We start from the raw sequence: 55892 nt of genomic DNA, 5'->3' as shown, positions 1-55892 counted from the left end.
CGAGTAGACAATTCCGCCCAGAGCCAGCGCAGCCACCAAACCCCACCGCGCAACGTTGCGTTCCTTCACGAAATCGAGCTTACGGACCGAGCAGGGCTTTCTGGACGCGTTCGGCTGCTACCAGCGGATCTTCGTGCTCCCAGATGCGGATGACGGTCCAACCCTGCTCTGCCAGACGTGCATCGGTGTCGCGGTCTCGAACCACGTTGGCGGCCAACTTGTCCGTCCACCACTGCGCGTTGTTCTTGGGAAACGTCGCATGCTGCGGGCAGCTGTGCCAGAAGCATCCGTCCACGAACACCGCGACTTTGCGGCGCGGAAACACCAGATCAGCGCGTCGGCGAACACCTTTGACAGGCGCCCGGTCCACGAAGTACCGGAGTCCCCGCCGATGAAGCTCGCGTCGAAGTGCAATTTCAGGTTTGGTGTCGCGCCGACGCTGAGCGCTCATCCGAGCGCTGGTGGCAGGATCCGTCGCAGGCACCGTGGTTCCCTCAGCCGTCGGAATCGTCGCTGTCTTCGGGATCGGACCAGGTGGGCGCAAACCTGTTGCGACGCTCCACTTCACCGTGCACGACGGTCACGAAGTCGGTGAACGAGAGCGTCTGAGCTTCGGTGGGCCGGCCGTTGCGCGGCGGCGGCTCGTCGACGTCGAAGAACCGAACCGCGCCATCGGGTTCGTAGAGTCCGATGTAGACCTTCTCGAAGAGGTCGTAGCGGGTGTCCTCGGCGCCGAGATCCACCCAGGCCTTTCCTGGAACGCCGACCACCGCGCGCTTGCCCCGGCCCGAGCGCTTCGAGAGCGTCGTGACGTGGTGTGCAAAAGAGGATTTGCCGGTGTCGCTGGTCTTGGTCGGGTCGCCGTCGTCGCACGTGGCGTACGGCTCGAACATGACGGCGACCAACACGCTGTACGGCTGACGCTGATGCAGAACCATTGCCTCGCCACGCAATTCGTGGTCGTTGCGGACGATGTTCTTGGTCCACCGTCCAAGTTTTCCGCTGCGGGGACTGTAGTCCTGGAAGTTGTACGTCTTGATGGAGACGCAGAGGATCAGGCCGAGAGTGGGGTCGAGTGCCTTGACGTCCAAGCGCTTTCGGCCCTTGGCGACATCAACGGTTGCCTCCTGGCCTTCGCCGGACGCTGTCGGGGTGATGTTGGGATACAGCGGACGCAGAGCGTCGGCCACCGTCTGTGCCAGTTGATTGGAGAGTCGCTGGGCGTAGTTCTTCTTCTCGCCGCGATCGGCGTCGGCCGGAGGCTTGTCGCCCGCGAGTTGCAGTGCGCTCCACAGTGGTTCGTGTTCCGGCTCGGAAAACAGCGGTTCGGGGAATAGCGTTTCAGGTTCGGGGAACAGTGATTCCGTCATGCCGCGGCCTCGGGGTATCCGCCCATCCGCTCGAGATGGCTTTCGACGTCCTCGATGAAACCGGGGATGAACCGAAGATTGCCCATGCGTGCGCGCTTGAGGAAGCCGGCTGTGGCCCGCGCCGACAGCAACCGCGTGTCCTCGAGGAAACCGCTCAGATCCTCGTAGTCGTACTGGACCGGCCAGGTCGAGGTATGGACGCGGAAGGCTTGGCGGTTACGGCCCCACGCCGCACTCGGCCACGCGTCGCCCGGTTCGAGTGGCGTCTCGCCCGCGGCGTCGTATTCGATGGGATCGTTCAGCCGGCCACCGACCCACGACGCCATCCGCACGCTCACGGCATTGCCGACGAGCTTCCATCGGTGGCTGTGGCGTAGGCCGGGAACCTCGACGGACGGAAGCGTCCAGTCGGGATCGAAACCCTGCAGGCGTTCGGCGTCGACGAGGCCGGGAGTGACGATCTCACCGGACGGCAACCGGACCGCCGGCTGGCTGGGGATGCCGACGGACGAGCCGCCCTTGAGCGTCGGCACCGCATTGACGGCCCATCCGAGTCCGCGGGTGCCTTCGGTCCAGTAGAAGCCGCAGGGGTAGTCCGCGGGATCACCTCCCAGGCGCTCGCCGGCGTCCTGGCCGAACAGGATTTCGCGAGGATCGTCCGTGCGCGAGGCAAGCATGATGACGCGCTGGCGGCGCTGGGGGAGTCCGAAGGCGCGGGCGTCGACCACCCGGTATGCCCAGGTGTATCCGAGGTCTTCGAGAGCGTCGGTGATGTGCCGCATGGCAGCGCCCTTGCCGAGTTGCAGCATGAACGGAACGTTCTCGATCAACAGCCAGCGCGGGCCTTTCTTGCGCTTGACCAGACGGAACACCTCGTCCACCAGGCCTGAGCGTGCGCCGGTGATGCCCGCCGTTTTGCCGGCCTGAGAGAGGTCCTGGCAGGGGAAACCGGCGGCCACCAATTCGATGTCGCTGGGCAGCGCACGCAGTTTGGTGACGTCGCCGTGCAACGGCACGTCGGCGAAACGCGAACGGAGAACTGCCTGGGCGCCCGGATCGATTTCACACAGCAGTTCGGTGTTCCACCCATGTTCCGAGAGCCCCAACTCGAGCCCGCCGATACCGGCAAACAAACCCACCATGCTCCGCGACGACGTCACAGCACCCTTCCTCACGAACCGACCTAGAAGCACGGTACTCGAGAACTCCGACACCGTTTGCCAACTATTCGGTCTGCGGGGTGCTCCTGGCGGAAGAAGCGTTGTGAAACGGCTTACATCGAGATCTTCGGGGCCGATCGAAGTCCCTAAAAGGTCCCTGATCGAAGCAATAACCCGAACCAGCGGTGCTCCGCGCCCGTTCGTCCATTACCGTGGTCGGGTGAGCATCCAACCTTCCGGTGACGCGTCCTGGCCCGCGGTATTGACCTGGCAGGCCCACAACGCTCCTCGTATGGAGTCTGTTCGTGTGCAGCTGAACGGAAATCGCATCAAGGCTTCCGGCCGGATCATCGGTGGAGCCTGCAGTGAGCACCCTGCATTCAGCGCGTCATACGACCTGGTCACCGACGAGGCCGGCATCACCCGCAGGCTGTCGGTGCGGACCGCCCTGGCCGCCGGTGAGCGTCAGATGTCGATCAGTCGGGACGAAGAAGGCACCTGGATGGTCGAGAACGGCGCCAGTCACCAGCGCTCTGCGTTCGATGGCGCACTCGATGTCGACGTGATCCTCAGCCCGTTCTTCAACACGCTGCCCATCCGCCGCGTCGGCTTGCAGAACGACATCGAAGACGCCGAGGTCCCGGTCGTCTACGTCAACCTTCTCGACCTGCGCGTCGAGGGTGCGACCATCACCTACAGCAGCGGCACCGACGGAATCAGTGTGCTGTCCCCGGTGTCCAGCTCGACGCTGGCCGTCGATACCGAAGGCTTTGTCCTCGACTACCCGGGTCTGGCAACTCGAATCTAGGTTTCGTACCTCTAGGTTTCGGATCGCCGGATGACACCACCGCGTCGACCGGCGTCCCGCATCCGCTCGATCCAGTCGGGTTCTCCGACCCGAAGGTCTTCGATGTCCCAACGCTCGTGCGACTCGTAAGCGCCGCGCGCAGCGAACCCTGCGTCCACCAATCGTGCCGTGGAGCCGTTGTCGAGCAGATCGGTGCGTGCACCCTGCAAAAGGTCGAGCGCTTCGTCCAGCGCGACCAGCAGGGCGTCACGGTTGCCCTCGCACATCGCCCGCACCAGGCCAGGAGCGCTCCCGGCTACGCGGGTGCCGTCGCGAAATGACCCGGCGGCCAGCCCAAGGGCCAGTTCGCCGCCGGCAGCTCCGGTGATCGCGAGTGTTTCCGCCAGTAGGTGGGGCAGGTGCGAGATACGTGCAACAGCTCGATCGTGCTCGAGAGATTCGGCCGGCACGACCACCGAGCCGCAGTCGAGTGCAAGGTCGGCGACCTGCGACCACACGTCTGCGTCGACGCCGTTGTCGGTGGCAACGACCCACACCGCGTCGACGAACAGATCGGCATCCCCGACCGCCCAACCCGAAGCTGACGTCCCCGCCATCGGATGACCGCCCACGAACTTGGCGCTCAAGCCCGCTCGTTCGACCGCGGCCTTCACTTCGCCCTTGACGCTGACGACGTCCGTGATGGGATTGTTCGGCGCATGCGCGGCGATTGCCTCCAAGGTGGCGTCGACGGCAGGCATCGGCACGGCGATCACAATGATCGCACCGCTCTCGTTCGCTCTCTGCAGCACTGAAACCAGATCGGTGTCGGCGTCGAAACCGTCGGCTCGGGCCGCGTCGGCGGACTCGCTGGAACGGTTGTAACCCCACGCCTGACGGCCGGATCGGACGGCGGCGCGAAGTAGCGAACCGCCGATCAATCCGAGGCCGAGAACGCAGACTGGTGGGGCGGAATCGATCGCAGACACGAGTTCAGGTTGGCACATCGATGCTCGGACTTCACTCACTGGCACCAGGCGGGCTACCGTTGCGCCATGGGTGCACAGCGCGCGGGTAACAAGAGCGCCTCTTCGAACCAGTCGGAGGAGCTTGAAGGCTTCGGTGTCGCGGTGGTCCGTGAAGAGGGGCGTTGGACGGTCAAGGCATTGACGCCCGACGCGTTGACCTCGCTCTCGGCCGCCGAAACGCAGCTGCGTGAGCTGCGAAGTTCGGGTGCCGTCTTCGGTCTTCTCGACGTCGACGACGAGTTCTTCATCGTGTTGCGTCCGGCGCCGTCCGGCACGCAGTTGCTGATTTCCGACGCGACCGCCGCCATCGACTACGACATCGCAGCTGACGTCCTCGACGCCTTGCACATCGAGATCCCCGACATCGATCCGGACGACCTCGACGACGTCGAACCCTGGGAAGAGGGCGATCTGTCCGTGCTGGCCGATCTGGGCCTGCCGGAACCCGTGCTCGCCGTCATCGCGGCCGAGACCGATCTTTATCCGGACGAGCAGTTGGGGATGATCGCGCAGCGACTCGGGTTCGCATCCGAGTTCGGCGTAGCGCTCGACAAGCTCCCGCGCTAGATGACTCTCGCTGACGATCAGCGCATGATCCGTGCGGCCATCGTGGCCGCACGTTCCGCCTCCGACGCAGACGTCCCGGTCGGGGCAGTGGTGTTCGACGCAGACGGCGTCGAAGTTGCTCGGGCCTCCAATGCAAGGGAAGCGTCGTCCGATCCGACCGCGCACGCCGAAATCCTCGCGTTGCGTGCTGCCGCAAAAATCTACGGCGACGGCTGGCGCCTGGAAGGTGCGACGCTGGCCGTCACCCTCGAGCCCTGCACGATGTGTGCGGGCGCTCTGGTCCTCGCCCGGGTTTCTCGGGTCGTTTTCGGGGCGTGGGAGCCGAAAACCGGAGCCGTCGGATCATTATGGGACGTAGTTCGAGATAAAAGATTGACCTATCGGCCGCAGGTGCGCGGCGGGGTCCTCGAGGACGAATGCGCTGGGCTTTTGGAAGATTTCTTCCGCGAGCAGCGGGCCTGAAATCGGTATTCCCCATCGAGAGTGATCGCACACTCGGGTAGCCGGAACCGGTAATCACGGGCATGGTGGAGATCAGATGCCGTCAGGGTATCGGCGAATCGCCGGAAGGTGATTCGTTCGCGTTCACAGAGGAGTACTCATGGGAATCGCAGACAAGGCTCAGAACAAGGCCGAAGACCTCGGGGGCAAGGCCAAGGAAGCTGCTGGCAGCGCTACCGGTGACCGGGACCTCGAAAACGAAGGTAAAGGCGACCAGGTGAAATCGGCCGTCAAGGATGCCGGCGAGAAGGTCAAGGACGCCGCATCCAGCATCAAGGACAAGCTCACGTAATACCGCTCCACCTGGCGATTTCGGCCACGGGCACTCCATCCGGTAAAGTCACCAACGGTGGCGTGTCCGAGCGGCCTAAGGAGCACGCCTCGAAAGCGTGTGACGGGTAACCCCCGTCCGAGGGTTCAAATCCCTCCGCCACCGCCAAAGCTCCCCACCTGTTCACGCAGGTGGGGAGCTTTTTTGTGTGGTAAACCTGGCGTGCGAGCGCTGCCGACCGTCAGGACGGACACGCTCCGACTGGACCATCGGACGACCGGCCAGTCCGCCATTCGGACGAGGACAGCGCTGGACTTCGGAGGAGATCGGAAGCCGCACTAAGTCTTATGGGGGAGGGGCCGTCCTCCGGTGGACATTCACAGGTTGACGAAGTTCAGGAGCGGCGAGCGATCCACTCTGCAGCGGCGGCATCGATGTCCTGCTTCAGCTTCTCGAAGAACGAGGGTGGCGGGGTGGGGATCAAATCTGCTGCGGTAGTGAGGGATCGACTGAGGGCGATCCGACGCTCGCGTAACTCGTCGTCGGTCAGGAGCGTCAGGTCCGCCATTGCGAGCTCCCCCGATCGGTGTGATTCGTGTTTCGGGCAGACCGTGCGCATCGGGATCGATGCATGATTCGATGCGCACGGCCCAGGCACTCCAGGCTGGGGGCCGGAATGCAAAAACCACTTTACCAAATGATTACTAATGGCTGTGGGTGTGCCCACTTTCGGTGTTCGTGGAGCGCTTTCACAGGGTTCTCCCAGGTCGTAAGTCCTGACAATCGTTGAAGCTGCAACTATCGTCGAACCCATGAAAAAGATCTGGTGGATCGGCGGAGCAGTAGTTGTGGTCGTACTCGCCCTGCTTGTGGGGCCGTGGGCGTACGGGAAATTCATCGCTGAAGACGATGCGCCGGCGGCCGTGGTATCCACTCAGGGCGCAGAAGCGGCGTCCGGATCGATCGACGGGCAGTGGACCGTCGTCGCCGGGCAGGGGGACAACCAGACGGCAGCGGGATACACCGTGCACGAGATTCTGAACGGATCGAGTGTGACCGTCGTCGGAACCACCGGCGAGGTGAGCGGAAACGCGGTTGTCGAGGGTGAAAAGCTCACTTCAGGCGAAGTGACGGTGCAGGTGGCAAGCATCAAGACCGACTCGGATCGGCGCGACGGCCAGTTCACGGGCAATGTGATGGATACCAGCACGTATCCGACGGCGACGTTCACGATCGACTCGCCGGTGGACTTGGCTGCTGTGCCGACGGACGGAACAACGGCGACGGTCACGGTGTCTGGCACCTTGACACTCAAAGGTCAGTCCAAGCCGGTGTCGGTCGACATGACCGTGCTGCATTCGGGTGATTCGCTGATCGCATCGGGCTCGATTCCGGTCACCTGGACCGATTTCGGAGTTGAACCCCCGTCCCTCGGTTTTGTCACCGTCGACGCCAGTGGATCGGTGGACTTCCTCGTCTCACTCGCCGCGAGCTGAATTACGTCTACCCGATTCGCACTGCTTCGGGGCGGGCAGGGAAGATTAAGGACATGACCTTCCTTTCTTGTTGTCCGTTCCGAAGGCAGTGTGCGATTTCTGCCCGGACGGAATGAACAGGTGATGCCCCGGTGGAGACCGTTCCGAACGGGCGAAGACCCCGATCCACGGTTCACGCTCGCCAATGAGCGGACATATCTGGCTTGGATCCGCACTGCAACGGCCTTCGTCGCGTCGGGCGTCGGACTCGAAGCGTTCGGCGGCGACATTCTCGACCCGACGGTTCGTGCCGGCTTGGCCGCGTTGTTGCTCGTCGGCGGTGCTCTGATCGCCATCACTTCCTTTGTCCACTGGATCAGCGCCGAGCGTGCACTGCGAACTGAGCGCTCGTTGCCGGTGCCGCTCATGGCGCCGGTCGTCGGCATCGTGCTGGTGATCTGCGCGACCGTCCTGGTGGTCGAGGTCGTGAACTGATTGACCGCGCTGGAACCGTCGGAAGGTGTCAAGCCTCCGGACAAGGGCTTGCAGTCCGAGCGCACATCGCTCTCGTTCGTGCGTACGAGTCTGTCGATCCTCGGCTTGTCTGCCGCCTGTCTGAGATGGTTGCCGCCGTTCGGGTCGGTGGCCCTGATCGGCCCGTCCGTCGCTGCCGTGCTCGTCGTCGCGGTGACGGTCTACGAACGTCGGTCGCGGCCCAGGCGGTTGGCCCAGTTTTCGGCCGAAAAGGCAACGCCCGCTTTGGGTATGGGAGCAACTCTCGCGGTCGCTCTGCTCCTGCTCAGTGCGACGGGGCTGTGGATTCTGCTGAAGTGACCTCGGCTTTCGGCGCCCAGCCGGGCGGGCCGAACACGTAGCCGGCTCGCTGCCGCCACGATGTCGACGCCTTCCAATCGCGAGCAATGGCAGCATATTCGCGCGTTTGGAGCTTCCAGATGTTGTACGTTCCGACCGGCGTCGTGAGTCCGTAGGTGGGGCGGTGGGTTTCGGCTGCGAAGGTTCCGAACATCCGGTCCCAGATGATGAGGATTCCGGCGTAGTTGCGGTCGAGGTACTCGGCGTCGGAGCCGTGGTGGACGCGATGGTGTGACGGCGTGTTGAAGATGAATTCGATGGGCCGCCAGAGTTTTCCGACACGTTCGGTGTGGACGAAGAACTGGTAGACGAGGCTGACGGAGAAGCCGACGAACACCATCCACGGCGGGATCCCGAGGAACGGCAACGGCAACCACATGATGATCTCACCGCTGTTGTTCCACTTCTGCCGCAGTGCGGTGCTGAAATTGAAGTACTCGCTCGAATGGTGAGCCTGGTGTGTGGCCCAGATGACTCGAACTCGGTGTGCGATGCGGTGATACGCGTAATAGAGGACGTCGATTCCGAGCAGCAGGATCACCCAGGTGTACCAGGCAGTCGGCGAGAGGTGCCACGGAGCGAGATACACCCAGATTGCGGAATAGCCGATCAGCGCCAGCACTTTCCAGAAGGTGCTCGTTGCGATCGACACGAGTCCGAGCAGAACGCTGGTTCTGGCGTCGATGCTTCGGTAGCCGCCTTCCGCGGGTCGTGCGCGTCCGTCGGCGTCGTCGGGATGATCCTCGAGAGCGCGGGCCGCGAACCATTCGATTGCCAGGAAGATGACAAACGCGGGGATTGCGAGCGTGACTGGATCATGGAGCGGTTCGAGAAGTGACTTCCATGATTCGAGAAGGGTTTCCCACACGCGATTTGTCCTGTTCTCTAGCTTCGATCGTTACATCATGCATCAAAATGTAACGCCATGGAACCCTTTGCGGCGAAGAACTCGCAGGTTTGTTGCGACTATTCATAGAACGATGGTAGGAATTGCCGGTGCATATCACCGCGAAGGTGGACTACGCCGTGCGGACTCTGGTCGAGCTCGCGGCAGTAGGTCCTGACCCGGCCAAGGCCGAGTTTCTCGCCAAATCCCAGGTCATACCCCACAAGTTCCTGGAAGCGGTGCTCTCGGACCTGCGGCGCGGCGGCTTGGTCAACAGCCGTCGAGGCCCGGACGGGGGATACTGGCTCGCTCGGTCCGCGGACGAGATCACGATTGCCGACGTCATACGAGCCGTCGAAGGACCGCTTGCTTCGATTCGGGGTCAGCGACCGGAAGACGTCGACTACGGGGGGCCGGCGACGCCCCTCAAGGAGGTGTGGATTGCAGTGCGCGTCAACCTCCGTGCTGTGCTCGAAAATGTCACACTCACCGATGTAGCAGGTGGAGAGTTGCCCGAGTTCATTCACGAACTGACGGCAGATCCCGAGGCGTGGAATCGGCGCTGATACAGCCCGGTTTCAGGGTGCCCGTCGACGTGGAACAGTCATAGGAGCAGTGTTCGCAGTGTTGCCTCCCGCGGATTTTGCGTCGTACATCAGATGATCGGCCGCAACGATTGCTCGGGAGAACTCGTTGTAGTCGAACTCTTCCTGATGCGGGATGAAAGGTAGCGTCGCTGCTCCGACGCTGACCGTGGCCAAGGGGTCGTCGGAAGCGTTCACGACGGCTTTGGGCAGTGTCGCGATTCTTTTGCGAAGTCCGTACGGGGTGCCGATCATCACAACGGTGAACTCCTCGCCGCCGGTGCGCGCGGCGTAGCCGAAACCGTTCACATGCTCCTGCAGGCGCGTTCCTGTCCGGATGATGACGGCGTCACCGACTTCGTGACCGAAGGTGTCGTTCACAGCCTTGAACTTGTCGATGTCGACGACGGCAACAGCAATGTCGGCACGATTTGCCGACGCGACCGACCAGATACGCTCCGACATGTCCCACAGCCCTCGCCGGTTCAGGAGTCCGGTGAGTACATCCACCTTGGATCCCGTTGCGCGCGAGAGTAATTGCCGCCAGGTGAATTGAATGGTGGCCGGAATGAAGATCACGGCACACAGTACGACGTCGGTGCGTGCAATCACGCTGGTTGCCGAGTAGTCGCCGTTCGTCAGGCCGAGCACGGTCAGGGCGATGACAAACGTCGTGGCAAAGGCGAGGTGGAATGCCAGCCAGCGGCGGTCGAGAAAATAGGTGAAGTAGGCGCCGGTGGCCACAAAGAGTGCCGCGCCGAAAAGGGCGGCGTTATGGCTGGTGAAGGTGATGAGAATCGAGGCAGTTCCGAGATCCGCCCACAGACCGTAGAGCTTGAGCATGCGTGAACCTCTGATTCGGCCGACAAACCAGAGAATCGTGGGGATCAGGTTGACGGTCGCAATGCCGACGAGCCAACTGCGCGCAAACGGTCCGTCCGGGCCCTCTCCGCTGAGGAGAAACAGGAACGCCACGATCGAGAAATTGAGTGAGCAGAATCCGATGGTGAGACGGACGAGACGTAGTACGGAGCCTCGTCCGGACTTCGATCCCCACAGCATTACCGTGGACGAAACCGGCCAGGTATGCAGGAGCGGGTCCATCAGATTCCTTCGCCGAGCACATTGCGGTTAATTCACCGCAAAGTATGTCAGGCCATGTTGATTCACGCGTCAACTTGGCAGTGGGCGTCACGCCGTGGAGCTGCTCACAACTCTCTCTGTCGCACTGTTCAGGCATTTGCCGTGCGTGAGTGTGAGGTACGCCTCGAGTTTCCGCGCTGTGTGTTCGATCGCACAATATTGCAGACCTCTGCAAAGTTGCAGAGCTCTGCAAGTTGGGTACCGTGTTGGAGTGATCATCGAACAAGGCCTTCGCGACCGCAAGAAGGCAGCAACCCGTGCCGCACTCAGTGGCGCGGCAGCACGGCTCGCTCGTGCGCTGGGGATCGAATGCGTCACCGCTGACGCGATCGCCTCCGAGGCCGGAGTGTCGACGAGGACGTTCCACAACTACTTCTCCAGCAAGGAGGAGGCAGTGCTCGCCAGTTTCGAGGAATCGGTGAACCTGTGGATCGAGGCGCTTGCGTCGCGGCCCGCGGACGAACCAATTCTCGACGTCCTCGAAGAACTTGTGGTCGAAATCGTGAACGACTCAGGTCCGAGTGGGAGTGAGAAGGCAAGTATCTGGCTGCTGTCGGATTCGAGTCCCGCGCTCTACCGGGATGCCGCAGACATGCATCAGCGGATCAACCGTGCAGTCGTTCAGGCATTGGCGGAACGCACCGGTACCGACGCCGAGAAGGACCTGTACCCGACGCTCCTCCTCGGAGCGGTGGGCGGAGCCGCTAAATCGGTGATCGACGTCTGGACTGGCGGAAAGTCGGAGGCTTCCAGTCCGGAAGAGTTGGTTCACGACGCTTTTCGGCAGATTCGTGCCGGATTGCCCGCGCCGCCGCCCGCCCCTGAGATGTCGCGTCCCTGAGATGTCCCGTCTCTGAGCCCCACACGTAATACCTGTCCACGTACACGCACCGAAACAGCAAGGAGCCCGTCGTGGCCACCTATCTTTATCGGATCGGCAAGTTCGCCTACCGGCGAAAAGGCGCGGTCCTCAGCGTTTGGCTGATAATCCTGGTCCTGATGGGCGTCGGGGCAGCCACTCTGTCCGGCCCCACCAAGGATTCGTTCTCCATTCCGGGAACCCCGGCACAGCAGGCGCAAGACCTGATGGCGGAGCGTTTTCCCGACGCGCCCAACCCGATGGATTCGCTGAGCGCGCGATACGTAGTGCAAGCTCCGGCGGGCACGACGCTGGCCGATCCGGCGAACGTCAAGGCCATGGACGACATGCTCGCGAGTATTCGTGGCATCGACAAGGTCGCCGACTCCGCCAAGGTGGACCCGGCGACTGCCACTCCGGAACAGGCCGCGAAGGCGTTGGTCAATCCGGTTACCGGCAACGACTCCATGGTTGCGATGTTCAAGGAAAAGGCTGCTGCGGCTGGAACTTCCGAGACGCAGGCCGTGGACGACGCGCGCGCGTTGTCGCCGCTCAGTGCCGACGGCACGGTCGGGTACGTCGAGGTTCCGTTCAGCGGTGACTTCGCCGATCTCGATCAGGCGTTGCGTGATTCGATCAACTCCGCAGCCGATGTCGGTCGGGCCGAGGGACTCAATGTCCAGGTCAGTGGTTCTGCTGCTCAGGAAGCGGAGATGCCCGGTGGTGTCACCGAGCTGATCGGTATCGCCGTTGCCGCTGTCGTTCTGGCCATCACGTTCGGTTCGCTTGTGGCCGCGGGGCTTCCGCTCCTCACCGCGATCATCGGTATCGCTATCGGCAGCCTTGGAATCACGGTTGCCACCGGATTCATGGATCTCAGTTCGATGACTCCGACGCTGGCGATCATGATCGGTCTGGCCGTGGCGATCGACTACTCGCTGTTCATCATGTCCAGGTTCAGGCATGAGCTCACCCTCACCGACAACCGTGCCGAAGCAGCAGGTCGCGCCGTCGGAACCGCCGGTTCCGCAGTGGTATTCGCCGGTTTGACAGTCATCATCGCGCTCGTTGCCTTGCGTGTCGTCGGTATCCCGTTCCTCTCGGACATGGGTGCGGCAGCGGCCTTCACGGTGCTGATCGCGGTCCTGATCGCATTGACCTTGCTGCCCGCGATCCTGGGTATGTTCGGGCGCAAGGCTTTTGCCGGCAAGATTCCCTTCCTCAGCAAGCGTGCGGAGGAGTCCGAAAACGATGATTCAGGCAAGCCGAAGCTGGCTCTGCGCTTCATCACCGCCGTCGTTCGTCGTCCGCTCGTGCCGCTGATCGGTGGAGTAGTCCTTCTGGGCGCATTGGCTCTGCCCGCAACGGGATTGAGCCTGGCATTGCCGTCGGAGGCCACCGGTGACCCGGCGACCAGTGCGCGTCAGGCGTACGACCTGATCGACGAGGGCTTCGGTGACGGCCGCAACGGACCGCTGATCGCCGTTGTCGACGCCAAGGATGCCAGCGTCCCCGCCGGGGAGGCCTTTGCGGAGGTCGTCTCGACCATCTCGAGCTTCGGTGACGTCCAGAACGCACAGGTCGTCGGAGTCAACGAGGCCGGCAACACCGCGCAGGTACTGATCACTCCGAAGAGCGGACCGACCGATCCGGCCACGATGGATCTGGTGGGCAGCCTCCGCGGAGCAGAAGCGGGACTCAACGATTCGATCGGCGTCAGCTACGGCATCACCGGTCAGACCGCACTCGAAGGCGACGTCTCGGACACGCTGAAGGATGCATTGGTGCCCTACCTTGCCGTAGTGGTCGGCCTTGCATTCATTCTGTTGCTCTTGGTGTTCCGTTCGATCCTGGTTCCGCTGACGGCGACGCTCGGCTTCCTGCTCAGCGTGCTCGCGACATTCGGTGCGACGGTGGCGATCTTCCAGCACGGTTGGTTGGGCATCATCTCGAACCCACAACCGCTCGTGAGTTTCATGCCGATCTTCCTGATCGGCGTGGTGTTCGGGTTGGCGATGGACTACCAGGTGTTCCTCGTGACGCGTATGCGTGAGGAGTACGTCCACGGTGCGAGCGCGAAGGAGGCCGTGACAATCGGCTTCAACCACGGTGCCCGCGTGGTCAGTGCGGCCGCGGTCATCATGATCTCCGTGTTCGGTGCCTTCATCGCAGAACCGAACTCGTTCATCAAGTCGATCGGATTCGCGCTCGCCGCGGCGGTGTTCTTCGACGCCTTCATCGTGCGCATGGTGATCATCCCGTCCGTCATGGCACTGCTCGGCGACAAGGCGTGGTGGCTGCCGAAGTGGCTGGACAAGATTCTGCCGAACGTCGACATCGAGGGTGAGAAGCTCAGCAAGGCCCTCCGTGACGAGAAGGAAGCGGAACTGCAGTCCGCATCTGCTTGATCTCTGCTGTGCGCCTTTATTAACCCCCCGCGGTTAATAAAGGCGCACAGCTGTTTTTGTGTATCGAAATATCCAGCGGCACATGTCGGCCAGGATTGGTAACCTTCGCTCACTATGCTGATCAGGCTGCTGCGCACTTATCTGAGGCCGTACCGGGGTGAACTCACGGGCGTTGTCGTCCTGCAGTTTATTTCGACTATGGCGGCCCTTTACCTTCCGAGTCTCAACGCCGACATCATCGACAACGGCGTGACCAAAGGCGACACCGGCTACATCCTCTCCACCGGCGGGATGATGCTGATGGTCACGCTGACGCAGATCCTGTGCTCGGTGGGTGCCGTCTTCTTCGGAGCACGAGTCGCCATGGGCGTCGGGCGCGACCTCCGAGCGTCGGTGCTGCATCAGGTCGGGACGTTCTCGGCCAGGGAGGTCGGGCACTTCGGTGCGCCTTCGCTGATCACCCGCAATACCAACGACGTCCAGCAAGTGCAGATGATGGTCGTGATGAGTTGCACCATCCTCGTCATGGCGCCGATCATGTGTATCGGCGGCATCATCATGGCTCTGCGCCAGGACCTGAATCTTTCCTGGATCCTCGGGATCAGCGTCCCGCTCCTCGTAGTCTCGATGGGTTTCCTGATCGCCCGGATGGTCCCCGGATTCCGGGTCATGCAGGGCCGCCTCGACGCCGTCAACCGTGTTCTTCGCGAACAGATCACGGGCATCCGCGTCGTCCGAGCGTTTGTACGGGAACCGTACGAGGTAGAGCGTTTCGGCGACGCCAACCGCGAACTGACGGAGACTGCACTCGGCGTCGGCCGCCTCATGGCACTGATGTTCCCGCTCGTGATGCTGATCAGCAATGTCACCAGCGTCGCGGTCATCTGGTTCGGTGGCCATCAGATCAACGAGGGGTCGATGCAGATCGGCTCGCTCACCGCGATGCTCAGCTACATCATGCAGATCCTGATGGCCGTCATGATGGCCACCTTCATGGCGGTGATGCTGCCGCGTGCGTCGGTGTGCGCCGAACGTATCTCCGAGGTACTCGACACCGATTCGTCGGTGATTCCGCCCGAGAATCCGGTCCTGGAGTTGAAGGACCCGGGCGTCGTCGAACTTCGTGGAGCTCAGTTCCAGTTCCCCGGAGCCGAGGAGCCAGTGTTGCGCGACATCACCTTCCGCGCCGAACCAGGCAAGACGACGGCGATCATCGGCGGCACCGGTTCGGGAAAGACCACTCTGCTCAACCTGATTCCGCGTTTGATCGACTCCACCTCCGGGTCGGTATCGGTGGGCGGCGTCGACGTCCGCGACATCGACACGGAGCTGCTCTGCTCGGTGATCGGTCTGGTCCCGCAGAAGCCGTATCTGTTCTCCGGCACTGTCGCCACCAATCTCCGCTACGGAAACCCCGAAGCTACCGACGAATGGCTGTGGGAGTGCCTCGAGATCGCCCAAGCTGCCGACTTCGTCCGCGCCATGCCAGAAGGCCTGGACACACCGGTGGCACAAGGCGGTACGACGGTATCGGGCGGTCAGCGTCAGAGACTCGCCATCGCCAGAGCGTTGGTGCGTAAGCCGCAGATCTATCTGTTCGACGATTCCTTCTCGGCACTCGACCTCACTACCGACGCAAGGCTGCGTGCGGCGCTCCGGCCGGTCACGCAAGGCGCCTGCATCGTCGTTGTCGCGCAGCGTATCTCCACCATCGTCGAGGCCGATCAGATCATCGTGCTCGACGACGGCGCCATCGTGGGGATCGGCACGCACGACGAACTCGTGGTCAGTTGTCCCACCTACGGCGAAATCGTCGCCTCTCAGCTAGCCGTACAGGACGCATCATGAGTAATCGACCGACTTCCTCGCCTCCCATCGGCCCGCCCGGCGGCGGCGATCCCACCAAGAAGGCCATGAACTTCGGCCCTTCGCTCAAGCGTCTCCTCGGTCGCTTGAGCCCGGACAAGCCGATCGTCATCCTGATCTTCGCTTTGGTGACGGCAAGCGTCGTACTTTCCTCGATCGCGCCGAAGATCCTGGGAAACGCCACCAATCTGATCTTCGACGGCATCGTCAGTAAGCAACTCCAGCCGGGGACGACAAAGGAACAGGCTGTCGAAGGATTGCGCGCTTCGGGGCAGGGTCAACTCGCCGACATGGTGTCCGGCATGGCCGTTGTGCCCGGAACCGGAATCGATTTCGACGCCGTCGGCAAGGTCTTGATGATCGTGCTGCTGCTGTTCGTCTGCGCGTCGCTGTTCAGTTGGCTGCAGGCGTATCTGCTCAACATCGTTGTGCAACGGACCGTTCGTCGGCTGCGTGAGGACGTCGAACAGAAGATTCATCGACTTCCCTTGCGGTACTTCGATACCCATGCCCGCGGTGACGTACTCTCGCGCGTGACCAATGACATCGACAATGTCGCGCAGAGCTTGCAGCAGACGCTCAGCCAGTTGGTCATGTCGGTGATGACCGTCCTGGGCATTCTGGTGATGATGCTGTGGATCTCACCGTTGCTCGCCCTGATTGCAGTGGCAACTGTTCCGCTGTCGATCATGGTCACGGCGTTCATCGCGAAACGTTCGCAGAAGCACTTCGTCGCGCAGTGGAAGAGCACCGGCGGAATCAATGCACAGGTCGAGGAAGCATTCAGCGGTCACGAGTTGGTCAAGGTGTTCGGCCGCCAGCAGGAGGTCGAGGAGCGCTTCCGCAAGCAGAACGAGGATCTGTACGAGTCGAGTTTCAAGGCGCAGTTCATCTCCGGTCTGGTCATGCCGGCCGTGATGTTCCTCGGCAACCTCAACTACGTCGCCATCGCAGTGGTGGGTGGCATGCGCGTCGCATCCGGAACGATGACCCTCGGCGACGTGCAAGCGTTCATCCAGTACTCGCGGCAGTTCACCCAGCCGCTCACGCAGATCGCGTCGATGACCAATCTGCTGCAGTCCGGCGTCGCTTCGGCCGAGCGGGTCTTCGCGCTGCTCGACCAAGAGGAGCAGTCGGAGGACCCGAAGAGTGCGAAGTCGCCCACGGTCGACAAGGGTCGCGTCAAGTTCGAGAACGTCACCTTCAGTTACAAGCCGGAACAGCCGCTGATCGAGGACCTGTCCCTGACTGCCGAGCCGGGCCAGATGGTTGCGATCGTCGGACCCACCGGCGCCGGCAAGACCACCCTCGTCAACCTCATCCTGCGGTTCTACGAACTCAATTCGGGCCGAATCACTTTGGACGGCATCGACATCGCCGACATGACGCGAGACGATCTGCGCTCACGGATCGGCATGGTTCTGCAGGACTCGTGGCTGTTCGGTGGAACCATCCGCGAGAACATCGCCTACGGCAAGCCTGGTGCCACCGACGAGGAGATTCGTCGTGCGGCCGAGATGAGCTACGTCGACAAGTTCGTGCACTCTCTGCCTGAGGGTTACGACACGGTCATCGACGAGGAAGGCAGCAACGTCAGTGCAGGCGAGAAGCAGCTCATCACTATCGCCCGCGCCTTCATCTCGCAGCCGTCCATCCTGATCCTCGACGAGGCGACCAGTTCGGTGGACACACGCACCGAACTGCTGGTCCAGAGCGCCACCGCGGTTCTGCGCAACGACCGCACCAGCTTTGTCATCGCGCACCGTCTTTCGACAATTCGTGATGCGAACCTGATCGTGGTGATGGAGGAAGGCCGGATCGTGGAGCAGGGGAGCCATGAGGCTCTGCTCGAATCCCGCGGCGCGTACTTCCGTCTGTACAACAGCCAATTCGTGGGCGCGGAGATCTGATGCCTCAGTAGACTGGAGCAGACTTGGTCCGCTGGGTGGACCACATTCTGTGTACTGGAGGCGCTCGGCGATGCATTCGTTGCTGGGGAAAGCGCGCCTGATACTCGATTCCTTCGATGCGGATTCGGGTGCGCTGTCGCTGACCGAACTTGCGAATCGGAGTGGTGTTGCGAAGGCGACGGTGCATCGAATAGCCGGTGAACTGGTGTCTCTTGGTCTACTGGAACGGGTCGGAACCAAGTACAGGTTGGGGTTACGGCTCTTCGAACTGGGGCAGTTGGTTCCTCGTCAACGTATTCTGCGCGAGGTGTCCTTGACGTATGTGCAGGATCTTCACGCGGCGACCCGGGAGACGGTTCACCTCGCGATTCGCGACGGCCTCGATGTTCTGTACATCGACAAGATCTCCGGTCATCACGGGGTGGACCTGCCGTCGCGGGTGGCTGGCCGGCTGCCGATGTATGCCACGGCAACCGGCAAAGCGATACTCGCGTACTCACCGGATTTCGTTTTTCGAGCGGTGACAGGCAACGGATTTGTCGAGTTCACCGATCGGACGGTGAACTCGGAAGACGGGTTACGTAGGCAACTCGACGCTGTTCGTTCGCAGCAGTTGGCGGTCGAGACCGAAGAGGTTCGCCTGGGAACATCGAGTATCGCTGCCCCGATCTTCGGTGGACTTGGTGAAGCAGTTGCCGCGATCGGTGTGTCGAGTCCGCGGTATCGAATGGATACCGAGCGTTTTGCCGAACCGTTGCGCGCGGCGGCCGAAGGGATCAGCCGGAAGGTATCGGTTCTCGAACGCTCGGCATAACCGTTTTATCGACGCACGCAGAGCAGCGCGATCACGCCGAGAACCGAAGCCCCGGTCATGGAGATGGCCACGGCAAGACTGGTGTTGCCGAGAAGGCCGACGATGGGCGCAACCACAGCGGCAGCGCCGAACTGCGCAAATCCGATCAGCGCGGCTGCTGAGCCTGCGGCTTCTCCGTGACGGGACAGTGCAACCGCCGGTGCGTTGGGCATGACAAAACCCGTTGCGCAGAGCATCAGCAGGATGGGGACGGCAAACCCGACGAATCCCCACGAGTCGGTGGCGGCAACAACAACAAATGCAGCGCCGACGGCACTACTGCCCCACATTGCCCAGATCGTGATGGAATTCGGCGGCCACCGGCCGAGAAGCACGACGTTGAGCTGGGACGAACCGATCAAAACGACGGCGCCGCCGGCAAAGGCAAATCCGTATGCGGTGGCGCTCAGTCCGAACTGTTCCTGCATCACGTAGGACGACGCGGCGATGTACGACCACAAAACGCCGCGGCCGAGACCGCACACGAGCACCAACACCATGAAGTGGGCATCCTTGCCGAGCGCAATGTAGTTTCGCGCGATGGCGCCGATGCCCTTGCCCGACCGATTCTCGGGTGGAAGTGTTTCCGGCAGCGATACTGCCGCGAGTGCGATCATCGCGATGCCCAGGATGAAGAGAGCGAGAAAGACTCCGCGCCACTGTGTTACGGACATCAGTGCCCCGCCGATGGAGGGGGCCAGGATGGGCGCTACGCCCATGACCAACATCAGCCGCGAAAGTACAACTGCCGCATCGTGTCCGGTGAATAGATCACGAACGATTGCCATCGCGATCACGCCCGTCGCGGCGGCGCCGAAACCTTGAAGGGTTCGCAGCGCAGTGAGGACTTCGATGGACGGAGCAAAGAAGCAGGCCAACGACGCGCCGACGTGAATTACTGTGCCCACGAGCAGGGGACGTCGACGTCCGTAGATGTCGGACAGTGGGCCGATGAGCAACTGGCCGAAAGCCAGACCCAGCAGTGTGCCCGTCAGGGTCAGCTGAACCATCGTGTCCGACGTGCCGAATTCCTGCGTGATCTGTGGCAGCGCAGGAAGATACATGTCGACGGTGAACGGCCCGAGGGCGGTGAGAATTCCGAGAAGCAGTACCAATCGGATCCGTGCACCGCCCGTCGGGGCGATCACCGTTCGTTCAGTTGTGCTGTTGGTCAAGGAAACCCGAAACTACACTGTAGTAGTCGTATGGTCGTTCTTCCTGAAGATGATGCGACGCCTTGTCCATGATGTAGAGATGGCCATGGGGAATCATCCGCGCCAGCATGAGCGGGTAGTCCGGGGTGAGGAATGCGTCGTGCATGCCCCAGGCGAAGAGCGTCGGCGCCTGGATCTGGCCGAGTTCAGCTGTGAGATCCTGCCAATCGCCACGAGGTGAGTCCGCCGAGGCAGCCAGGGCCATTTCTTCGGGGTCGAGACTTTGCTCGTATCGCATCTGGAGGGTTTCGGCGGGCAACTTCGATCCGTCGAACCATTCGAGACTGGTGATCAAGGTGCGGAGTTTTTCGAGGGTGGGGCCGGTGCCCCCGTAGTAGAGGTCGCGGGCGTTGCGGCCACGCCGGCCATCCTCGGGGAGCGGCGCGAGTGGACCGTAGAAGACGGGCATGCTGCCCGTGATCACCAGGGAGCGAACGCGTTCCGGGTACTTTGCCGCAAGATTGAGCGCTATGGTGCCGCCCCACGAGTTGCAGACGAAGTCTGCGCGTTCGATTCCGAGTTCGTCGAGCAGGGCAACCATCTTGGCGGCGTGGAAGTCCCACATTGGGCCGGCGATGGTGCACTTGTCGGACCGACCGTATTGCAGCAGATCAACGAGAATCGCTCGTCGATCCGAGGCGAAGAGCGGTGCCACCGGCCCGAAGTCGGACCACGCAGTGCAGCCGGGGCCGCCTCCGTGCAGGAAAATCGTGGGGTCGCCCTCGCCGAGGTCGTAGTAATGGAATGTGACGCCATCTGCTTTGGCGTACAAGCTCTTCGGTTGATCAGCCATGGCTATACCTGACCTCGAGGTGAGCGGTATGGGAAGTATCGCGGTCCGGCAGGCGAACCCGGTTCGTGGCTGTGAGACTTCCGAATGCCTAGCGTGCTGGCATGAGAACAGAACTCGAGCACGCGCGTGATCGCGCGGAGGCGATGATCGGTACGCGGGAAACGCGAGAGTTGGGAACGGTGCGTCCGGCGGAGTCGGTTGCGTTTGCGGTTGCCACCGCCGAGACGGACCCCCGGTTTCTCGACCCGGAGCACCCGGCATTTGCCGTCCATCCGATGTATCTGCCTTCGCTTTTGCGAGGACCGCAAGGTGGCTCCGATCGAGAGTACCGAGCAGACGGCATGTTCCGTGACGAAGTGCCGGGCACAGACGGTATCGACGTGCGCTTGATGGCCGGCGGGCAGAGTGTGACTTTCTTGCGACCGGCCCCGCTGGGTGAGGCTGTCGTCGTAGGGCGAGTACTCGATACCGTGACGACCAAGGGCCGGGCTCCGGACGAGTTTCTGCTGCTCTCGGTCACCAAGACTTACCGGGGTGCGCAGTCCGGCGCATTTGCCGAGGTCGTCGAGAAGTTCATCGTCCGATGACCGAAACAGTAGTCGTGGGCACGCCGATCGAATCGGTGACCTTGGTCTGCGATCCGGTTCGGATCCTTCGATTCGGGGCGTCGACGCACAATTCGCACCGTATTCACTACGACGCCTCCTATGCGCAGACGGAGGGGTTGTCCGCACCGGTGGTCATGGCCCAGTTGCAGGGCACGCTGTTCTTTCGTGCCGCGTCACACTTTGCCGGTGGATACGAAGGAGTTGTGTCCGTCTCCTGGCAGAATCGTGCGCCCGCGCCCGTCGGAACCACACTCGAGGTGTCGGGTGAAGTGTCCCAAATCGACAGTGACCAACTAACTTTGACAATGCGGGAGCATTCGGACAATGGCGTGCTGTGTGCCGTCGGAACCGCTGTGGTGGTCCGGGTCTGCTGAGCGAACCGAATCCATTGGCGTAGACCGCAATCTCACCCAAGATCTGTTTCATTCAAACGTTCAGTGTCGAGAGGACTTCACATGACTGGTGTCGAGGCGTCGGAAGCCACGTTCGCGCTGCCCGAGCGGCCACGAGCGGCCGGTCGGCAGGATTGGACGGCATGGCCGGGTTACAACGCAGCCGGCAGCGGATACCGCGGTTACTGGTACCCGGTCACGTGGTCGAACCACATCACCAAAGACCCCAAGAGCTTCACCATCTGTGGTGAAAAGCTGGCGATCATCCGCGACGCAGGCAAGGCATATGCCCTGCACGATCGGTGCCCGCACCGCGGCGTTCCGTTGTCCGAGGGCGATCAGCAGTTCCCGGGAACCGTCAGCTGCCCGTACCACGGCTGGACGTACCGGCTCACCGACGGCAAGCTGGCCGCGGTCATCACCGACGGTCCGGATTCCAAGATCTGCGGCAAGCTGAACGTCCAGACCTATGCGATCGAGGAGCGACTCGGTCTGGTGTGGGTGTACATCCCGATCGCCAACGAGCCGGCGCCGTCCATCGACGACCAGTTGCCGCGTGAGCTGGTGGAGAACAAGGGTATCGTCGGTGGTCGTATTCAGCCCCGAGAAGGCAACTGGCGCTTCGCATGTGAGAACGGTTTCGACGAGGGACATGCGAAGTACCTGCACCGCACCGCATTGTGGCGTCTGTTCAAGCCGATGCCCACGTGGAACATCACGAGCATCGTTCCGGAGGGACGCTGGATCTACCGCGTGCAGGAAGAGGTGTACTGGGAGGCGGAATTCCCGGGCGTGGGAACCTGGACGAACAAGCGGTGGTGGAAGAAGAAGCCGGACGAGACCCAGATTTCGCAGATCGGAAACGTCGGCGCCGGCCTGGATGTCAATCCTGTGATCGCAGCTCAGAACTTCCCCGGTTTTGCTTCACTGTCCATGCCGGGTGTCCTGCGCATCGCGTACCCCAAGTTCATTCATTACGAGTTCTACGTCCCGGTGGACGAAGACAACCACAAGTACGTCGGCCTCATGGTCAACTTCGTCTCCGGCGCAGCAAAATTGGGCTTCTACGCCAAGTATCTCGGTGCGATCCGCTGGCTGTTCCACGGTCAGTTCTCGGGTCAGGATGCGTGGATGGTCGAGGTCACCGACGCGCCGCCGGAGAAGCTGTACCGACCGGACGTGTCGCTGACGACGTGGCGAAATCTGGCAGAGGAAGAGTACGCCGAGAAGATCGCCGACGCGGCCAAGCACACCCCCAAGGCGCCGGTCAGGCCCACCCGAGAGCGACGGACGCCAACGCCCCGCTCGGCCCCTGTCGCCGACGCTCAGATTCCCACCGGCACCAGCGAATAGGAGAGATACATGTTCAAGATTCTGACGGCTGTCGCTATCGGTGCCGCTGTTGCAGTGGCAGTTCCCAAGCTGTGGCAGATGGCCGGCGAGCGCAGCAATACTCAGGTACATCAGGTCAATCCATGACCACTGCGAGGGCCGACGCTCTCGCAGGCCTAGGCGACGAGCGCCGGGAATGGGTCGAGCGAGCCTACGCCCATGTCGATCGTGCGCGATTGCGGGATCTCGCCACTTCGGTGGTGAACATTCCCAGCCCGACGGGTGATGAAGCACCGCTGGCCCGCCACATCACGGAGGTCCTGGCAGCGTCGGGAATCGAGGCCCACACAATGGATCTCGATGATCGGCAAGCGAACTCGTGGGGAAGGCTCCGCGGTGACGGGTCCGGACCGGACCTGTTGCTGTATGCGCCGATCGACACCGTCACGACCGGCGATCCGGCGGAAGACCTGCCGTGGGTGGGAAATGAGCTGCGAGCGGATCTGACGCCGCACGCCCAGTTCGACGAGAACTACGTGATCGGATTGGGTGCGTCGAACCCCAAAGGCCACGCCGTCTGCATTGTCGCGGCGGCCGAAGCAATTGCCGCAGCCGGTATTCCGCTCCGCGGCGACCTGGTGCTCGGATTCGGCGCCGGTGGTATGCCGACCAATGCCCGCCCCGGTGTCGGAAACCCCCGACGCAACACCGGCCAGGGCGTCGGCTGCTCGTTCCTCCTGGAACAGGGAGTGTGGGCGGACTGCGCGTTGATCGCCAAGCCCGGCTGGACGGTTTCCTGGGAAGAAGTGGGACTGGCCTGGTTCGAGATCACGGTGCACGGTCTGCACACCTACGTCGGCTCGCGCCACCGGTTGCCGTACCGCAACGCGATTACCGCAGCCGGCGAGGTGGTCGCCAAGTTGGAGGAATGGTTCCCGAAGTACTCGGCGGCGCATCAGGACGGTTTGGTTGCGCCTCAGGGGATCGTTGCCAACATCCGCGGCGGGTGGGAGCGAACAGCGTCGTTCACCCCCGAGCAGGTGCGCCTTACCGTTGATCTACGGCTCAGCCCGCGGACGACGCCCACCGCGGCCAAGCGCGAACTCAAAGCCGTCGTTGCGGAGATCGCACAATCGCTGGATCTGCAGATCGACGTCGAACAGGTTCTTGCCATCCCCGGTGAGGGTTCCGACCCTCGAATGTGGTTGCGCCGCGCCGCAGTCCACGCGTGGGAAGCTGCCGAAGGAGAGCCGCATCAGGACTTCTTCGACGCGAGTGGAGCCACCGACGCAAACATCCTGCGCAGCCGCGGCATCCCGACGATTCGGGTGGGTATGCCCAAGGTGGTCGACGCACCGTTCGAGGTGGACTTCGCGATGGGGATGAACACTGTGGACCTGGCTGCGGCGGAGAGATTTACGAAGTATCTGATCCGAGTGGCCCTCGACACCGTCACCCGCTCGCTCGAGGAAGTAGGAATCGACTGATGGCGAAGATAGTTCTGGGTATCGGTGCCTCCCACAGCACCTTGATGAACACCCATTGGGAAGAGACGACGCACAAGGCGGAGGCCGAACGCTTCCGGGACGCGCTGTATCTGAGCCGGGAGAAGATCGCGGCGTCGAAACCCGATGTTGTCTTGATTCTCGGCTCCAACCACTTTCGCGGTTTCTGGCTGGATCTGATTCCGGCGTTCACTCTCGGCGTCGGAGAGTGCATTTCCAGTGGCGAGTCAGGAACACCCAAGGGGCCGCAACGGGTCGACGTGGAGTTCGCCAGGCACCTTGCAAACGAGCTGATCGAAGGTGGCCGGTTCGATCTTGCCTACTCGGCGCGATTGCAGATCGATCATGGTCAGTCTCACGCGATTCAGTACCTTCTCGACGGAATCGATGTTCCGATAGTTCCGTTGGTGGTCAACGTATTCGCGCCGCCCCTCCCGACGTTCAAGCGATGTGAGGAAGTGGCGAAGGCCCTGCGGGATGCCGTTGCGTCGTATCCGGCGGATACCCGGGTCGTGGTGATCGCGTCCGGTGGATTGTCTCATCGTCTGCCCTGGCCGGACTGGCGGGATCCGCACGGTGAGGACGAGGATTTCATGGTTCAAGCCTGGCTGGACGGCCGGGAGAACTGGTCCGACTACGACGTCCGGCGACGCCAGATCATCCGCGCAGCCGATGCCGCGATCACTCCGGAGTTCGATGACCGAATTCTTGATCTGTTTGCCAGCGGCAAGGCAAGTGAGCTTGCCGAGTTCACGACGCAGCAGATCGAAGACGAGGCGGGCAACGGTGCGCAGGAGTTGCGGACCTGGCTCATGATGGCCGCGATGCTCGACTACGTTCCGGGTGAACGCCTTGCCTACGAAGCGATTCCCGAGTGGCTCACCGGTATGGGGGTCACGATTCTCGATCCAGCTGGAACAGACAGCGCAACAACATAATCTGCACCTTCAGTAAAGGAAGTTTCTCTGATGACAATCTGGAACGAACTTGCCGGGCTCGATTTCGAGTTGACGACCGTCGACGCCGGCGGTGTGCCCACGCGCTCTCTGCAGGCAGGATCCGGTGACGAGGCCGTGATCTTCCTGCACGGCACCAGCGGACACCTCGAGGCATTTGCACGCAATATTGCACCGCACGCCGAGTCTTACCGGGTTCACGCGATCGACATGCTCGGCCATGGTTACACCGGCAAGCCTGACTACCCGTACGAGATTCCGCGCTACGTCGAGCATTTGGTGAACTACCTCGACGCGGTCGGACTGGACCGTGTGCACTTGGTGGGTGAAAGCCTCGGTGGTTGGGTCGCTGCCTACCTGGCCAGCGAGCAGCCCGAACGTGTTCTGTCGCTGCAGTTGCTGGCAGCAGGCGGAACAGTCGCGAACCCGGTAGTCATGGAGCGCATCAAGACGTCGACCGCGAAGGCCGTCCAGAGTGACGACATCGAATTGACCCGCGCACGTATGCAGTTGCTCATGCATGATCCCGCCGATGCAACCGAGGAATTGGTTCAGGCTCGTCACCGGATCTACCATCAGCCTGACTTTGTCGCCAACATCCACAACCTCCTTTCCTTGCAGGAGATGGAGGTTCGCCAGCGGAACCTGCTGCGCCCGGATCGAATGGCACTCATCAAGGCGCCGACTCTTGTGGTCTGGGGTCAGGAAAATCCGTTCGGTGATGTTCCGGAAGCGAAGAAGATGGCCGAGGATATTCCGGGCGCTCAGCTCGAACTCTACTCGGAGTGCGGTCACTGGCCGCAGCACGAGCAGGCAGCGAAGTACAACCCGCTGAGCCTCGAGTTCTTGGCAAAGGCATCAGCCAGCGCGAAGGCAGCTATCTGAGAAGTTCCTGCCAAATATGCTGCTGCGTAATGGAGTCGGTCTCTCGATTGGGAGGCCGGCTTCCGCGTTTTCGAAGGTACAGTCATCGTCTTACAGCGAAGGAGTTCTCGTGAAGAAAGTACTTCTGCTGACGGCCGACGCCGACAACGGACTCGGTACCGCAATCCGTGACGCCGTCAGGGGTGAGGCGGAGGTAGTTCGATTACCTGAGCGCACCACGGGGGCGCTCCGTGCGGAGTTGCCGACATGCGACGTCGTGGTGGGGGACTGGAGTGGTGATCTGCCACTGGGCAAGGAGGAAGCAGAGCTCGGCCGGAATGTGCTCCTCGTCCAACAGCCTGGTGCCGGAACCAATTTCATCGATGCCGAAGCCTGGCGCGCCGCCGGAGTTCCGGTGGCGAATACTCCCGGTGCAAACGCGAACTCGGTTGCGGAGTGGGCAGTGCTCGCGGCAGGTGTGTTGTGCCGCTCCATGTTCTGGGCGCACAACGAGGTTACCGATGGTCGATGGCCACAGGAATCCATCCTGACGCGCGATTGCCGCGATCTGGCGCAGCGCCGGGTCGGCGTCGTAGGTGTCGGTTCGATCGGCCGCCGGTGTGCAGAATTGTTTGCCGCCTTCGGTTGCGACGTCTACGTCACCGCGCGTTCGAGACCGCGTGACACTGTGGCTGCGACGTTTGTGTCACTCGACGAGTTACTGCCTCTCGCGGATGTCCTGGTGCTGGCCGTCCCGCTTACGGAATCAACTCGGGGACTGATCAATTCCCATCGAGTTGCGCAGTTGCCCACCGGAGCGATCGTGGTCAATGTGGCGCGCGGCGCTGTCGTCGACGACGCGGCATTGGCGCGTGCCTTGCGTTCCAGGCATGTCGGCGGCGCTGCCCTCGATGTGTTCGACGTTGAACCACTACCGATTTCGAGCCCGCTCCGTGGATTCGATTCGACCCTCCTGAGCCCGCACGTCGCCGGCGGCAGCGCCGGAGCGCGTGCGTCGATCTATTCGATGACGGCGCAGAATGTCGCCAGTGCGCTGCGCTCGCAGACAATTCGGTGGACATTGTGATTCGGTGGACATTGTGATCGAGGGCCGTGTTACCGAAGTATTTCGGTCCGCACGTTCCTCCAGGTGCAGTGTTTCGCCGAGGTAAGTTCCTGTCCCCGGTCCGCACGGTGGACCCGGTTGGTTCTCGGGTGTAGGTACACACAGCTAGGTTTGCTCTCCACGACCCGCAACTGCGGCACAGATCACAAACAAAGGTGTGAGTAGATGGCCTCGCTGTCAAAGTTTGGAAGGACTGCTCTTGTTTCGGCTGCGCTGCTGCTGACCGTTGCAACCGGCGCATGCAGCCGCCCGGCGACGCAAAGCACAGCTGATTCCGCCGGAAGTGGACCACTGCGTATCGCAGTCGGAATCGATGCTTCCTACGCTCCGTTCTTCGTAGCGGATCAGGAAGGCATGTTCGACGCTGCCGGTTTGGACGTCGAACTCGTCCAGTTCGGTCGTGGTGGCGAGGCCGTCGACGCACTCTCGACCGGGCAGGTCCAGATCGCCGGTAGCTCCGATACGACAACGATCGCCCAGTTGCGTCAGAATCCGTCGTTGCGCGCGATGTACTCGTACGAGGCGTCGGGTGACTACATCAAGGTCGTGCTGCGTAACGGTGTCGACTCACCGGCTGCGATCAAGAAGATGGGCATCGTCCCGGGTCTCAGCCAGATTTCGACGGACAAGTACCTCGCTGCCAACTCCATTGCCCCCGGTTCGGTCGAGATGATCTCGGCGACCCCGACGGACATGCCCGCACTGCTCAGTCGCGGCGACATCGACGGGTTTGTCCTGTGGGAGCCGTGGCCGGCCACCGCCCTGGATCAGGGAACCGGCCACGTGGTGGCAGTAACCGGAGACTACGGCTGGTTCTATCATCATTGGGCGATCACGACGGCTCCGTGGTTGTCGGCCAACGAAGAGACAGCGCGAACCGTCGCGAAGGTGCTCGACGAGGCAACGCGCAAGGTCGAGTCGGATCCGGGCGTGGCAGCGTCCGCGACCAAGGCGGCTGTGAACGTCAGCGAGGATCAGACTATTGCCGCGGTGGACGAGATCGACTTCGCCGTGGTGAATCTCGAAGCTGCGGATGTCGAGTCGGCTCAGTCGATCGTCGATTTCTACAAGTCGATCGGTGTTCTCAGCGACCAGCCGGATCTCGAATCGGCAATGCTTCTGGATTGGTACAAGGATGGTGCACAGTGAGTATCGCAACAAGTGGTTCAACGACCAGCTCGACGAATAGCGCGGGGACAGCCGGCCCCGGCAAGAAGAACACCGGTGTTGCCATCGACGTGGTCGACCTCGGAATCAGCTTCGGCGCGGCGGAGATCGTCGCCGGAATCGACATGCACGTGCAGCCAGGTGAATTCGTCTGTCTGCTCGGTCCGAGTGGCTGCGGCAAGTCGACGCTGCTGTCGTCCATGGCCGGCTTCGTGGAACCCAGCGCCGGCGAGATCGTGTGCGACGGAGATGTCGTCGCCGGCAGTAACCGCCACGCCGGCATGGTGTTTCAGAGCTCCGAAGCGTTGTTCGAATGGATGACCGTGAGCCAGAACGTGGCCTACGGCCCCAGGATGCGTGGAGCGAACCGCAGCGAGCAGGCGAGTATCGCGGCCGAGTACCTCGCGATGGTCGGCTTGCCCCACGCGGGTGCGAAGTTCCCCTCGCAGCTGTCCGGCGGTATGCGGCAACGTGTTCAGATCGCACGAGTTCTTGCCAACCAGCCGTCGTTGGTTCTCATGGACGAGCCGTTCGGTGCGTTGGACGCTCAGACTCGTCAGGTTCTGCAGACCGAACTCGACCGTATCTGGCGGCACACCCGCTGCACCGTGGTATTCGTGACTCACGATATCGACGAGGCACTGACGTTGGCTGACCGTGTGATCGTGATGTCGGCCGGCCCGCGGGCCCGGATCAAGAGCGTCTACGAGGTCAATGCGGCTCGTCCGCGAGACCGCAACGATCCCGAGGTGATCGAGCTCTACGAGAAGCTGCGGGACGACATTCGGGCAGAAGTGGTTGCGTCGCTGCGGAACCAAGGCATTGAGGAGGACGAGCTGTGACGGCTGTAGTGACCGGTGGTTCAGCCGGTGTGAGAACAGCGAAGGTGGCGGAGACAAAAAAGCGTTCGTCGGCGCGGCGATCCAAGATTGTCAAAGCGACGCTGATGTATGCAGCCTCAGCGGCAATCGGTTTGGGCATCTGGTCGTTCCTGGCGTGGTGGTACGGGCCGACCACCATTGCATCACCGGCCGAAGTATGGTCGGCGGCACAGGAACTGTGGGAGAGCGGCGTTCTGTGGTCGTCGATCACCGCATCGGGTCAGCGAATTCTCATCGGCTGGTTCCTGGGTGTCGTGATCGGTGCTCCCGTCGGAATTCTGATGGGCCGCATTTCCATCGTGCGACAGCTCCTCGATCCGTACATCGAGTTCTTCCGGTTCATTCCGCCTATTGCGTTTGTCACTCTCGCCGTCGTCTGGTTCGGCATCGGTGAGACGTCGAAGGTTGTTCTGATCTTCTACACCTCGGTATTCATCGTCACGGTCAGCACGATTGCCGCGACTGTAGCGATCAGCGAGAACAAACTGCAGGCAGCGGCAAATCTTGGTGCCAACAAACTTCAGATCATGAAGACGGTGGTCTTGCCGTCGTCGATCCCCGGCATCGTCACGGGCGCTCGCCTAGCGATGGGCAACAGCTTCCTCACCATCGTGTCGGCGGAGATCGTCGCCGCCGACCAGGGTATCGGTTCGATGATCTGGCAGGCTCGAAACTACGGCCGGATCGACTGGACGTTCGTCGGCATCATCGTCCTGGGCATCATGGGCTTCATCTTCGACCGGATTCTCCGCATTCTGTCCTCGCGGTACCTCGCCCGTTACGGCGTCAAATAGTCAGGAGCGCAGCATGAATCACCCGCTGAGCATTGCCGAGCAGGCCGGAATTCCGGGACCGCCCGAGTTCACCGATATCGAGAGTGAGCGGCGTCGTCGCAAGACCGCTGTCATCGGCGGGTATCGGATTTTGTCGAAATTCGGTTTGGACGAGGGAATCTCGGGACATATCACCGCCCGAGACCCAGAAGATCCGGAGACTTTCTGGACTGCGCCGTTCGGGCGGCACTTCTCCCAGGTTCAGCCGGAGGAATTGCTGCATGTGGCGTCGGACGGCACGGTCATTTCCGGAGACGGACCGCTCAACCGAGCAGCGTTTGTCATCCACAGCAAGGTTCACGAGGCTCGTCCCGACGTCATCGGAGCTGTTCACGCTCACGGTTTGAACGGTAAGGCGTTCTCCTCGCTGCACACCCGCCTCACGCCGATCACTCAGGACGCGTGCGCCTTTCACGAGGATCAGTCGATCTACGAGGAGTATCACGGGGTGGCGCTGGACGAAGAGGAGGGGATTCGCATCGCGGATGCCCTCGGATCGAACAAGGCCGTGATCCTCACCAACCACGGTCATCTGACCGTCGGAACTTCCGTGGAGAGCGCAGTGTGGTGGTATGTGTCGATGGAGCGGTCGATGCAGGCGGAGCTGACGGCGCGAGCCGCCGGTGATCCGGTTGTCCTGCACGAGAAGATCGCGGCGCAGACCTACGAGGCAGTCGGCACCGAGAAGGTGGGGTGGTTTGCGTACTCGACCATCATCCAGAAGATCGCAGCAGACGAACCCGAGGTATTCGCGCACTGAATTCTTCGCGCACTGAATTCCTGCGAGCATTGGGCCCGTCGACCGAGAGGTCGGCGGGCCCTTTTCGTGCTGTCCCGCAACTGTTACCGAGGTCTGTTGAGCGGACCGGTTTCATTTGCGTGAGTCCGTCGGCGCAATACCGTATCGAGTGTGAACAAAACGTCTTCCACGGCGACCGACAACGAGATCGGCGTCGATATTCTGATCATTGGTGCCGGCCCCGCCGGGCTGTACGGCGCGTACTACGCAGGCTTCCGCGGCCTCTCGGTTGCCGTGATCGATGCCCTTGCGGAACCGGGGGGACAGGTCAGTGCGATGTACCCGGAGAAGGCGATCCTCGACATCGCGGGATTCCCTTCGGTCAAGGGACGCAACCTCATCGAGGGTTTGATGGCGCAGGCTGCCCCGTTCGATCCGGTGTACCTTCTGGGCATGCAGGCTCGTGAGCTGTCGCATGACGACGACGGCCGGGTGCGGATCACCACCAGCACGGGCCAGGTCGTGGTGGCCGGCGCGGTTGTCATCACCGGCGGCATCGGAACCTTCACCCCGCGTCCGTTGGCGAAGGGTTCGGAGTTCATGGATCGGGGGCTGAGTTACTTCGTCCCGGATTTGTCGGCGCACACCGGGAAAGACGTTGTCATCGTCGGTGGCGGCGACAGCGCGTTCGACTGGGCCGTTCACCTGGAACCGATTGCCAAGTCCGTCACCCTGGTTCACCGGCGAGATCGTTTCCGCGCGCACAAATCCACAGTCGCCAAGGTGCAGGAAAGCAGTGTCCAGGTTCTCGTCAACGCCGATGTCTCGGCGGTACGTGGAAACGGGTGGATCGGCGAGGTCGACATCACCCACAAACAAGACAAGAGCACGTCCACGCTGCTCGCTCAATCCGTCATCGCTGCATTGGGATTCACGGCCGACCTCGGTCCGATGATGGAGTGGGGAATCGAGATCGACAATCGCCACATCGCGGTGAACACACGGATGGAGACGAATGTTCCGCGTGTGTATGCCGCCGGGGACATCACGGACTATCCCGGCAAGGTCCGCTTGATCGCCGTCGGTTTCGGCGAGGCCGCGACTGCGGTGAACAACGCTGCGGCAGTGCTGGATCCGGAAGCAGAAATCTTCCCTGGACACTCCACCGAACAGGAGAGCTAGGCAATGGCATTTGTCATCGGTGAAGCATGCATCGACTACACGGACCGATCATGCATGGAAGAATGCCCCGTGGATTGCATCTACGAGGGTGATCGCAAGCTCTACATCAACCCGAACGAATGCATCGATTGCGGCGCTTGCGAATTGGCCTGCCCGGTGGAGGCGATCACCGTCGACCGGAAAGCAGACCCGGATTTCAAGGAAGACAACAAGCGCTTCTTCCTCGAGGTCTTGCCTACCCGTAGCGAGCCCGTCGGAAATCCGGGTGGTTCGGCAAAGATCGACATCGTCGGCGTCGATACCCCGATGGTTGCGGCGTTCTGATGGCTGGCGGCCTGCAACTCGGATACGTTGATTCGTCTTTCGGGCAATTGCATTACGCGCAGCAAGGTTCGGGTGAGGCGATTCTCCTGCTTCATCAGGCGCCCCGGTCGTGGGACGAGTTCCGCGAGTTCATTCCACTCCTTGCCGACGACTTCCGCGTTGTCGCGATGGACATGCCGGGGTACGGCAACAGTGCTCCGGTGCCCGGCCCGCAGACCATCGAGACCTATGCGCGAGGCGCGTGGGAATTGCTCGACACCCTGGGCGTCGATCGAGTCACGGTCATCGGTCACCACACCGGTGCGGCAGTGGCGCTCGAGATGGCGGCATCACGCCCCGAGAGGGTGCACGCTGCCGTGCTCTCGTCGTGCCCGTGGACCGACCGCAACTACCGCGAGGGGCACTCGGGACCCGGTGGGATCGACTGCGTCGACCGGGCCGCAGACGGTAGCCATCTGACCAGGCTGTGGGAGATGCGTCGCCCCTACTACCCCGAACCAGGCACCGCACTGCTCGACAGGTTCATCCGAGACGCGCTTGCCTACCGGGTAGATCCGGCGGAGGGGCACAAAGCCTGCGCCCGCTACGTCATGGAGGCGAGAGTCGGTTCGGTGACTGCGCCGGTTTTGCTGATCGGCGCGCAGAAGGATCCCTTCTCGATGCCTAACATTGCGCCGTTACGTGCACACCTGACGGGTGCGGCAGTGGTGGAAACGGAGATCGTCGAATCGGGGACCGTCGCACTCGTCGAGGAGCACGCTCCGCAGATTGCAACCGCCGTCCGCATGTTTCTGGAGAATTACGCAGGTAGGCGCCCCGTGTAAACTCTGCGGGACGGGTTCACTGAGCGGACCGTGTGGCGTGCGTCTCATCGTGTCGTCACCATAGTGTCAGTCTCGAAGCACCTGCACCTAACGAGGACCCCGACCGATCTCGGTCGTTGTGGCACTCGGTCTCGGCAGGCTGTCACAGATCGTTCAGGAGGACACTCATGGCCGCTCCACAACAATCCGTCGGGTTCGGATCCGTACTACCCATCGCGTCGGAAACGACCGCTGCATCGCAGCCTGCAGGTGAACTGTCCTCGGTCCTGGGCAAGGCTCGAATGATCTTGGACGCTTTCGACACCGACCACAGTGACCTGTCTCTGACGGAGCTCACCCGGCGCAGTGGGGTCGCGAAAGCGACGGTTCACCGGTTGGCCGGCGAGCTGGTCGAGTGGGGATTGCTCGAGCGCGCGGGTACCAAGTACCGGCTCGGCCTGCGATTGTTCGAGCTGGGCCAATTGGTGCCGCGTCAGCGGATTCTGCGCGACGCGGCGCTGCCGTACATGGAGGACCTACTGCTGGCGACGCAGGAGACGGTTCACTTTGCGGTTCGTGACGGCATCGACGTCCTCTACATCGAGAAGATCATCGGACACCGCGGGCTCAATCAGCAGTCGCGGGTGGCCGGTCGGCTCCCGCTGTACTGCACCGCCACCGGCAAGATCATCCTTGCCTTCTCCCCGCAATCGGTCTTCGACGAGGTAGTCGAGCAGGGTTTCACCGCCTTGACCAGTCGAACGACGATGTCCGTCAGCGTGCTGCGCCAGCAAACCGAGCGGATGCGTAAGGAACAACTCGCGGTGGAGGTCGAGGAGACACGGCTCGGGTACATGAGCGTCGCAGTGCCGGTGTTCAGCGGCCCGCGCACTCTGGCCGGCGCGTTGTCTGTGACAGCGCCGACGGCTCGCCTCAACGTCAGCCGCATCACCGGGGCCCTGCGCACTGCCGGCGCCGGAATCACCCGAAAACTTCATGCCATGAAGTGCACACATTCGCCGAGCGACCCGCTGGCTCTGCGCACGATCTGCAGTCCGGTGATGTGTTCGTTCAACGGTTGCGGCAAGTAGCGAGGCGCGGTCTATCGCCGGGCGCGGAACACGCTCTTCTCGCAGTCCCAGGTGTGTGGGCCGACGCCCCTCTCACGTAGCACTGCTTTCTGTACCTTGCCGGTTTCGGTGAGTGGCAACGTGTCCACGACGTCGATGTACCGGGGAAGTGCAAAGTACGGCAGCTGTTGCTGGGAGAACTCCAGAATCGAAATGGGGTCGAAAGATACTCCGGGGCGCAGTATTACAGTTGCCATGACGTCGTCCTCGGCCAGATCCGACGGTACCGGGAAGACGGCAACCTGACCGACCGACGGATGCAACGCCAGAACGGTTTCCACTTCGGCCCCGGAAATATTTTCACCGCGGCGCCGAATCACGTCTTTGATGCGATCGACAAATCGGAACCAGCCGTCTGCTTCCCGAATCACCCTGTCACCGGTCTGTATCCAACTCTCCGTCGCCGGAATCTCCTCGCCCAGATAGCCCAGTGAACAGGCGCCGGGGATCGTGCTGCGGACCACCAGTTCGCCGGGCTCCCCGTCTGCGGCAGCAGTACCGTCGTTGACGACTGCGGCGTCGTAGCCACTCATCACCCGCCCCATGTACCCGGCCCGCCGATCTCCCGGAAGTGTGCCGATCACGAGATTGGTTTCGGTACTTCCGAATCCGTCCACGAGTTCTACACCGAATCTCTGGGCAAACGGTTCGATCAGATGAGCCGGCGTTGCGGGGGCAAGTGCCACGTGGACGCTGTGCTGTCGGTCTTGCGGCGATGGGTCCGCGTTCATCAACATGGCCACCATCGCACCCAGCAGGTAGTCGACAGTTGCGCCGATCTCGCGAACTTCGCGCCAATGATTGCGGACCGAAAAGCGTTGTCCCAGGAAAAAAGTAGACCCGGCCCAAAGGGACTGAACAAAGGCATTGAGAGCATTGGTGTGAAACAGCGGCAGGCAGTTGTACAGCACATCGTCCCCGGTGAGCCCGAGTGAGGCGCCGACGCCTTTGCCCCACTGCAGGAACTGCGCGTGCGGGCATCGGACGCCTCGGGGCAGACCGGTGGTGCCGGAGGTGAAGAGTATCGCGGCCAGGTCGAGCGGATCGAGGGTCTCGGGCTCACAGCCCGGATGCGAACCGGCAGTGGGGACGCACTGTTCACCCATGACCCACACGGTGCCGTCGAATCCGGCTACAGCGCCTGAGTATTCGGGTGAAACCAGGATCCGTTGTACACCAGCCTGTTCGAGTGCGCCGGCAACACTGTCGGCTCGGAGGGCCGTATTGAGTGGGACGACAACCGCACCGATCCACGCGCATCCGAGAACAAGGTCTGCCAGTTCGATCCTGTTGCCGGACAGTGCCGCCACGCGCTCCCCACGGCCGACACCGTGATTACGGAGATCCGCCCCCATCGATGCTGCACGATCCCGCAATTCGCGGTAGGTGACCGTGATCCCGTCGACGACGAGCGCCGGGTGCTCCGGACGCTCCAAAGCTCGCCTCCGGATCAAATCCGGAAGCGAGCGCGGAATGGCATGTGCGTCGTGGTGCATGGGTAATTGTATCCCTCAGGGTACGACGACGGCCCGGCCGGCAACCTTGCCCTCACCCATCAACTGCAGTGCCGTTGCGATGTCATCCAGCGGAAACTCCTGCACTGCAACGGAAATCTTGCCTTCGATGAGCAGCCGGATCATTTCAGGTGCCAGTTCGGCTTGCCGGGCAGTCTTGCGAATCATGTTGACGGGCAGGATCCGGACATCGCTGAGCAACCAGTTCGGTAAGTCCAGGGTGAGGCTCTTACCCAAGGTATATCCGATCAGGGCAGCCCGGCCACCGGGGACAACACTCGCCAGAAGGTGCGGCAAGCCGTCGCCGCCAAGCGTGTCGATCACGGCGTCGACGGAAGGCTCGGATCCCACCACTCCGGCAAGTTCGTCGCCTTGCCCGACGACGGGACGCACACCCTCCGGAAGCAAGGCAGCCTGATCTTCGCGCGGTACAACACCGATTACCTCGGACGCTCCGGCAAGCAGAGCGAACTGTGCTGCCATCGATCCGACAGCGCCGGATGCTCCGGCGACAACAACTCGTTCGCCGGGAGCGACGGCTGCAATGTCGTTGACGGCAACATAGCCGGTTGTGCTGGGCAGGAAGAAGGTTGCGGCGACGGCCGGCGACAGTGCGGGATCAAAGGGTGTGAACGCCTTGTCTGCCGCTACCAGATACTCAGCCCAGCAACCGTTCTTGAACAGGCCGACTCCGCCGCCTCGGACCAGAAGGCGGGTGCCAGGCTCATAGGTGTCGGATTCGATTACCGTCGCCGCTCCGTCTGTTCCACCGATATGTGGCAGGTTCGGCTTGACTCCGAAGTTTCCGCTCGCGACGGTGATGTCGAGATGGCCGAGCGCGGCAGCGTCGATGCGCACGAGCGTCTGACCGGATTCACGTGTGGGAATGTCGATGTCGTCGATGACCGGTGAAGTGCCGAACTGATGGAGTCGGGCCGCGCGCATTGTGTCTCCTAGTAGCGATCTGTGAATGGATGTACTGAATATGAGTGCGGTCAGGACAGGATCGACTGGTCGCGAAGTCCGGCGATCAGTTCGTCGCTGTATCCGAGCACCGACTCGAGGACGTCGTCGGTGTCCGCGCCCAGCACCGGCGCAGCGCGTCGGATCGAGCCGGGTTCGGAGTTCCGGCGAACGGGGATGCCTTCGTGGAGGAATGTTCCGGCGAGGGGATGTTCCTGTGCCGAATAGAAACTGCGTGCCCGAAGATGTGGATCGCTCTCGACCAGGTCGCGTCCGTCCTGGACGGTGCCGGCCGCGATACCCGCCGATTGCAAGCGTTCCATGACGGTTTCGGGTGACAGAGTCCTGGTCCAGTCGGCGATGGCGTCGTCGATACGTTCGTGATCGGCTTGGCGGCTTTCTGCACTCGCGAAGTCAGGATTGCCGATCCATTTCTCTGCTTCGATGATGCGGCACAATGCATTCCATTCCGTGGTATCGCGAACGGCAATCGAGCACCACCGGTCGCTGCCGAGGCACGGGTACACGCCGTGTGGTGCCAGTTCGTGATGGCTGTTGCCGATCGGATCGGGGGACTGTGACCGGGCGGCTCGGAGAACGCTGGTACCCATGTGCGCTGCCATGGCTTCGAGTTGTGACAGGTCTACGTGCTGTCCCCGGCCGGTCCGGTCGCGGTAGTCGAGGGCTGCCAGCATCGCGACGCCGGCTTGCAGTCCGGCGACGATGTCGCCATGGCCGTAGATGACTCCGACAACGTCATCGGCGTTCCAGCCGGTCAGTGCGGTCAAACCGGTACTTGCCGAAACGATGTCGGCATACGACACCCAGTCCTTGCGAGGACCGGTGTGACCCATCCCGGACATCGACACGTAGATGATGTCCGGGTTGAGCTCCCGGAGTTGTTCGTAGCCGAGCCCCATCTTGTCCATGACCGACGAGCTGAAATTCTCGACCACGACGTCGGAGTTCCTGATCAGGTCGCGCAGTACCGAAAGGCCCTCTGCGGATCGGGTATCGAGTGTGATGCTGCGCTTGTTGCGGTTGACGTCGTTGAAGTACCCGCTGGTGTTCGGATTGTCGTGCGGTCCTCGCGAGAGATGCATGAACGGTGCAAAGCGAGTCGGGTCCGGGCGTCCGATCGATTCGACCTTGATGACATCGGCACCGTGGTCGGCAAGGATTCTGGTGCCGTACGGGCCCGCCAACACCCACGTGAGATCCAGGACGCGGACACCTTCGAGGCTGGGCGTGCTGCCACCGCTGAACTCGTGGGTTTCGTTCACTGCCACAGGCGAGGTGGCCTTCAAGAGTTCCTGATGCTGGCCCAACCGGGCAGCCTCGAGCGTTCCGATGCGCCGGCCTTCGGGGAAAGCGAAGCCGAACCCGAGATCGCGGTAGGTACCGTGATCTCCGGTCACGTCGGTGAAGAAGTCCCGGTCGTTGAGTTGCGGGTTACGCAGCAGTTCTTCGGGCCGGTCGACCGCTGCCCACGGCAACTTGCGTGACTGCGCGCTGACCGCGAATTCTTCCTTCGGCCACTTCGCGATGAAGGCGGACAGAACGTCGAAAATGTGTTCCTGATGCGTCTTTCGGTAGACCGCGTCGGACCACTCCGGTTGATCGAGATCGTCCTGAGCATCGTTGTCGATCAGCCAGGCCAACATGCCGTCCCACATGCGGGGGCTACCGCCGAGGCCGCCACCGACATAACCGTCGGCGGCCTGGAACAGTCCGTGCGGAACGAGCGGATGTACCCGGCCCGGACGCGGTGGTACGCGGTCCTCGTGAATGTAGGCAAGAGTGCCCGCTTCCAGCGCGGCGGCAACACATTCCTGAGCGCTGATCTCCAGCAACGGGTTGTGGCCCTTGGATCGCGAACGCAGTCCGAGAAGCACGCCGATTGCGGCATTGATTCCGGCGAGCTGCTCAGCCTGGAGTTCGGGGAGCAGCAGTGGAGGGTGCTCGGGATCGCCGACCTGGGCCATCATCCCGCCGAGTGCCGCGACGGTCAGATTTGTTGCCTTCCAGTCACTTCGCGGTCCGGTTGTGCCGAAGGGTGTCACTCGTACGTGAACGAGAGATCCTCGGTTGTCGCGTAGAGCGCCGGTCGCGCTGCCGTCGAGCAGGACGTCGGCACTGCGCAGCAGTGCTTCGAAAGCGAGGCGATCGTTGCTGTCGTCGATATCGAGGACAACGGACTTCTTGCCCGCATGCCAATGCAAGTACGAATCACCCTGGGACTCGGTGCGACTGGGGTCACCGGTGGGTGGTTCTACCAGAATGACCTCGAAACCCAGCCCGACCAGGATGCGCCCGGCGAATCGCGCAAACGGACTGGAAATCTCTACGACCCGTACCGAAGGATGCACCACAACTACTCCGTTTCAATCGAAAGATATCGCCGAACCGACTGGAGTCGAACGTAGTTCTGCGGGCCGGTGGGCGACATGATTTCGGTCTGCCCACCGGACCCGTTCTCACTCTCCGCTCAGGCGGCGTTCTGCTCGAACCATCCCGAGAGGAGGACAGCGGACGGATCGATGTCCGCGGAGATCTTGCCCTGCTCGCGGAAGAATGCAACAAGTTCGTTTGCGCGCTCCACGTCGTCCTCGGTGAATCCGCGTCCACCGAAATCGATTTGGGTCACCCGGTCTGCGGCCTCGGCCGGGTCCATCTGGATAGACGCGGCAATTGCGGTTGCAGCCCGATCCGGATCCGAGTTCACGATTGCCGACGCTTCCGAGATCACCTTGAACACCTTGCCTGCGGTTTCTTCGTTCGCGGACAACCAGTTGTCCGAAGCGATGATCCATTGGGCGTACTTGGCGCCGAAGTCGCCGGTCGTGGCAACAACGCGCCCGCCGGTATTGACACTCTGCGTCACCCAGGGGTCGAAGGACAGGAAGCCGTCGATGTCACCGCGCGCCAGCAAAGCAGGCTGTTCGGGCGGGCTTGTGCTCACGAGTGTGACCGTCGTGGGGTCGATGCCGAGACTGGCCAGGTACTGGTTCGTGAAGTAGAGGCCGATGCCGGGGAAGACGCCCATGGTCTTGATCGACTTCGGCTCGACGCCATTCCTCAGTACAACCTGGAAGTATCGGTCGGATTCCTGAAATACGCCCAGCGCCCGCAGGCTCGGATTGGCGGCCATGACGGACAGTGCTGTCGAGTCGGCATTGCCGGAGAGTTCCGAAGTTCCGGCTACGACGTTCTGGGCGCCCGCCGCCCCGCCTTCCGTCTGGATGACCTGGACGTCGAGGCCGGCGGCCTCGAACATGCCCTCGTGGTCGGCCAGGAAAATCGGGGCGTACGACGGGTCTACACCCACCGCGATCCGTACCAGGCCACCACTTTCCGCGGAGTTGTCGGTAGCGGGCCGGGTGCATCCGCTGACCGCGATCGTCAGGGCGGCGAGAGAAGCGACTGCGCCCACCCATTTCTTCTGAAATTTGTTGAGCATGATGGCCTCTCGGTAAATGGGAGCTGTCAGCGTCCCGTGAAGGTGGGGGACCGCTTGTCGAGGAATGACTGAAGTCCCTCAGCAGCGTCGTCCGTCTTGATCAGGTCGAGCACTGCCTCGAATTCGAGATCCAGCGCTTGATCGAGCGGCAACGACATGCCCTCGTCGACAATGCGTTTGATCATTCCGATGGTGGCAGTGGGTTTCGTCGCGAGTTCGCGTGCGAGGTCAGCGCAATGCGCATCGAGGTCGGCGTCCGCAACGACGGTGTCGACCAGGCCGATATCGAGTGCATGCTCGGCGCTGAGGCGCTTGCCTTCGATCATGAGCACTTTGGCTCGGTGAGCGCCGATGAGGCGTGGAAGTCGCTGGCTGCCACCGGCACCCGGAAAAAGCCCAAGTCCGATCTCGGGGAAGCCGATGGTCGCCGACTGCGCCATGATGCGGAAGTCGCAGGCCAACGTCAGTTCTGCTCCGCCGCCGAGTGCGTGCCCGTTGATCTTCGCGACGACAGGTTTGGGAGCCGACTCGAGGATCCGCTGTACGTCGACCCACGGGCGCATCGCGCGCTGAGTTTCTTCCGTCAGCTCGCGCATCACGGTGATGTCCGCACCGGCGACGAAGAACCGTCCAGTGCCCGTCACGACAATGACGCGGACGGTCTGGTCCGACGCGAGTACCGGCAGTATCTCCAGAAGCTCGGCGATCATGCTGGGGTTGAATGCGTTGGCTGGAGGTTTGTCGATAGTCACGGTGGCAATCGAGTCTGTGACGTCGACGGTGACGAAGTTGTAGGTCTGGCCGGTCTGTCTCGTCAAGTGAGCTCCTGTCAGCGGGTTGGCGGGGTAAACCGGTCGAGCCGGGGGATGTGTAGTGGGAAGTATGGTGGGGACCCTCACGCGGCGGTACCGCTCGGGTTCGGTCAGTAGACCAATGCGGATGCTGATCGCGTAGGAACTTTCTTCGCTGTGATCACGGCGATATTTGCTCCTGTGACAGGATTGAGTCCGTGACTTCTGCAGTACCGACACCGCCCGCGCCCTCCGTCGACAAGCGTCCCGAGTCGATTTTCACCATTGGGACCAGGCTCGAGGACCGACTCGGACGAACCGGCACCATCCACACACCACACGGCGATATCGCGACTCCGTCGTTCGTGGCAGTCGGAACCAAGGCCACGGTCAAGGCCGTGTTGCCCGAGTCCATGAAGGAACTCGGTGCGCAGTCGTTGCTCGCCAATGCGTACCACCTGTACTTGCAGCCGGGACCCGACATCGTCGACGAGGCCGGCGGGCTGGGCAAGTTCATGAACTGGGACGGGCCCACCTTCACCGACAGCGGCGGCTTCCAGGTCATGTCGCTTGGTGTCGGGTTCAAGAAGGTGCTCGCGATGGAGGCCGTCGGTGTGCAGTCCGACGACGTCATCGCGAAGGGCAAGGAGCGTCTCGCGACAGTCGACGACGAGGGCGTGACGTTCAAATCGCACCTCGACGGCAGTAAGCATCGCTTCACCCCCGAGGTGTCGATGCAGATTCAGCATCAGCTGGGTGCCGACATCATGTTCGCGTTCGACGAGCTCACCACGTTGCTCAACACCCGCGGCTATCAGGAGCGATCGGTCGAGCGCACGCAGGCGTGGGCGATCCGCTGCATCAACGAGCACGAGAAGCTCACCGCTGAACGCGCCGAGAAGCCCTATCAGGCTCTCTTCGGGGTGATCCAAGGCGCGCAGTACGAAGATCTGCGTCGTCAAGCCTGCCGTGGCCTCGAGTCGATCGAAGGCGAGAACGGATACGGCTTCGACGGGTACGGCATCGGCGGCGCCCTCGAGAAGCAGAACCTCGGCACAATTGTGCGTTGGTGTAACGAGGAACTACCCGAGACCAAGCCGCGTCATATGCTCGGCATCAGTGAACCGGACGACTTCTTCGTCGCAATCGAGAACGGCGCGGACACTTTCGACTGCGTCAATCCGTCGCGTGTTGCTCGCAATGCCGCGATCTACGTCCGCTCCGGCCGGTTCAACATCAATACCAGCCGATTCCGTCGTGACTTCACGCCTATCGACGACGAGTGCGACTGCTACACCTGCGCCAATTACACCCGCGCGTACATCCATCACCTGTTCAAGGCGAAGGAAATGCTCGCGTCGACGCTGTGCACGATCCACAACGAGCGATTCACCGTGAAGTTGGTCGACGACATCCGAGCCAGCATCGAAGGCGGATACTTCCACGACTTCAAAGCGGACATGCTCGGAAAGTTCTATGCGGCGAAGACGCCTGCACCTCAGACGTAGGTCGGTTCGCGCTTCTTCACGTAGGCGATGACGCGGTAGGTGATCGGCATGACCAGAACCTCGACAAGCGTCTTCCACAGGAAGCCGACCAGCACGTAGTTGATGAAGTCTTCCCACGTGCTGATGCCGATGACACCGGCTGCGATGGAACAGAAGATGAGGGTGTCGGCGAATTCGCCGACGACGGTCGAGCCGATCAGCCGCGCCCACAGGTGCTTCTCCTGCATGCGCTTTTTCATCATGACCAGGACCAGGGAGTTCAGCAGCTGGCCGACGAGGTAGGCGGCCAAGCCTGCAACCAGCAGCCGGGGAATGACGCCGACCACGGTTTCGAGGGCGGCCTGGTTCTCGTAGAACTCTGCCGACGGGAGTTGCACAGCGATCCAGAAGCACGCGGCGGCAAGAATCAGTGCGCCGAAGCCCAGGTAGATCGCGCGTCGGGTCGCTTTGAAGCCGTACACCTCGCTGAGTACGTCACCGAGGACGTAGGCAAGCGGGAACAAGAAGAATCCACCATCGGTGATTATGGGCAGAATCTGCAAGGGACCGAGCGAGAAGTCGGAATCCGCAAAGAAGGCGACCCCCTTGGTCGCCGCCACGTTCGAGATCAGCAGCGTTGCGGTGAAGAGCGCGACGATTGTCGGGTAATAACCCCGGCTGACGTGCGCAAATTTGGTTTCGTGGGTCGATTCGTCTTGCTGATCCTGAGCTGTCACGTCCGTCATCCAAGCACCACAAGGCGCTCGGATGCGAGTTGGCGACCGTCCAGTTGCGCAGAACACACCGAAGGCCCTGCGGTTTCACGTGGAACCGCAGGGCCTTCGGTGATGCAAACGAACTGATCAGGCAGCTACATGGCCGCCGGTCAGCACGCGGTATGCGTAGGTACTGGCGATCAGCGCGACGGGCGCCGTCACGAGAAGACCGATTCCGCACAGCAGTGCGCCGATGATGTTGATACCGATCAGAGCGAGCGCCAGCAGGATCAACGTTCCGACGTTCGACGAGGTCAACGCGTAGCTCGATTTGATGCCCGAAATCGCATCCTGATTCTTGTCCACGATGAAGGTCAGCGTGTAGTAGAGCAGGAACGCCGCGATGATGCCGGGAATGATGCACAGAACCAAACCGACATAGGTGGCGACGGCGACAAGGAAACCGCCGAGAACAACTGCACCGATGTTCGTGAATTGGAAGAAGGTGCCGAAAGCCGGCTTGATTCCGTCCAATTCGCTCAACGCTCCACGAAGGAATGCGGCTTGGATGATGTAGCCGACGATTGCGGTGACCAATCCACCCACGATCGACAGCGCGCTGAATTCGGTATTGGTGTAGTCGAAGCCGTTGAAAGCACCCTGGATGAGTCCGGCGATCAGAAAAGCGATGATCGAGATCCCGATCCAGACCAGTGCGTTGTCTTTGAACTTGTTCCAGCCGTAGGAAATTGCCGCACCCACAGAAAGCTGGGGGGCGCCGAAGCCTGCGCCGTAGTCATTCGGGGGCGGAGGCGGGAAGTTGCCACCACCGGGAGGAGGCGGGTACCCACCGGGAGGCGGGTAGTTTCCGCCGGGAGGGGGATAGCTTCCACCCTGCGGGGGTGGAGGGAAGTTGCCCTGTGGGGGCGGCGGGTAGCCGCCGGGCGGGGGATAACTTCCACCCTGCGGAGGACCCGCCGGTGGAGGATAACTCCCCGGAGGGGGTGTTCCCTGCTGGCCGTACGGATCCTGGGGTGGGAATTGCTTCCCGTCTTCTGGGTTCTGGTTGGGGTCTTGCCCACCGGTTGTCATATATGTCTACCTAACCCTTGACTACCTGAGTCCCACCAGCGAGCTCGTCATGCTTGCCCTGCTTGGTGGGGCTGTTGTTGATGGTGACCGCGATGACGATGTAGGCGACCAGCGCGAGGATTCCGCCGATGATCGGAATGATCGAGAGCAACGTGAAGGCGTTGCGAATCGCAGACTGCTGGACGGAGGGGCGAGGTGCGCCGCCCGGACCGTGCACTGAAAGGCCCAGAATCATCTTTCCCAAAGTCCGACCCTGCGTTACTTCCATTGCGATGAAGTAAGCGAAGGTCAGAATTCCCGAGAACAGTCCCGAGATCAGAATCAAGCTGTCGGAGTCACTGACCAAGAGAGCCAGAATCGCGGCGATGATGCCGACGATGATTCCGTCGATGATGCGGGCGCCGAATCGAATACCCAGTCCACCGGCTTCGGCGCCAGAGGGCAGTCGATTTCCTCCGCCGTACGCACCTTGGTCGTTGAACTGCGGAGGCGGCGGGAAGTTGCCGCCCTGCGGAGGCGGCGGGTATCCACCGGACGGCGGGTAGTTGCCACCTTGAGGGGGCGGGAAGTTCCCGCCCTGTGGAGGAGGCGGGTAGCTACCGCCCTGCGGGGGGCCTGCGGGAGGTGGGTAACTTCCGGGAGGAGGTGTTCCCTGCTGGCCATATGGATCCTGGGGTGGGAATTGCTTCCCTCCTTCTGGATTCTGGTTGGGGTCGTACCCGCCGGTTGTCATGTGTTCCCCTCAGTCGTAAATATCGCGCTCGAGTGTGACAGTGGATATGACCCTACTGGGATCAAAGAGCGATGTGGATGACATCTGCTCACTTGGATTCGGAGGTCACCTGTGGTTTAGGCTGCGTTGTATGACGAGTTCCGGGGGCAACAACGACGATTCTTCGAGCGATTACCAGGCAAAACCTGGATACGGAGAATTTCCGAGCCTGCCGCCCGAGGGGTACGGCGTGTCCCCGTCCGAAACGCAGTCTTCACCTGAAGTTCCCGGATATACCACTCCCAACGAGCAGTACCCGGGTTATCCGCCGCCGTCGTACAACCCAACCGGTAATACGCCTCAGCCGGGTGGAATTGGTGAACCCAATCCATACCTGCCGCCGCAGAATTTCGGACCGCCGAATCAATATCAGCCGAATCAATATCAGCAACCCGGACAATACGGACAAGCTCAATACGGACAGCCCCAATACGGTCAACCGCCGAATGCGTACGGTCAACCGAACCAATTCGCTGGTGGATACATCCCGCCGATGCAGCCAGTCGGCACCAATGGTCTCGCAATCGCGTCGTTGGTGGTATCGCTTGCAGGCGGTTGTTTCTACAGTCTCGGCGGAATCATCGGAATCATTTTGGGAATTGTCGCGCTCAATCAGATCAAGCAGACAGGTCAAGAGGGACGCGGGCTTGCGATAGCCGGAATTGCGGTCGGAGCAACCTTCTTGGCCATTTTTGCCGTGATTCTCGTGGTCGCACTCATAGCGAGCGCATCGTCGTCGTACTGAAGTGGCTGGCGCTCACACGGGAGTGACTATGGACGACGCAGGAAGTGGCTTCCCGAAGTAATAGCCCTGGCCCATGTCGCAGCCGGCCTGCAAGACGTTGGCTGCGTGTTCGGCAGTTTCGACGCCCTCGGCGATCGAATCAAGCCCGAGTTTTCGAGCGATGTCGGCGATTGACTCCATGACCATGAAGGCGCGGTCTCCAGCACGACCCGCTGCGCTGACGGCCCAGGTCAAGGATTGGTCGATCTTGAGAATGTCGAGCGGCAATTCCGACAACGCGGAGAAAGACGCGAAGCCCGCCCCGAAATCATCCAGCGCGATTCGAATTCCCTCGTTATGCAAGACGTGAAGGGTCTCGGCGGCATGCCGACCCACGACGCCGAGTTCGGTGACTTCCACGATGATTCTGCTCAGTGGGGTTTCTGAACTGTCCAGCGCTCCGAGGATCTCGTGAGCGGCGTGCGGGGTAGCGAGTTGGCGAGGTGAAAAGTTGACCGCGACCATCATGTGCTCAGGCCACGACGCTGTTTGGGCACAGATCATGTCCAGAGCCTGCAGCCCGATGGGAATGATGAGCCCAGAGGATTCGGCGGAGCGCATGAAATCTTGGGGTTCGATCAACCCTCGAAGCGGATGGCGCCACCGCAGAAGTGCTTCATAGCTGATAATTGCTGACGAGTTCAGATTGACCTGGGGTTGATACAACACCTCGAATTGATGGTCGTCGAGTGCCTCGCGAAGCTCGCGGACCATGCGTATTCCTTTTCGTCCTGAGTCGCCCGTGCCGCACGTGCGTGTCAGCGTGGATGCTGCAAGTGGGTACTGCGGTCGGATCCCAGGTTCAGATCCCGGGCGTAGTTTTGCAGGGACTACTCGCCCTGAATTTCCTTCGCCAGTCTTGACCGTACTTCACTAATCGAGAATTGCCAACGAATAGCTATTGCGGACGGCTTTGTCATATCGGACAATCGAGCCTTTGTCCCGACGAGGTGTCGATTGAAACTTCACTTACTTCGCCGGGAAAATCCACGGGGTTCGGGGGATCTTGCGAGAGTCGAATCGATCCGCCAATTGGGGTGGTGTGACAACTTCGCCGGGTTCAGCGAGACCGATGCTCGACGCGATCATTGTCAGGACCTGTTCGGCACTGCGTCCGGCCTCGAGTTGATCGGCCAGAGTCACTGCGCCGTCGCGCTTCGCGAGTCGTTTGCCTTCACTGTTCAACGCGAGAGGAACGTGGGCGTACGACGGCGGTTCGATGTCGAGCAGTTGAGCAAGGTGCGCCTGACGCGGCGCCGAGGTCAGGAGGTCGTCGCCGCGGACCACCTGATCGATGTTCTGCGCACCGTCGTCGACGACAACGGCGAGGTTGTAGGCGGGTACGCCGTCTCCGCGGAGCAGGACGACGTCGTCGACTTGCCCCGTCACCTCGCCGAACAGTTCGTCGTGCACGGTGAACGAATCGATGTCGGCCCGTAGCCTCACCGCGGGGGATCGGCCGCTTGCCGATTTCTCGGCGCGTTCGGCCGCCGACAGGTTCCGGCACGTGCCGGGATAGGCGCCATCGGGAGCATGGGGAGCGGACGGTGCCTGCAGGATCTCCTTGCGTGTGCAGAAGCAGGGATAGGTCAGGTGGCGCTCGCGTAATAGTTCGATAGCGTTGTGGTACAAGGGAAGACGGTGCGATTGTAAGACGACTGGGCCGTCCCATGTGAGGCCGAGCCTGCGCAGATCGTCGAGTTGTCGCTCCATCGAGCCGGGTCGGACACGGTCGAGATCCTCGACGCGAATGAGGAAGTCGCGCCCGCTGGTGCGGGCGAACAGCCAGGCCAAGAGGGCGGTACGGAGGTTTCCCAGATGGAGATCGCCGGACGGGCTCGGCGCGAAGCGTCCTGCTCCGGCCACGTCAGCTGGCGAGCCCGACGGAGGCGAGCGAGTTCTCGGCGTCGTGCAGGGTGAGGCGGATCTGGGTTTCCAAAGCGTGATCGAGGTACTGCGGCGGATACATGGCGGGGCTTCCGAGTGCGTCGAGGGCCAATCCATTGACGGTTGAAAGTAGAAGTGCCGCTCTGGTTTCCGCTTCCGGAGTTCCGATCCCGATCAGAACTGTCGAGATGCCGGTGCGGATTGTGAACAGGGTTGTCCGGCGGATTTCGGAGAGTGACTCACTGGTTGCGGCGCGCACGGCAAACGCGGCGAGCACATGCGCCTCACGCGTGCGTTGCTCGTCGAGGGGCAGGAGTTGCGAGAGCGCCTGGAACAGGGCGGTATGCGGGTCCGCGTCGGCGGACGATTCGGCCAGTCTGGTCAACAATCGATCGACGAGTGTTCGCAGTGCGAATGCGAACATCTCGTCCTTGGTCGAGAAATGATGTTGCACTGCGCCGATCGAGACACCCGCCCGTTTTGCGACCTCGCGAACGCTGGCATTTTCCAGTCCGGATTCCGCGGCGACATCGAACAATGCCGCCGCAAGCAGGTCTGGACTCGTGGAGGATTTTCGGCGTTCCGGCATACCGCGACATTACATGTGTATGGAAGTAATGCCCACGTCAGGGGTACTTTTTCACGCCTTCCGGCCGAGGAAGGCAAGGAGTTTCGTCGCTTTGTCAGCGTTGTCCGGAACCTGTATTTCCGGGCCGCACACACCGCTCATGCGGATCGACTCGCCGAGGCCCGCGGCGATCTCCGACACCCACTCCACGTCCGTGTCACGCATCGTCGTATCGGTGCCGGTCGCGGCTGCGAGATCCCAACCGTGGATGACCAGATCGAAACACAAGAACCCCTCGACCGTGGCCCCGAGGTTGGTCCGGCCGAAGTGCCCGTCGTATTCGAGGGTGGACTTTGCCGGATCGTCCAGAATGGCCTGCATCGAATCTCGGACGGCCGCCCAGGCTGCCGACGGGTCGTCGTCGACCGACGGACCGGGTGCCAATTCCAGGCCGACTACCTTGACCATGTCTCGTTCGCTGTCGAGCACGTGTCTCACCACGTCGCGGGCGGTCCAGCCCTCGCAGGGGGAATCGTTGTCCCAGCGGTCGGCGGGTACGGCGTCGATCCGCGCCGTGAATCCGGCGGCCAGATCCCGATAACGCTGGGCGGGGGAGATCTCTGTTGAAGTCATGACAGCAATCCTTCTCCACCGCGGCGCGTCATGATTGATTATTTCGGACATTCACTCGATCTCCGGGGCTTCCGCCCAGATGTCCATCGGTACGACCCCGGCGCTCTTGCCTTCGTCATCGAGAAGTCGGCCCACCCTCTTCATCGATCGCAGCACCACTGACCTGTTCAGCACCACCAGGCCCGGTGCCTCTTGTGCGAGTTGTACTTCGGTAATGGGAGTTTCGCGAAGGGAGTGTGCGGCGATCGCGAGCAGTGTGTTGGCGCGTCCACCGGATATCCGCATGCACACTCGTGTTCCAGGCACTCGCTCCACCAGAGCACGAATCGTCGACCGGTCCGTGGGATCGACATATCCCCACACCCAGGTCACGAGGGGCCAGCCGGACAGCGGTAGAGACACGTCGCAGCGGAACACGATTTGGTTGCGCGACGTCAGTTCGGCAAGTCGCCGCCTGACCGTACTTTCGCTGAGGCCGGTACCGACCGTGAGCTCGGCAATCGAGGATCGACCGTCCTCGCCCAGCTTCAATATCAATTGGCGGTCGACCGCGTCGAAAGTTTTCCCGTGATGGCGCTGATCCGTCGGAGCATATTTGTAGCGCACAGGCCGGTCTGTCATCACCGCCCGCTGCGTGGCATCGAGTACTTGCAATTTCCAGTCGTCTCCGATCGCGAAGACCTCGGTGACGAGGTGTGCACGCGAACTGACGATCCCGGGCACCGACGCGAGTGAGCGAAGCAGGAAACGCGACAGGAAAGCCATGTCTCTGACCTCGACGAGAAGGGTCAAGTCGCCTGGGCCGCTTGTGTGTTCGACGCTCAGAACCTGCGGCCAGCGGGCAAGACGTTCCGCAATCGCCAATGCGTTCGAAGTCGTACAGTCGACTTCCACGAAAGCCAGACACGATTCCGGACGGCCGTGGCCGGTTGCCCTCGCGGAGACCCAGGCGGTGCCGGAGTCCTGTAGCCGCCGCCAGCGGCGCGCGACGGTAACCGGATCAACTTTGAGCGCGTCACCAACCGTGCGCCACGACGCTCGCGGGTCGAGTTGCAGGCAATTGATCAGGGCGAGGTCGACGTCGTCGAGCACGGCGGAATCCTGCGTTTCTTCGATCATGTTGCAAGTATCGTGCATCTTCATTGTGTCTGGGATCACTTCATTCATGCTCGAAGGGTAGAACGCGGTGGCAAGTGCCCACCGCGTTCGTGCTGTGAAAGGAGAACCCAGATGTCGTCCACCACGTTGTCCGCTGTTCCAACCGAGAGAAGTCTCGACTGGGTGCAGCGCCTCATCGGAATCGATACGACGAGTGCCGTGAGCAATCGACCGTTGATCGATCTCATCGCCGCGGAACTACGTCGCCACGGGGTCGAGCCGATACTCGTTTCCGACGACGAGGGTTCCAAGCTGAACCTGTTGGCAACATTCACGCCTCCTGACGGAAGCACTGCCGGTGGAGTGATGTTTTCCGGCCATACAGATGTAGTGCCGGTCGACGATCAAGACTGGAGCAGCCACCCTTTCACTCCCGAAATTCGCGACGGAAGTCTGTACGGACGCGGCACGTGCGACATGAAGTCGTTCATCGGGATCGTTGTCGCGGCGATCCCCGACATCGTTGCTCGGTCGCTGGCGAAGCCGATTCACTTTGCATTCTCCTACGACGAGGAAGTCGGCTGCATCGGTGCGGCCGGGTTGGTCGAGGAGGTTGTTTCCCGGAACCTGCGCCCTGATGTGTGCGTCGTCGGAGAGCCGTCGGAGATGCGGGTCATTCGCGCACACAAGTCGATGAACGTCATACGTGTTGATCTGCATGGTGTTTCGGCGCACTCGTCGCTTACTCTGCAAGGAGTCAACGCGATCGAATACGGCGCCGAGTTGATTCGATTCGTCAGAAGCGCGGCCGACGAGCTCCGTGCGTCCGGCCCGTACGACGACGCATTCGACGTGGCCTGGACGACGTGTTCGGTCAATCTCGTATCCGGCGGGATCGCAGTGAACACTGTCCCCGAGGATTGCTCCATCACTTTCGAATTCAGGAGCATCAGCTCAGCTGGCGCCGCAGATTTGCTCGAACGCTTTGCCGCCGAGGCGAATCGGATCGAAAACCTGATGCAGGAAGAAAACCCGTCAGCCTCCGTGACGATGCACGTGTCGGCCTCGGTTCCTCCCCTGGAGACGGATGCGAATGCTTCGGCGGCCGCACTGGTCGAACAATGGGGTGGTCGGCCCTCGGACGAAAAGGTCGCGTACGCCACCGAGGCCGGGATGTTCGCGAGTATCGGTGTCCCCACTGTTGTGTGTGGGCCGGGAAGCATCACTCAGGCGCATGCACCTGACGAGTACGTGACACTTGACCAATTGGCACAGTGCGAGCAGTTCGTTCGGAACGTCATCGCTCACGCCCGCGCCTGACCCACCCTCACCCCCTAAGGAAAACCATGTCCACGGCAACTACGCCAACCTCCGGAACAGTCACCCCGGAACGCCTGGCCGCTGCTCGCAAGGCGGTGATCAGCAGTTCGCTCGGCGCTGCGCTCGAATGGTTCGACGTCATCGTCTACGCATCATTTGCAGTGGTCATCGCCCATAACTTCTTTCCCGGCGGCGACAACACTCTCGGCTTGATACTGACGTTCGCGACGTTCGCGATCTCGTACGTCATCCGGCCGCTTGGCGGGATGGTTCTCGGAAGCTATGCCGACCGTCGCGGGCGCAAGAACGCCTTGACGTTGACGATGATGCTGATGATGATCGGCACGCTCATCATGGCGGTGGCGCCGACGACCTCGATGATCGGGCCGTGGGCCGGCGTCGTCATCCTGGTTTCGCGACTCATTCAAGGATTCTCCGCTGGCGGTGAATTCGGTACTGCTACAACCTTCCTCGTGGAAACTGCACCGCACAAGAAGGCGTTCTACTCTTCCTGGCAGGTTGCCAGCCAGGGTGCTTCGGTTTTCCTGGCATCGTTGTTCGGATACGTGCTCAATACCCATCTCTCGCATGAAGCGCTTTACTCGTGGGGCTGGCGCGTTCCGTTCTTCTTCGGCATCATCGTCGGGCCGGTCGGTCTCTACATCCGCGCCAAGCTCGATGAAACGGACGATTTCAAGACGAGCGTCCCGGAAAAGACCCCGCTGAAGACGACGCTGACCAGGCATCTCGGCCGGGTGCTGACCGGCGCCGCAGTAGTCGGCGTCGCGACGATCTCGATCTACCTCATCTTGTACATGCCCACGTTTGCCGTGAAGAACCTCGGAGTATCCGCCTCTGCCGGCTACCTCGGCGGAATCGTCGCCGGGCTGGTCACCTTGATCACCGTGCCGTTGATCGGTCATCTTGCAGACCGGGTCGGACCTGCGAGAGTTATGACCTGGGCCGCCGTTGCGGCAATCGTCCTGGCCTGGCCGCTCTTCAAACTGATGGTCGATCACCCCTCGACTCTGACGCTCGTCCTGGTTGTTTCGGTCCTGGGCGTCATCATGGCGTTTGCCTTCGGCCCGTTGCCTGCCTTGATGAGTTCGCTGTTCCCGGCGGAGATCCGGGCTACCGGGATGTCGTTGTCGTACAACCTCGGCGTGACCTTGCTCGGCGGAATCGCGCCGTTGGTCTTGACCTGGTTGATCAGCACAACAGGCTCGCTCGACGCTCCGAGCTACTACTACATGACGGTCGCAGTGCTCTCCCTCGGCGGGCTGTGGTCTGCCAGGACGCTTTTCAGTCAGAAGTGACGGCGGGGAGCGCGGTAGTGATCATGCGACCGCGTCTCCCTCTGCCAGCGCGACAACGGTTTCCGACCCGTGCCAGTCGGGGGCTTGGGTTCGCAGCAGAGCTGCCGGGGTCAGCGAAGAGATTCGGCGGCATTCACGCGTCAAGTGGGCCTGATCGCTGAATCCGCAGTGGGCTGCGGATTCAGCGAGGCCCAGCGCGGGTCGACTGCGAGCGAGCGCCATGAAGCGCTGGAGGCGCAGGATCGAGCGCAGCGTTGCAGGGCCGTATCCGAAAGCGTCGTTGCATCGACGCTGGAGTTGGCGCGAAGTCAGTGCCGCCGCGTCGGCGAGAGTGCTGACATTCCACGAATGTTCGGACAGTGCGGTGCGGACGTGGTTGATCACCGGATCGTGACGGAAACTCGAACTTGCCCAACTCCGGACAGCGCTTTCGAGGATCGAGACTTGTTCGTGGTCTTCGGAATTTTCCAAGCGGTTCAACAGTATTCTTTCCGTGCGTGCGTCGGTTACAGCGCTGAGGTCAGCGCGAGAATCTCGAAGCTCGGACGCCGAGGTTCGCAACATCGGCGATGCCGATCCAGGGCGGAATCGAACACCCACGGAGCGTGTTCCGGGCGGAAGAGTGAATGACCATGCAGCGGTTTCGGGGCCACAGACGCGTATGCCGACGCCACGTATCCACAGCACGTCCATGCAAGCATCGGGCACGAGCAGGTGTTCACCTTCTGCGCACGCCGTCCAGCCACACACCAGGATGTCGGAGAGATCCGGGGCGACCGATTGTGGTGTGTACCAACCCATGACAAGAGCCTATCGAGCGCCACCGACACGAAGGCGAGTTCATTCGACCGGGCCGAAGCGATATCCGAACCCCCGGATGGTTTTGATGTACTTTGGTTTCGCGGGATTGGATTCGAGTTTGGACCGCAAGCTGAGAATGGTCGCGTCGACCACACGTGTCTTTTCGTGGTCGGAACCCCAGACGTTTCGGATCAGATGATCACGCGAGTACACGCGCCCAGGCTCGGTCGACAGTTCCAGGAGTACCCGCCATTCGGTCCGGCTGAGGACGAGCAGCTTTCCGCCCATCGTCGCCGTCATTGCACGTCGATCGAGGAGCAGGTCACCGTGACGTTGGTGTTTTCCGGCGGCGGGATGCGCGGTTTCACGAAGGATCGCGGTGACCCGAAGATCGAGCGCGTGAGAATCGATCGGGTTCAGTACGAAGTCCGAGACAGCGCCATGTGGTGCTTCGTCGATGTCCTCGTGGGTATCCACCAGCATCATGATCGGCATCGAACTGCGCAAGCGGATCTGTCGTGCAATCTCGTAGCCGTCGATGTCCGGCAACAAGAGATCGATCACGGCGATATCGAAACTGTCGGTGTCCAGGTCGTCGAGTAGGCGGCGCCCGGTGCGGACGAGCTGTGTTTGATGACCAAAATGTACTAATTCGGCCCCGAGTGTCTGGGCAAGCTCCGAACGGTCGGTAGCTGCAAGTATCAAGCTCACGTGAAATCCTCCCCCCGAAGGTGTTACTAGTCGTAACAGCTTGCATTCTGGCAGATCATCCACCGCATGGCCACAACAAGGTGGCTGATCAAAAGTTGAGGGGACCTGGGGCGTTCGCCGCTAGACTTCTTTCATGGGCACTCTGTTCGCGTTGACGCTGCCAGGCTTGCTCGTGCTGCTGGTTCTGTTCGCGTTCGCCGAGACTCTCTGGAACCGGCTTACCGGTGGCCGCGCACTGCCGTGGACCAGGGGGCGCACGACTCGTCCGGTCTCGGCTGCGGGCTTCGAAGAGGTTGCTGCCCTGTTTCAGGGGTCCAAGCATCATGAATTCGAACAGCGGCAGAGCGCGTTGATGCATCGTGAGGACGGAACCGACGGTGACCCGCCGTGGGTGTCCGTCGATCCGGAAGCTAACAAGGTCGTTCTCCGTCGACGGAGTTGACAGTCGCCGACAGTCGACGGAGTTGACAGTCGGGCTCAGGCCCAGTGGCTGGGGCGGGTCAGTGAATCGGGGAGTGTGGTAGCCGAATCGCTAACCGCCGCGTTGATCTGGAACTGAGTGAGAAAGATACTGCCGCGGAGTTTTGCGCCGCGAATGTCGGTGCCGCGCAAGTCTGCACCGATCAGATCGGCGCGATCGAGTTCGCAGTCGCGGAGGTCTGCACCGATCAGGTAACTCCCGCGAAAGTTGGCTCCACGTAGATCGGAACCACGAAATCTGGCGCCGATGAGGTCTGCGCCGCGGTGGTCGAGTTTGCGACCCTTCTTGCCTGAGATCGGCGAGCGCACAAGGTTACTCGTCTGCAAGAGCAGTGTGTTGACTGTCGCTCGGTGTGCTGAGACGTCGACGGCTTGAATCTGCGAAGGCGTGCCGTTGGTCAGGCTTTCCGTCTCTGCGAGTGCAGCGTCGAGTTCCTTTCGTATCGAGTGGGTTTGCTTCAGCGAGCGGGCTTCGGCGAGATACCAGAGCAGTTCGTGCAACTGGCGTACGACAGGGAACGTTTCGAACATGTCTGACGCGGTCTCCGGGGCATCATGCCAGCTGATGCCGTCGTAGGTCTGCTGTGAAACCTTCTGTCCCGCACCGAAACAGTCGTACACGGTGCAACCGGTGAAGCCCTTCTTTCGCAATCCGGTGTGAATGCCGCAGCGGAAATCCTGCTGCAGGTTCTTGCAGGGGTCGCCGGCATTCTTGTTGGTCGCGAAGTCGGAGGACTTGGAAAAGGGGAGTGCGACGCAGCACAGGCCGAAGCAACTGCTGCAATCCGCGAGCAGATTGGTCTGGCCGGCAATCACGCGTACTCCCGATTGTTGGGTTGGACGGAAAGTCTGGCTTCGAGTTCGTGAGTCTGTCAAACGAAATTGCGTGGTTCGGCAGCAAGAAGTCCAGCGACTCCGAGGTCGTATCCCGCGCAAATTGCGGGGTACCAATCCGGCAGACGTGATTCCGGACCACGCTCGTGAAGTAGGTCGAAAATCGGGTGGACGGCCCAGCTCGCTGCAACCAGTCGCCGTGCGGTACTCGGCTGCAGACCCAGTGCGCCGACGAAGACCACAAATGTTGCGGACACTGCACTCCATTCGCGAAC

The 55892-nt window shown here is 61.8% G+C and carries 59 protein-coding genes, 1 tRNA gene and 1 pseudogene (1 of these 61 running past the window's edge); 34 read left to right on the top strand and 27 right to left on the bottom strand.

Going from position 1 to position 55892, the window contains the following annotated elements; all coding sequences use genetic code 11:
* The 4 genes in view from ACKAMS_RS29535 to ACKAMS_RS29520 are tightly spaced (at most 10 nt apart) and all read right to left on the bottom strand, a layout consistent with a single transcriptional unit that may run on beyond the window.
* Positions 1–69, bottom strand: the 5' portion of a protein-coding gene (locus ACKAMS_RS29535) for a DUF998 domain-containing protein (protein ID WP_070385918.1). Its footprint begins 621 nt before the window's first position; 69 of the gene's 690 nt are visible here — the first part of the coding sequence; its start codon is at positions 67–69; the stop codon falls past the left edge of the window.
* Positions 70–79: 10 nt separating this feature from the next.
* Complete coding sequence (locus ACKAMS_RS29530) at positions 80–484, bottom strand: very short patch repair endonuclease (protein ID WP_019746481.1); 405 nt, start codon at positions 482–484, stop codon at positions 80–82.
* A 10-nt stretch (positions 485–494) separates the two neighbouring features.
* A complete protein-coding gene (locus ACKAMS_RS29525) occupies positions 495–1370 on the bottom strand; it encodes a hypothetical protein (protein WP_019746482.1) in 876 nt (291 codons plus the stop codon).
* Complete coding sequence (locus ACKAMS_RS29520; protein WP_174531793.1) at positions 1367–2512, bottom strand: DNA cytosine methyltransferase; 1146 nt, start codon at positions 2510–2512, stop codon at positions 1367–1369. The genes ACKAMS_RS29525 and ACKAMS_RS29520 overlap by 4 nt, the downstream gene beginning before the upstream one ends.
* Positions 2513–2750: 238 nt before the next feature.
* On the opposite strand from ACKAMS_RS29520, the gene ACKAMS_RS29515 reads away from it, so the two are divergent.
* Positions 2751–3338: a putative glycolipid-binding domain-containing protein gene (locus ACKAMS_RS29515; protein WP_019746484.1), complete on the top strand. Its 588-nt coding sequence runs from the start codon at positions 2751–2753 to the stop codon at positions 3336–3338.
* Positions 3339–3349: 11 nt separating this feature from the next.
* On the opposite strand, the gene ACKAMS_RS29510 is transcribed toward ACKAMS_RS29515, so the two are convergent.
* Complete coding sequence (locus ACKAMS_RS29510; RefSeq protein ID WP_256064856.1) at positions 3350–4324, bottom strand: prephenate dehydrogenase; 975 nt, start codon at positions 4322–4324, stop codon at positions 3350–3352.
* A 48-nt stretch (positions 4325–4372) separates the two neighbouring features.
* Here ACKAMS_RS29510 and ACKAMS_RS29505 point away from each other — a divergent pair, with 48 nt between their 5' ends.
* From ACKAMS_RS29505 to ACKAMS_RS29490, 4 genes are all read left to right on the top strand, one after another.
* Positions 4373–4912, top strand: a complete 540-nt coding sequence (locus ACKAMS_RS29505) for a tRNA adenosine deaminase-associated protein (RefSeq protein WP_047888780.1) — start codon at positions 4373–4375, stop codon at positions 4910–4912.
* On the top strand, positions 4913–5374 hold the full coding sequence (locus tag ACKAMS_RS29500; protein ID WP_047271540.1) for a nucleoside deaminase: 462 nt from the start codon (positions 4913–4915) through the stop codon (positions 5372–5374). It abuts the gene before it with no gap.
* A 139-nt stretch (positions 5375–5513) separates the two neighbouring features.
* A complete protein-coding gene (locus tag ACKAMS_RS29495; protein ID WP_003943869.1) occupies positions 5514–5705 on the top strand; it encodes a CsbD family protein in 192 nt (63 codons plus the stop codon).
* Positions 5706–5761: 56 nt separating this feature from the next.
* Positions 5762–5852, top strand: a tRNA-Ser gene (locus tag ACKAMS_RS29490).
* A gap of 226 nt (positions 5853–6078) precedes the next feature.
* Here ACKAMS_RS29490 and ACKAMS_RS29485 read toward each other — a convergent pair.
* Complete coding sequence (locus tag ACKAMS_RS29485; RefSeq protein ID WP_003943953.1) at positions 6079–6252, bottom strand: hypothetical protein; 174 nt, start codon at positions 6250–6252, stop codon at positions 6079–6081.
* A gap of 244 nt (positions 6253–6496) precedes the next feature.
* Here ACKAMS_RS29485 and ACKAMS_RS29480 point away from each other — a divergent pair, with 244 nt between their 5' ends.
* From ACKAMS_RS29480 to ACKAMS_RS29470, 3 genes are all read left to right on the top strand, one after another.
* The gene (locus tag ACKAMS_RS29480) at positions 6497–7180 is read left to right on the top strand and encodes a YceI family protein (protein ID WP_019746487.1); all 684 of its coding nucleotides are present in this window, start codon (positions 6497–6499) and stop codon (positions 7178–7180) included.
* Between the two features lie 123 nt (positions 7181–7303).
* A complete protein-coding gene (locus ACKAMS_RS29475) occupies positions 7304–7654 on the top strand; it encodes a YidH family protein (protein ID WP_210377943.1) in 351 nt (116 codons plus the stop codon).
* Complete coding sequence (locus ACKAMS_RS29470; protein WP_003943794.1) at positions 7655–7993, top strand: DUF202 domain-containing protein; 339 nt, start codon at positions 7655–7657, stop codon at positions 7991–7993.
* Here the strand turns inward: ACKAMS_RS29470 and ACKAMS_RS29465 are convergent.
* The gene (locus ACKAMS_RS29465) at positions 7959–8900 is read right to left on the bottom strand and encodes a sterol desaturase family protein (protein WP_408989953.1); all 942 of its coding nucleotides are present in this window, start codon (positions 8898–8900) and stop codon (positions 7959–7961) included. The two genes, ACKAMS_RS29470 and ACKAMS_RS29465, sit on opposite strands and share 35 nt — an antisense overlap.
* Before the next feature lie 128 nt (positions 8901–9028).
* On the opposite strand from ACKAMS_RS29465, the gene ACKAMS_RS29460 reads away from it, so the two are divergent.
* Complete coding sequence (locus tag ACKAMS_RS29460) at positions 9029–9484, top strand: Rrf2 family transcriptional regulator (RefSeq protein ID WP_003943908.1); 456 nt, start codon at positions 9029–9031, stop codon at positions 9482–9484.
* Between the two features lie 12 nt (positions 9485–9496).
* On the opposite strand, the gene ACKAMS_RS29455 is transcribed toward ACKAMS_RS29460, so the two are convergent.
* On the bottom strand, positions 9497–10606 hold the full coding sequence (locus tag ACKAMS_RS29455; protein WP_070796524.1) for a sensor domain-containing diguanylate cyclase: 1110 nt from the start codon (positions 10604–10606) through the stop codon (positions 9497–9499).
* Positions 10607–10856: 250 nt separating this feature from the next.
* Here ACKAMS_RS29455 and ACKAMS_RS29450 point away from each other — a divergent pair, with 250 nt between their 5' ends.
* The 5 genes from ACKAMS_RS29450 (at position 10857) to ACKAMS_RS29430 (ending at position 18502) form a co-directional block, all read left to right on the top strand.
* Complete coding sequence (locus ACKAMS_RS29450) at positions 10857–11486, top strand: TetR/AcrR family transcriptional regulator (protein WP_007731646.1); 630 nt, start codon at positions 10857–10859, stop codon at positions 11484–11486.
* A gap of 71 nt (positions 11487–11557) precedes the next feature.
* On the top strand, positions 11558–13912 hold the full coding sequence (locus tag ACKAMS_RS29445) for an MMPL family transporter (protein ID WP_019746493.1): 2355 nt from the start codon (positions 11558–11560) through the stop codon (positions 13910–13912).
* 114 nt (positions 13913–14026) lie between these two features.
* A complete protein-coding gene (locus ACKAMS_RS29440) occupies positions 14027–15760 on the top strand; it encodes an ABC transporter ATP-binding protein (protein WP_408989952.1) in 1734 nt (577 codons plus the stop codon).
* A complete protein-coding gene (locus ACKAMS_RS29435; protein WP_408989951.1) occupies positions 15757–17688 on the top strand; it encodes an ABC transporter ATP-binding protein in 1932 nt (643 codons plus the stop codon). The genes ACKAMS_RS29440 and ACKAMS_RS29435 overlap by 4 nt, the downstream gene beginning before the upstream one ends.
* A 70-nt stretch (positions 17689–17758) precedes the next feature.
* On the top strand, positions 17759–18502 hold the full coding sequence (locus ACKAMS_RS29430) for an IclR family transcriptional regulator (protein ID WP_408989950.1): 744 nt from the start codon (positions 17759–17761) through the stop codon (positions 18500–18502).
* Between the two features lie 5 nt (positions 18503–18507).
* On the opposite strand, the gene ACKAMS_RS29425 is transcribed toward ACKAMS_RS29430, so the two are convergent.
* Both ACKAMS_RS29425 and ACKAMS_RS29420 read right to left on the bottom strand, forming a co-directional pair.
* The gene (locus ACKAMS_RS29425; RefSeq protein WP_084325007.1) at positions 18508–19689 is read right to left on the bottom strand and encodes a multidrug effflux MFS transporter; all 1182 of its coding nucleotides are present in this window, start codon (positions 19687–19689) and stop codon (positions 18508–18510) included.
* A gap of 7 nt (positions 19690–19696) precedes the next feature.
* Positions 19697–20548 (bottom strand): alpha/beta fold hydrolase, encoded by an 852-nt coding sequence (locus ACKAMS_RS29420; RefSeq protein ID WP_046377785.1) that lies wholly within the window; start codon positions 20546–20548, stop codon positions 19697–19699.
* Positions 20549–20649: 101 nt separating this feature from the next.
* On the opposite strand from ACKAMS_RS29420, the gene ACKAMS_RS29415 reads away from it, so the two are divergent.
* From ACKAMS_RS29415 to ACKAMS_RS29345, 15 genes are all read left to right on the top strand, one after another.
* On the top strand, positions 20650–21135 hold the full coding sequence (locus ACKAMS_RS29415) for a MaoC family dehydratase N-terminal domain-containing protein (protein ID WP_007731639.1): 486 nt from the start codon (positions 20650–20652) through the stop codon (positions 21133–21135).
* The gene (locus tag ACKAMS_RS29410; RefSeq protein WP_070385914.1) at positions 21132–21530 is read left to right on the top strand and encodes an acyl dehydratase; all 399 of its coding nucleotides are present in this window, start codon (positions 21132–21134) and stop codon (positions 21528–21530) included. The genes ACKAMS_RS29415 and ACKAMS_RS29410 overlap by 4 nt, the downstream gene beginning before the upstream one ends.
* Before the next feature lie 81 nt (positions 21531–21611).
* Positions 21612–22901, top strand: a complete 1290-nt coding sequence (locus ACKAMS_RS29405) for a Rieske 2Fe-2S domain-containing protein (RefSeq protein WP_007731634.1) — start codon at positions 21612–21614, stop codon at positions 22899–22901.
* A gap of 122 nt (positions 22902–23023) precedes the next feature.
* Positions 23024–24367 carry a peptidase dimerization domain-containing protein gene (locus tag ACKAMS_RS29400; RefSeq protein WP_317832339.1) on the top strand — a complete coding sequence of 448 codons (1344 nt, stop codon included), beginning with the start codon at positions 23024–23026 and terminating at the stop codon, positions 24365–24367.
* Positions 24367–25323 (top strand): 3-(2,3-dihydroxyphenyl)propionate dioxygenase, encoded by a 957-nt coding sequence (locus ACKAMS_RS29395; protein ID WP_007731630.1) that lies wholly within the window; start codon positions 24367–24369, stop codon positions 25321–25323. Before ACKAMS_RS29400 ends, ACKAMS_RS29395 begins: the two co-directional genes overlap by 1 nt.
* A 30-nt stretch (positions 25324–25353) precedes the next feature.
* Positions 25354–26226: an alpha/beta fold hydrolase gene (locus tag ACKAMS_RS29390; RefSeq protein WP_019746500.1), complete on the top strand. Its 873-nt coding sequence runs from the start codon at positions 25354–25356 to the stop codon at positions 26224–26226.
* Between the two features lie 109 nt (positions 26227–26335).
* Positions 26336–27292 (top strand): NAD(P)-dependent oxidoreductase, encoded by a 957-nt coding sequence (locus tag ACKAMS_RS29385; RefSeq protein WP_019746501.1) that lies wholly within the window; start codon positions 26336–26338, stop codon positions 27290–27292.
* A gap of 204 nt (positions 27293–27496) precedes the next feature.
* The gene (locus tag ACKAMS_RS29380; RefSeq protein ID WP_007731624.1) at positions 27497–28480 is read left to right on the top strand and encodes an ABC transporter substrate-binding protein; all 984 of its coding nucleotides are present in this window, start codon (positions 27497–27499) and stop codon (positions 28478–28480) included.
* Complete coding sequence (locus ACKAMS_RS29375) at positions 28477–29340, top strand: ABC transporter ATP-binding protein (RefSeq protein ID WP_007731623.1); 864 nt, start codon at positions 28477–28479, stop codon at positions 29338–29340. The genes ACKAMS_RS29380 and ACKAMS_RS29375 overlap by 4 nt, the downstream gene beginning before the upstream one ends.
* The gene (locus tag ACKAMS_RS29370; RefSeq protein WP_019746502.1) at positions 29337–30173 is read left to right on the top strand and encodes an ABC transporter permease; all 837 of its coding nucleotides are present in this window, start codon (positions 29337–29339) and stop codon (positions 30171–30173) included. The genes ACKAMS_RS29375 and ACKAMS_RS29370 overlap by 4 nt, the downstream gene beginning before the upstream one ends.
* 13 nt (positions 30174–30186) lie before the next feature.
* Positions 30187–30972: a class II aldolase/adducin family protein gene (locus ACKAMS_RS29365; RefSeq protein ID WP_019746503.1), complete on the top strand. Its 786-nt coding sequence runs from the start codon at positions 30187–30189 to the stop codon at positions 30970–30972.
* Positions 30973–31122: 150 nt separating this feature from the next.
* Positions 31123–32133: an NAD(P)/FAD-dependent oxidoreductase gene (locus ACKAMS_RS29360; RefSeq protein WP_007731607.1), complete on the top strand. Its 1011-nt coding sequence runs from the start codon at positions 31123–31125 to the stop codon at positions 32131–32133.
* Between the two features lie 3 nt (positions 32134–32136).
* On the top strand, positions 32137–32457 hold the full coding sequence (locus tag ACKAMS_RS29355; protein WP_007731605.1) for a DUF362 domain-containing protein: 321 nt from the start codon (positions 32137–32139) through the stop codon (positions 32455–32457).
* Positions 32457–33281 carry an alpha/beta fold hydrolase gene (locus tag ACKAMS_RS29350; RefSeq protein ID WP_019746504.1) on the top strand — a complete coding sequence of 275 codons (825 nt, stop codon included), beginning with the start codon at positions 32457–32459 and terminating at the stop codon, positions 33279–33281. Before ACKAMS_RS29355 ends, ACKAMS_RS29350 begins: the two co-directional genes overlap by 1 nt.
* 167 nt (positions 33282–33448) lie before the next feature.
* Positions 33449–34351 (top strand): IclR family transcriptional regulator, encoded by a 903-nt coding sequence (locus ACKAMS_RS29345; protein WP_007731601.1) that lies wholly within the window; start codon positions 33449–33451, stop codon positions 34349–34351.
* Positions 34352–34362: 11 nt separating this feature from the next.
* Here ACKAMS_RS29345 and ACKAMS_RS29340 read toward each other — a convergent pair whose 3' ends face one another.
* From ACKAMS_RS29340 to ACKAMS_RS29320, 5 genes are all read right to left on the bottom strand, one after another.
* Positions 34363–35886 carry an AMP-binding protein gene (locus tag ACKAMS_RS29340; RefSeq protein ID WP_019746505.1) on the bottom strand — a complete coding sequence of 508 codons (1524 nt, stop codon included), beginning with the start codon at positions 35884–35886 and terminating at the stop codon, positions 34363–34365.
* A gap of 15 nt (positions 35887–35901) precedes the next feature.
* Entirely contained in the window at positions 35902–36849 is a 948-nt protein-coding gene (locus tag ACKAMS_RS29335) for a zinc-binding alcohol dehydrogenase family protein (protein WP_007731598.1), read from the bottom strand.
* 50 nt (positions 36850–36899) lie between these two features.
* Positions 36900–39239, bottom strand: coding sequence for a CoA transferase (locus ACKAMS_RS29330; protein ID WP_019746506.1), 2340 nt, complete (start codon positions 39237–39239; stop codon positions 36900–36902).
* A 116-nt stretch (positions 39240–39355) separates the two neighbouring features.
* Positions 39356–40327, bottom strand: a complete 972-nt coding sequence (locus ACKAMS_RS29325) for an ABC transporter substrate-binding protein (protein ID WP_007731596.1) — start codon at positions 40325–40327, stop codon at positions 39356–39358.
* 26 nt (positions 40328–40353) lie between these two features.
* A complete protein-coding gene (locus ACKAMS_RS29320) occupies positions 40354–41145 on the bottom strand; it encodes an enoyl-CoA hydratase/isomerase family protein (protein WP_020723626.1) in 792 nt (263 codons plus the stop codon).
* Positions 41146–41336: 191 nt separating this feature from the next.
* On the opposite strand from ACKAMS_RS29320, the gene tgt reads away from it, so the two are divergent.
* Positions 41337–42626 carry a tRNA guanosine(34) transglycosylase Tgt gene (tgt, locus tag ACKAMS_RS29315; protein WP_019746508.1) on the top strand — a complete coding sequence of 430 codons (1290 nt, stop codon included), beginning with the start codon at positions 41337–41339 and terminating at the stop codon, positions 42624–42626.
* On the opposite strand, the gene ACKAMS_RS29310 is transcribed toward tgt, so the two are convergent.
* From ACKAMS_RS29310 to ACKAMS_RS29300, 3 genes are all read right to left on the bottom strand, one after another.
* Complete coding sequence (locus tag ACKAMS_RS29310) at positions 42617–43351, bottom strand: queuosine precursor transporter (protein WP_019746509.1); 735 nt, start codon at positions 43349–43351, stop codon at positions 42617–42619. The two genes, tgt and ACKAMS_RS29310, sit on opposite strands and share 10 nt — an antisense overlap.
* Before the next feature lie 117 nt (positions 43352–43468).
* Positions 43469–44413: a hypothetical protein gene (locus ACKAMS_RS29305; RefSeq protein WP_229757068.1), complete on the bottom strand. Its 945-nt coding sequence runs from the start codon at positions 44411–44413 to the stop codon at positions 43469–43471.
* Between the two features lie 10 nt (positions 44414–44423).
* A complete protein-coding gene (locus ACKAMS_RS29300; RefSeq protein WP_408989949.1) occupies positions 44424–45146 on the bottom strand; it encodes an RDD family protein in 723 nt (240 codons plus the stop codon).
* A 130-nt stretch (positions 45147–45276) separates the two neighbouring features.
* On the opposite strand from ACKAMS_RS29300, the gene ACKAMS_RS29295 reads away from it, so the two are divergent.
* Positions 45277–45930 carry a DUF4190 domain-containing protein gene (locus ACKAMS_RS29295; protein ID WP_020968190.1) on the top strand — a complete coding sequence of 218 codons (654 nt, stop codon included), beginning with the start codon at positions 45277–45279 and terminating at the stop codon, positions 45928–45930.
* Between the two features lie 12 nt (positions 45931–45942).
* Here the strand turns inward: ACKAMS_RS29295 and ACKAMS_RS29290 are convergent, their stop codons facing one another.
* From ACKAMS_RS29290 to ACKAMS_RS29270, 5 genes are all read right to left on the bottom strand, one after another.
* Positions 45943–46683, bottom strand: a complete 741-nt coding sequence (locus ACKAMS_RS29290; RefSeq protein WP_019746513.1) for an EAL domain-containing protein — start codon at positions 46681–46683, stop codon at positions 45943–45945.
* 255 nt (positions 46684–46938) lie between these two features.
* Complete coding sequence (gene gluQRS, locus ACKAMS_RS29285; RefSeq protein ID WP_070796503.1) at positions 46939–47835, bottom strand: tRNA glutamyl-Q(34) synthetase GluQRS; 897 nt, start codon at positions 47833–47835, stop codon at positions 46939–46941.
* A gap of 1 nt (position 47836) precedes the next feature.
* Positions 47837–48445: a TetR/AcrR family transcriptional regulator gene (locus ACKAMS_RS29280; protein ID WP_408989948.1), complete on the bottom strand. Its 609-nt coding sequence runs from the start codon at positions 48443–48445 to the stop codon at positions 47837–47839.
* Positions 48446–48496: 51 nt separating this feature from the next.
* Positions 48497–49057, bottom strand: a complete 561-nt coding sequence (locus ACKAMS_RS29275) for a TIGR03086 family metal-binding protein (RefSeq protein WP_020968193.1) — start codon at positions 49055–49057, stop codon at positions 48497–48499.
* A gap of 51 nt (positions 49058–49108) precedes the next feature.
* The gene (locus ACKAMS_RS29270) at positions 49109–50176 is read right to left on the bottom strand and encodes an Lrp/AsnC family transcriptional regulator (RefSeq protein ID WP_408989947.1); all 1068 of its coding nucleotides are present in this window, start codon (positions 50174–50176) and stop codon (positions 49109–49111) included.
* Between the two features lie 111 nt (positions 50177–50287).
* Between ACKAMS_RS29270 and argE the strand changes: the two genes are divergently transcribed.
* Both argE and ACKAMS_RS29260 read left to right on the top strand, forming a co-directional pair.
* Positions 50288–51475, top strand: coding sequence for an acetylornithine deacetylase (gene argE / locus ACKAMS_RS29265; RefSeq protein WP_408989946.1), 1188 nt, complete (start codon positions 50288–50290; stop codon positions 51473–51475).
* A 26-nt stretch (positions 51476–51501) separates the two neighbouring features.
* Positions 51502–52791: an MFS transporter gene (locus ACKAMS_RS29260; RefSeq protein ID WP_408989945.1), complete on the top strand. Its 1290-nt coding sequence runs from the start codon at positions 51502–51504 to the stop codon at positions 52789–52791.
* A 21-nt stretch (positions 52792–52812) separates the two neighbouring features.
* Here the strand turns inward: ACKAMS_RS29260 and ACKAMS_RS29255 are convergent, their stop codons facing one another.
* Both ACKAMS_RS29255 and ACKAMS_RS29250 read right to left on the bottom strand, forming a co-directional pair.
* The gene (locus ACKAMS_RS29255) at positions 52813–53592 is read right to left on the bottom strand and encodes a helix-turn-helix domain-containing protein (protein WP_019746520.1); all 780 of its coding nucleotides are present in this window, start codon (positions 53590–53592) and stop codon (positions 52813–52815) included.
* A gap of 39 nt (positions 53593–53631) precedes the next feature.
* Positions 53632–54303, bottom strand: coding sequence for a response regulator transcription factor (locus tag ACKAMS_RS29250; protein WP_019746521.1), 672 nt, complete (start codon positions 54301–54303; stop codon positions 53632–53634).
* A gap of 133 nt (positions 54304–54436) precedes the next feature.
* Here ACKAMS_RS29250 and ACKAMS_RS29245 point away from each other — a divergent pair, with 133 nt between their 5' ends.
* Complete coding sequence (locus ACKAMS_RS29245; RefSeq protein WP_007731580.1) at positions 54437–54745, top strand: DUF6191 domain-containing protein; 309 nt, start codon at positions 54437–54439, stop codon at positions 54743–54745.
* Between the two features lie 35 nt (positions 54746–54780).
* Here ACKAMS_RS29245 and ACKAMS_RS29240 read toward each other — a convergent pair whose 3' ends face one another.
* Entirely contained in the window at positions 54781–55599 is an 819-nt protein-coding gene (locus tag ACKAMS_RS29240; protein WP_021332889.1) for a pentapeptide repeat-containing protein, read from the bottom strand.
* 56 nt (positions 55600–55655) lie between these two features.
* Positions 55656–55892: pseudogene (locus ACKAMS_RS29235) on the bottom strand (hypothetical protein); the annotation flags it as partial.

Source organism: Rhodococcus sp. 5A-K4, assembly GCF_046097995.1.
Classification (GTDB): Bacteria; Actinomycetota; Actinomycetes; order Mycobacteriales; family Mycobacteriaceae; genus Rhodococcus_F; species Rhodococcus_F erythropolis.
The sequence above is the reverse complement of the archived record's forward strand: the minus strand, read 5'-3'. Positions and strand labels throughout refer to the sequence as shown.

What these genes read in the sequence shown, in the direction of transcription:
- ACKAMS_RS29365 (WP_019746503.1), top strand. Translation starts at nt 30,187, where the DNA reads ATGAATCACCCGCTGAGCATTGCCGAGCAGGCCGGAATTCCGGGACCG.
- ACKAMS_RS29270 (WP_408989947.1), bottom strand. Translation starts at nt 50,176, where the DNA reads ATGATCGAAGAAACGCAGGATTCCGCCGTGCTCGACGACGTCGACCTC.
- ACKAMS_RS29275 (WP_020968193.1), bottom strand. Translation starts at nt 49,057, where the DNA reads ATGACTTCAACAGAGATCTCCCCCGCCCAGCGTTATCGGGATCTGGCC.
- ACKAMS_RS29345 (WP_007731601.1), top strand. Translation starts at nt 33,449, where the DNA reads ATGGCCGCTCCACAACAATCCGTCGGGTTCGGATCCGTACTACCCATC.
- ACKAMS_RS29435 (WP_408989951.1), top strand. Translation starts at nt 15,757, where the DNA reads ATGAGTAATCGACCGACTTCCTCGCCTCCCATCGGCCCGCCCGGCGGC.
- ACKAMS_RS29415 (WP_007731639.1), top strand. Translation starts at nt 20,650, where the DNA reads ATGAGAACAGAACTCGAGCACGCGCGTGATCGCGCGGAGGCGATGATC.
- ACKAMS_RS29495 (WP_003943869.1), top strand. Translation starts at nt 5,514, where the DNA reads ATGGGAATCGCAGACAAGGCTCAGAACAAGGCCGAAGACCTCGGGGGC.
- ACKAMS_RS29245 (WP_007731580.1), top strand. Translation starts at nt 54,437, where the DNA reads ATGGGCACTCTGTTCGCGTTGACGCTGCCAGGCTTGCTCGTGCTGCTG.
- ACKAMS_RS29410 (WP_070385914.1), top strand. Translation starts at nt 21,132, where the DNA reads ATGACCGAAACAGTAGTCGTGGGCACGCCGATCGAATCGGTGACCTTG.
- ACKAMS_RS29335 (WP_007731598.1), bottom strand. Translation starts at nt 36,849, where the DNA reads ATGCGCGCGGCCCGACTCCATCAGTTCGGCACTTCACCGGTCATCGAC.
- ACKAMS_RS29325 (WP_007731596.1), bottom strand. Translation starts at nt 40,327, where the DNA reads ATGCTCAACAAATTTCAGAAGAAATGGGTGGGCGCAGTCGCTTCTCTC.
- ACKAMS_RS29390 (WP_019746500.1), top strand. Translation starts at nt 25,354, where the DNA reads ATGACAATCTGGAACGAACTTGCCGGGCTCGATTTCGAGTTGACGACC.
- ACKAMS_RS29405 (WP_007731634.1), top strand. Translation starts at nt 21,612, where the DNA reads ATGACTGGTGTCGAGGCGTCGGAAGCCACGTTCGCGCTGCCCGAGCGG.
- ACKAMS_RS29475 (WP_210377943.1), top strand. Translation starts at nt 7,304, where the DNA reads ATGCCCCGGTGGAGACCGTTCCGAACGGGCGAAGACCCCGATCCACGG.
- ACKAMS_RS29350 (WP_019746504.1), top strand. Translation starts at nt 32,457, where the DNA reads ATGGCTGGCGGCCTGCAACTCGGATACGTTGATTCGTCTTTCGGGCAA.
- ACKAMS_RS29260 (WP_408989945.1), top strand. Translation starts at nt 51,502, where the DNA reads ATGTCCACGGCAACTACGCCAACCTCCGGAACAGTCACCCCGGAACGC.
- argE (WP_408989946.1), top strand. Translation starts at nt 50,288, where the DNA reads ATGTCGTCCACCACGTTGTCCGCTGTTCCAACCGAGAGAAGTCTCGAC.
- ACKAMS_RS29255 (WP_019746520.1), bottom strand. Translation starts at nt 53,592, where the DNA reads ATGGGTTGGTACACACCACAATCGGTCGCCCCGGATCTCTCCGACATC.
- ACKAMS_RS29480 (WP_019746487.1), top strand. Translation starts at nt 6,497, where the DNA reads ATGAAAAAGATCTGGTGGATCGGCGGAGCAGTAGTTGTGGTCGTACTC.
- ACKAMS_RS29505 (WP_047888780.1), top strand. Translation starts at nt 4,373, where the DNA reads ATGGGTGCACAGCGCGCGGGTAACAAGAGCGCCTCTTCGAACCAGTCG.
- ACKAMS_RS29310 (WP_019746509.1), bottom strand. Translation starts at nt 43,351, where the DNA reads ATGACGGACGTGACAGCTCAGGATCAGCAAGACGAATCGACCCACGAA.
- ACKAMS_RS29430 (WP_408989950.1), top strand. Translation starts at nt 17,759, where the DNA reads ATGCATTCGTTGCTGGGGAAAGCGCGCCTGATACTCGATTCCTTCGAT.
- ACKAMS_RS29485 (WP_003943953.1), bottom strand. Translation starts at nt 6,252, where the DNA reads ATGGCGGACCTGACGCTCCTGACCGACGACGAGTTACGCGAGCGTCGG.
- ACKAMS_RS29440 (WP_408989952.1), top strand. Translation starts at nt 14,027, where the DNA reads ATGCTGATCAGGCTGCTGCGCACTTATCTGAGGCCGTACCGGGGTGAA.
- ACKAMS_RS29520 (WP_174531793.1), bottom strand. Translation starts at nt 2,512, where the DNA reads ATGGTGGGTTTGTTTGCCGGTATCGGCGGGCTCGAGTTGGGGCTCTCG.
- ACKAMS_RS29305 (WP_229757068.1), bottom strand. Translation starts at nt 44,413, where the DNA reads ATGACAACCGGTGGGCAAGACCCCAACCAGAACCCAGAAGACGGGAAG.
- ACKAMS_RS29380 (WP_007731624.1), top strand. Translation starts at nt 27,497, where the DNA reads ATGGCCTCGCTGTCAAAGTTTGGAAGGACTGCTCTTGTTTCGGCTGCG.
- ACKAMS_RS29525 (WP_019746482.1), bottom strand. Translation starts at nt 1,370, where the DNA reads ATGACGGAATCACTGTTCCCCGAACCTGAAACGCTATTCCCCGAACCG.
- ACKAMS_RS29290 (WP_019746513.1), bottom strand. Translation starts at nt 46,683, where the DNA reads ATGGTCCGCGAGCTTCGCGAGGCACTCGACGACCATCAATTCGAGGTG.
- ACKAMS_RS29510 (WP_256064856.1), bottom strand. Translation starts at nt 4,324, where the DNA reads ATGTGCCAACCTGAACTCGTGTCTGCGATCGATTCCGCCCCACCAGTC.
- ACKAMS_RS29395 (WP_007731630.1), top strand. Translation starts at nt 24,367, where the DNA reads ATGGCGAAGATAGTTCTGGGTATCGGTGCCTCCCACAGCACCTTGATG.
- ACKAMS_RS29300 (WP_408989949.1), bottom strand. Translation starts at nt 45,146, where the DNA reads ATGACAACCGGCGGGTACGACCCCAACCAGAATCCAGAAGGAGGGAAG.
- ACKAMS_RS29280 (WP_408989948.1), bottom strand. Translation starts at nt 48,445, where the DNA reads ATGCCGGAACGCCGAAAATCCTCCACGAGTCCAGACCTGCTTGCGGCG.
- ACKAMS_RS29400 (WP_317832339.1), top strand. Translation starts at nt 23,024, where the DNA reads ATGACCACTGCGAGGGCCGACGCTCTCGCAGGCCTAGGCGACGAGCGC.
- ACKAMS_RS29355 (WP_007731605.1), top strand. Translation starts at nt 32,137, where the DNA reads ATGGCATTTGTCATCGGTGAAGCATGCATCGACTACACGGACCGATCA.
- ACKAMS_RS29295 (WP_020968190.1), top strand. Translation starts at nt 45,277, where the DNA reads ATGACGAGTTCCGGGGGCAACAACGACGATTCTTCGAGCGATTACCAG.
- ACKAMS_RS29420 (WP_046377785.1), bottom strand. Translation starts at nt 20,548, where the DNA reads ATGGCTGATCAACCGAAGAGCTTGTACGCCAAAGCAGATGGCGTCACA.
- ACKAMS_RS29500 (WP_047271540.1), top strand. Translation starts at nt 4,913, where the DNA reads ATGACTCTCGCTGACGATCAGCGCATGATCCGTGCGGCCATCGTGGCC.
- ACKAMS_RS29455 (WP_070796524.1), bottom strand. Translation starts at nt 10,606, where the DNA reads ATGGACCCGCTCCTGCATACCTGGCCGGTTTCGTCCACGGTAATGCTG.
- ACKAMS_RS29340 (WP_019746505.1), bottom strand. Translation starts at nt 35,886, where the DNA reads ATGCACCACGACGCACATGCCATTCCGCGCTCGCTTCCGGATTTGATC.